The 55558-nt window shown below is 72.0% G+C and carries 56 protein-coding genes (1 of these 56 cut by a window edge); 20 read left to right on the top strand and 36 right to left on the bottom strand.

All coding sequences use genetic code 11. The features are described from left to right. On the top strand, positions 1-41 hold the end of the coding sequence (locus ABD296_RS03020) for an acyl-CoA thioesterase (RefSeq protein WP_344261115.1). The gene continues 838 nt to the left of window position 1, outside the view; only the last 41 of its 879 coding nucleotides appear in the window; its start codon lies beyond the left edge, outside the window; the stop codon is at positions 39-41. Positions 42-100: 59 nt separating this feature from the next. Here the strand turns inward: ABD296_RS03020 and ABD296_RS03015 are convergent, their stop codons facing one another. From ABD296_RS03015 to ABD296_RS02950, 14 genes are all read right to left on the bottom strand, one after another. Then, positions 101-988: an LLM class flavin-dependent oxidoreductase gene (locus tag ABD296_RS03015; RefSeq protein ID WP_344261112.1), complete on the bottom strand. Its 888-nt coding sequence runs from the start codon at positions 986-988 to the stop codon at positions 101-103. Continuing rightward, complete coding sequence (locus ABD296_RS03010; RefSeq protein ID WP_344261109.1) at positions 985-2196, bottom strand: NAD(P)/FAD-dependent oxidoreductase; 1212 nt, start codon at positions 2194-2196, stop codon at positions 985-987. Before ABD296_RS03010 ends, ABD296_RS03015 begins: the two co-directional genes overlap by 4 nt. Then, entirely contained in the window at positions 2196-2486 is a 291-nt protein-coding gene (locus tag ABD296_RS03005; RefSeq protein WP_344261107.1) for a hypothetical protein, read from the bottom strand. The genes ABD296_RS03010 and ABD296_RS03005 overlap by 1 nt, the downstream gene beginning before the upstream one ends. 98 nt (positions 2487-2584) lie before the next feature. Next, positions 2585-4252: a thiolase C-terminal domain-containing protein gene (locus tag ABD296_RS03000; RefSeq protein ID WP_344261105.1), complete on the bottom strand. Its 1668-nt coding sequence runs from the start codon at positions 4250-4252 to the stop codon at positions 2585-2587. Positions 4253-4316: 64 nt separating this feature from the next. Further along, positions 4317-5687, bottom strand: a complete 1371-nt coding sequence (locus ABD296_RS02995; protein ID WP_344261103.1) for a cytochrome P450 — start codon at positions 5685-5687, stop codon at positions 4317-4319. Positions 5688-5711: 24 nt separating this feature from the next. Continuing rightward, complete coding sequence (locus tag ABD296_RS02990) at positions 5712-5903, bottom strand: ferredoxin (protein WP_151591954.1); 192 nt, start codon at positions 5901-5903, stop codon at positions 5712-5714. 30 nt (positions 5904-5933) lie between these two features. Then, the gene (locus ABD296_RS02985) at positions 5934-6794 is read right to left on the bottom strand and encodes a mycofactocin-coupled SDR family oxidoreductase (RefSeq protein WP_344261097.1); all 861 of its coding nucleotides are present in this window, start codon (positions 6792-6794) and stop codon (positions 5934-5936) included. Positions 6795-6873: 79 nt separating this feature from the next. Continuing rightward, positions 6874-8334 (bottom strand): aldehyde dehydrogenase family protein, encoded by a 1461-nt coding sequence (locus tag ABD296_RS02980; RefSeq protein WP_344261095.1) that lies wholly within the window; start codon positions 8332-8334, stop codon positions 6874-6876. A gap of 85 nt (positions 8335-8419) precedes the next feature. Continuing rightward, on the bottom strand, positions 8420-9256 hold the full coding sequence (locus tag ABD296_RS02975) for an NAD(P)-dependent oxidoreductase (protein ID WP_344261092.1): 837 nt from the start codon (positions 9254-9256) through the stop codon (positions 8420-8422). Next, complete coding sequence (locus ABD296_RS02970) at positions 9253-10470, bottom strand: CaiB/BaiF CoA transferase family protein (RefSeq protein ID WP_344261405.1); 1218 nt, start codon at positions 10468-10470, stop codon at positions 9253-9255. Before ABD296_RS02970 ends, ABD296_RS02975 begins: the two co-directional genes overlap by 4 nt. Before the next feature lie 183 nt (positions 10471-10653). After that, complete coding sequence (locus ABD296_RS02965) at positions 10654-11424, bottom strand: SDR family NAD(P)-dependent oxidoreductase (RefSeq protein WP_344261090.1); 771 nt, start codon at positions 11422-11424, stop codon at positions 10654-10656. A 56-nt stretch (positions 11425-11480) separates the two neighbouring features. Continuing rightward, positions 11481-12971, bottom strand: a complete 1491-nt coding sequence (locus ABD296_RS02960; RefSeq protein ID WP_344261088.1) for a class I adenylate-forming enzyme family protein — start codon at positions 12969-12971, stop codon at positions 11481-11483. A gap of 31 nt (positions 12972-13002) precedes the next feature. Then, on the bottom strand, positions 13003-14235 hold the full coding sequence (locus ABD296_RS02955; protein WP_344261086.1) for an acyl-CoA dehydrogenase family protein: 1233 nt from the start codon (positions 14233-14235) through the stop codon (positions 13003-13005). 19 nt (positions 14236-14254) lie between these two features. Further along, positions 14255-15394 carry an acyl-CoA dehydrogenase family protein gene (locus ABD296_RS02950; RefSeq protein ID WP_344261084.1) on the bottom strand — a complete coding sequence of 380 codons (1140 nt, stop codon included), beginning with the start codon at positions 15392-15394 and terminating at the stop codon, positions 14255-14257. A gap of 245 nt (positions 15395-15639) precedes the next feature. Here ABD296_RS02950 and ABD296_RS02945 point away from each other — a divergent pair, with 245 nt between their 5' ends. Together ABD296_RS02945 and ABD296_RS02940 are read left to right on the top strand one after the other, a co-directional pair. Then, positions 15640-16032 (top strand): ArsR/SmtB family transcription factor, encoded by a 393-nt coding sequence (locus ABD296_RS02945; protein ID WP_344261082.1) that lies wholly within the window; start codon positions 15640-15642, stop codon positions 16030-16032. 66 nt (positions 16033-16098) lie between these two features. Further along, positions 16099-16896, top strand: a complete 798-nt coding sequence (locus ABD296_RS02940; protein ID WP_344261080.1) for an enoyl-CoA hydratase/isomerase family protein — start codon at positions 16099-16101, stop codon at positions 16894-16896. 13 nt (positions 16897-16909) lie between these two features. Here the strand turns inward: ABD296_RS02940 and ABD296_RS02935 are convergent, their stop codons facing one another. Continuing rightward, complete coding sequence (locus ABD296_RS02935; protein WP_344261077.1) at positions 16910-17725, bottom strand: FAD-binding protein; 816 nt, start codon at positions 17723-17725, stop codon at positions 16910-16912. A gap of 148 nt (positions 17726-17873) precedes the next feature. Continuing rightward, complete coding sequence (locus ABD296_RS02930) at positions 17874-18905, bottom strand: LacI family DNA-binding transcriptional regulator (protein ID WP_344261075.1); 1032 nt, start codon at positions 18903-18905, stop codon at positions 17874-17876. A 212-nt stretch (positions 18906-19117) separates the two neighbouring features. Between ABD296_RS02930 and ABD296_RS02925 the strand changes: the two genes are divergently transcribed. Continuing rightward, entirely contained in the window at positions 19118-20287 is a 1170-nt protein-coding gene (locus ABD296_RS02925) for a thiolase family protein (RefSeq protein WP_344261073.1), read from the top strand. A 44-nt stretch (positions 20288-20331) separates the two neighbouring features. Beyond that, positions 20332-21102, top strand: a complete 771-nt coding sequence (locus ABD296_RS02920) for an SDR family NAD(P)-dependent oxidoreductase (protein ID WP_344261071.1) — start codon at positions 20332-20334, stop codon at positions 21100-21102. A gap of 88 nt (positions 21103-21190) precedes the next feature. Here the strand turns inward: ABD296_RS02920 and ABD296_RS02915 are convergent, their stop codons facing one another. From ABD296_RS02915 to ABD296_RS02900, 4 genes are all read right to left on the bottom strand, one after another. Next, on the bottom strand, positions 21191-22450 hold the full coding sequence (locus tag ABD296_RS02915) for an amidohydrolase family protein (RefSeq protein ID WP_344261069.1): 1260 nt from the start codon (positions 22448-22450) through the stop codon (positions 21191-21193). Positions 22451-22520: 70 nt separating this feature from the next. Further along, the gene (locus ABD296_RS02910) at positions 22521-23390 is read right to left on the bottom strand and encodes an LLM class F420-dependent oxidoreductase (RefSeq protein ID WP_344261067.1); all 870 of its coding nucleotides are present in this window, start codon (positions 23388-23390) and stop codon (positions 22521-22523) included. Positions 23391-23480: 90 nt separating this feature from the next. Continuing rightward, positions 23481-24545: a phosphotransferase gene (locus tag ABD296_RS02905; RefSeq protein WP_344261065.1), complete on the bottom strand. Its 1065-nt coding sequence runs from the start codon at positions 24543-24545 to the stop codon at positions 23481-23483. A 55-nt stretch (positions 24546-24600) separates the two neighbouring features. Then, complete coding sequence (locus ABD296_RS02900) at positions 24601-26061, bottom strand: class I adenylate-forming enzyme family protein (RefSeq protein WP_344261063.1); 1461 nt, start codon at positions 26059-26061, stop codon at positions 24601-24603. A 323-nt stretch (positions 26062-26384) separates the two neighbouring features. On the opposite strand from ABD296_RS02900, the gene ABD296_RS02895 reads away from it, so the two are divergent. After that, positions 26385-26876 (top strand): DoxX family protein, encoded by a 492-nt coding sequence (locus tag ABD296_RS02895; RefSeq protein ID WP_344261061.1) that lies wholly within the window; start codon positions 26385-26387, stop codon positions 26874-26876. Between the two features lie 11 nt (positions 26877-26887). Continuing rightward, on the top strand, positions 26888-27679 hold the full coding sequence (locus ABD296_RS02890) for an enoyl-CoA hydratase (RefSeq protein ID WP_344261059.1): 792 nt from the start codon (positions 26888-26890) through the stop codon (positions 27677-27679). A gap of 108 nt (positions 27680-27787) precedes the next feature. Here the strand turns inward: ABD296_RS02890 and ABD296_RS02885 are convergent, their stop codons facing one another. From ABD296_RS02885 to ABD296_RS02855, 7 genes are all read right to left on the bottom strand, one after another. After that, the gene (locus ABD296_RS02885; RefSeq protein WP_344261057.1) at positions 27788-29341 is read right to left on the bottom strand and encodes a CoA-acylating methylmalonate-semialdehyde dehydrogenase; all 1554 of its coding nucleotides are present in this window, start codon (positions 29339-29341) and stop codon (positions 27788-27790) included. Between the two features lie 37 nt (positions 29342-29378). Then, complete coding sequence (locus ABD296_RS02880) at positions 29379-29597, bottom strand: ferredoxin (protein ID WP_344261054.1); 219 nt, start codon at positions 29595-29597, stop codon at positions 29379-29381. Positions 29598-29607: 10 nt separating this feature from the next. Continuing rightward, on the bottom strand, positions 29608-30903 hold the full coding sequence (locus ABD296_RS02875; protein ID WP_344261052.1) for an NADH-ubiquinone oxidoreductase-F iron-sulfur binding region domain-containing protein: 1296 nt from the start codon (positions 30901-30903) through the stop codon (positions 29608-29610). Positions 30904-30915: 12 nt separating this feature from the next. After that, positions 30916-31317 carry a Rieske (2Fe-2S) protein gene (locus tag ABD296_RS02870; RefSeq protein WP_344261050.1) on the bottom strand — a complete coding sequence of 134 codons (402 nt, stop codon included), beginning with the start codon at positions 31315-31317 and terminating at the stop codon, positions 30916-30918. After that, entirely contained in the window at positions 31317-32471 is a 1155-nt protein-coding gene (locus tag ABD296_RS02865) for an amidohydrolase family protein (RefSeq protein ID WP_344261047.1), read from the bottom strand. The genes ABD296_RS02870 and ABD296_RS02865 overlap by 1 nt, the downstream gene beginning before the upstream one ends. Positions 32472-32506: 35 nt before the next feature. Continuing rightward, positions 32507-33580, bottom strand: coding sequence for an amidohydrolase family protein (locus ABD296_RS02860; RefSeq protein WP_344261045.1), 1074 nt, complete (start codon positions 33578-33580; stop codon positions 32507-32509). Positions 33581-33676: 96 nt separating this feature from the next. After that, the gene (locus ABD296_RS02855; protein WP_344261043.1) at positions 33677-34582 is read right to left on the bottom strand and encodes an alpha/beta fold hydrolase; all 906 of its coding nucleotides are present in this window, start codon (positions 34580-34582) and stop codon (positions 33677-33679) included. Positions 34583-34716: 134 nt separating this feature from the next. On the opposite strand from ABD296_RS02855, the gene ABD296_RS02850 reads away from it, so the two are divergent. Further along, positions 34717-35994: a TetR/AcrR family transcriptional regulator gene (locus ABD296_RS02850; protein WP_344261041.1), complete on the top strand. Its 1278-nt coding sequence runs from the start codon at positions 34717-34719 to the stop codon at positions 35992-35994. Between the two features lie 60 nt (positions 35995-36054). Here ABD296_RS02850 and ABD296_RS02845 read toward each other — a convergent pair whose 3' ends face one another. Then, complete coding sequence (locus ABD296_RS02845) at positions 36055-36495, bottom strand: hypothetical protein (protein ID WP_344261039.1); 441 nt, start codon at positions 36493-36495, stop codon at positions 36055-36057. Between the two features lie 86 nt (positions 36496-36581). Here ABD296_RS02845 and ABD296_RS02840 point away from each other — a divergent pair, with 86 nt between their 5' ends. Both ABD296_RS02840 and ABD296_RS02835 read left to right on the top strand, forming a co-directional pair. Beyond that, on the top strand, positions 36582-37799 hold the full coding sequence (locus ABD296_RS02840; protein ID WP_344261037.1) for an Nramp family divalent metal transporter: 1218 nt from the start codon (positions 36582-36584) through the stop codon (positions 37797-37799). A gap of 192 nt (positions 37800-37991) precedes the next feature. Further along, on the top strand, positions 37992-39170 hold the full coding sequence (locus tag ABD296_RS02835) for an amidohydrolase family protein (RefSeq protein ID WP_344261035.1): 1179 nt from the start codon (positions 37992-37994) through the stop codon (positions 39168-39170). Between the two features lie 90 nt (positions 39171-39260). Here ABD296_RS02835 and ABD296_RS02830 read toward each other — a convergent pair whose 3' ends face one another. After that, complete coding sequence (locus ABD296_RS02830; RefSeq protein ID WP_344261033.1) at positions 39261-39812, bottom strand: TetR/AcrR family transcriptional regulator; 552 nt, start codon at positions 39810-39812, stop codon at positions 39261-39263. A gap of 101 nt (positions 39813-39913) precedes the next feature. Between ABD296_RS02830 and ABD296_RS02825 the strand changes: the two genes are divergently transcribed. Next, positions 39914-40357, top strand: a complete 444-nt coding sequence (locus ABD296_RS02825) for a nuclear transport factor 2 family protein (protein ID WP_344261032.1) — start codon at positions 39914-39916, stop codon at positions 40355-40357. A 153-nt stretch (positions 40358-40510) separates the two neighbouring features. Here ABD296_RS02825 and ABD296_RS02820 read toward each other — a convergent pair whose 3' ends face one another. Continuing rightward, on the bottom strand, positions 40511-40807 hold the full coding sequence (locus ABD296_RS02820; RefSeq protein WP_344261030.1) for a VOC family protein: 297 nt from the start codon (positions 40805-40807) through the stop codon (positions 40511-40513). Positions 40808-40923: 116 nt separating this feature from the next. Here ABD296_RS02820 and ABD296_RS02815 point away from each other — a divergent pair, with 116 nt between their 5' ends. Next, complete coding sequence (locus ABD296_RS02815; RefSeq protein ID WP_344261027.1) at positions 40924-41397, top strand: hypothetical protein; 474 nt, start codon at positions 40924-40926, stop codon at positions 41395-41397. 271 nt (positions 41398-41668) lie between these two features. On the opposite strand, the gene ABD296_RS02810 is transcribed toward ABD296_RS02815, so the two are convergent. Then, complete coding sequence (locus ABD296_RS02810) at positions 41669-41902, bottom strand: putative quinol monooxygenase (RefSeq protein WP_344261403.1); 234 nt, start codon at positions 41900-41902, stop codon at positions 41669-41671. Between the two features lie 31 nt (positions 41903-41933). On the opposite strand from ABD296_RS02810, the gene ABD296_RS02805 reads away from it, so the two are divergent. After that, on the top strand, positions 41934-42308 hold the full coding sequence (locus tag ABD296_RS02805; protein ID WP_344261025.1) for a MerR family transcriptional regulator: 375 nt from the start codon (positions 41934-41936) through the stop codon (positions 42306-42308). Positions 42309-42345: 37 nt separating this feature from the next. On the opposite strand, the gene ABD296_RS02800 is transcribed toward ABD296_RS02805, so the two are convergent. Beyond that, positions 42346-43518 carry an epoxide hydrolase family protein gene (locus tag ABD296_RS02800; RefSeq protein WP_344261023.1) on the bottom strand — a complete coding sequence of 391 codons (1173 nt, stop codon included), beginning with the start codon at positions 43516-43518 and terminating at the stop codon, positions 42346-42348. Positions 43519-43621: 103 nt separating this feature from the next. Between ABD296_RS02800 and ABD296_RS02795 the strand changes: the two genes are divergently transcribed. After that, the gene (locus ABD296_RS02795) at positions 43622-44197 is read left to right on the top strand and encodes a CGNR zinc finger domain-containing protein (protein WP_344261022.1); all 576 of its coding nucleotides are present in this window, start codon (positions 43622-43624) and stop codon (positions 44195-44197) included. 4 nt (positions 44198-44201) lie between these two features. Here the strand turns inward: ABD296_RS02795 and ABD296_RS02790 are convergent, their stop codons facing one another. After that, positions 44202-44519, bottom strand: coding sequence for a hypothetical protein (locus ABD296_RS02790; protein ID WP_344261020.1), 318 nt, complete (start codon positions 44517-44519; stop codon positions 44202-44204). An 89-nt stretch (positions 44520-44608) separates the two neighbouring features. Here ABD296_RS02790 and ABD296_RS02785 point away from each other — a divergent pair, with 89 nt between their 5' ends. From ABD296_RS02785 to ABD296_RS02760, 6 genes are all read left to right on the top strand, one after another. Continuing rightward, complete coding sequence (locus ABD296_RS02785; protein WP_344261018.1) at positions 44609-45256, top strand: hypothetical protein; 648 nt, start codon at positions 44609-44611, stop codon at positions 45254-45256. Between the two features lie 331 nt (positions 45257-45587). Next, complete coding sequence (locus ABD296_RS02780; protein ID WP_344261016.1) at positions 45588-46667, top strand: endonuclease/exonuclease/phosphatase family protein; 1080 nt, start codon at positions 45588-45590, stop codon at positions 46665-46667. Next, positions 46664-46852, top strand: a complete 189-nt coding sequence (locus ABD296_RS02775; protein WP_344261014.1) for a hypothetical protein — start codon at positions 46664-46666, stop codon at positions 46850-46852. Before ABD296_RS02780 ends, ABD296_RS02775 begins: the two co-directional genes overlap by 4 nt. Continuing rightward, positions 46852-48267, top strand: a complete 1416-nt coding sequence (locus ABD296_RS02770) for a dihydrolipoyl dehydrogenase family protein (protein WP_344261012.1) — start codon at positions 46852-46854, stop codon at positions 48265-48267. Before ABD296_RS02775 ends, ABD296_RS02770 begins: the two co-directional genes overlap by 1 nt. A gap of 143 nt (positions 48268-48410) precedes the next feature. Continuing rightward, on the top strand, positions 48411-49133 hold the full coding sequence (locus ABD296_RS02765) for an ABC transporter ATP-binding protein (protein ID WP_344261010.1): 723 nt from the start codon (positions 48411-48413) through the stop codon (positions 49131-49133). After that, a complete protein-coding gene (locus ABD296_RS02760) occupies positions 49127-51598 on the top strand; it encodes an ABC transporter permease (RefSeq protein WP_344261008.1) in 2472 nt (823 codons plus the stop codon). Before ABD296_RS02765 ends, ABD296_RS02760 begins: the two co-directional genes overlap by 7 nt. Positions 51599-51623: 25 nt before the next feature. Here the strand turns inward: ABD296_RS02760 and ABD296_RS02755 are convergent, their stop codons facing one another. The 3 genes from ABD296_RS02755 to ABD296_RS02745 all read right to left on the bottom strand — a co-directional run. Beyond that, the gene (locus ABD296_RS02755; RefSeq protein WP_344261006.1) at positions 51624-52895 is read right to left on the bottom strand and encodes an MFS transporter; all 1272 of its coding nucleotides are present in this window, start codon (positions 52893-52895) and stop codon (positions 51624-51626) included. After that, complete coding sequence (locus ABD296_RS02750; RefSeq protein ID WP_344261004.1) at positions 52888-53916, bottom strand: serine hydrolase domain-containing protein; 1029 nt, start codon at positions 53914-53916, stop codon at positions 52888-52890. The genes ABD296_RS02755 and ABD296_RS02750 overlap by 8 nt, the downstream gene beginning before the upstream one ends. Continuing rightward, on the bottom strand, positions 53913-55558 hold a 1646-nt coding region (locus ABD296_RS02745), incomplete at its 5' end, for a serine hydrolase domain-containing protein (RefSeq protein WP_344261001.1). The genes ABD296_RS02750 and ABD296_RS02745, both read right to left, overlap by 4 nt.

The following is a 55558-nucleotide window of genomic DNA, read 5'->3' as shown; positions in this document are numbered from 1 at the left end:
GCGGGCGGGCGGCTTCGGCACCGGTCGAGTCCCGGTTGTGACACCGGGCGGGACCGCTCGGGGTGCCGGCGTCCGCGCCTCATCGGCACCCCGAGCGGGGTCAGCCGAGCGCGGGGAGGACCTCTTCGGCGAAGAGCCGCGACGACTCGGGGCGGCCGAAGTCGTGGAACTGGCAGATGAACAGCTCCGCCCCGGCCTCGCGCTCGGAGCGCAGCGCCGCGGCGACCTCGTCCGGCGTCCCGGCGACCAGCCCGCCCCACGCGCCGAAACGCCGCCGCGCGAGTTCCACGACCTCGTCCCGCGCGGCCGTGGACGGGGCGAGCCCGATCGGATGCTGCACCGAGACGCGCGCCGAGCCGATCGACGGACGCAGTTCGGCGATCCGGTCCGCGGCACTCGACGGGCAGTTCCACCAGTCGGCCGAGCGGGCGACCAGCGGCAGCGTGAGCTTGGGCCCCGCCCCGCCGATGTGCACGGGCACCTGGCCGGAGACGGGGCGGGGACGGCAGATCGCGTCCCGGAGCGTCCAGTGCTTCCCGTCGAAGTCGACCGGCTCCCCCGTCCACAGCGCGCGGAGGATGTCGATGGTCTCGCCGAGCCGTTCGGCGCGCACCGAGGGGCCCGCGCCGGTGAAGCCGTAGTCGGTGAGCTCACGGGCGACCGATCCCCACCCCAGCCCGAGTTCGAACCGCCCTCCGGACACGACGTCGAGGCTCGCGGCCATCTTCGCGAGCATCGCGGGATGGCGGAACTCCGTGCACAGCACGAGGTGCCCCACGTGCAGCCGCTCGGTCCGCACCGCGATCGCCGTGGCGACCGTCCAGGCGTCGAGCATGGGCAGGCCGCGGTCGGCCGGGGGCGAGAGGTGGTCCATGAACCAGGCGGAGTGGAATCCGGCCTCCTCCGCCGCCCGTGCGCGCGCTTCGATGGTCGCGAGGTCCATCCGTGCCTGCGGCAGGTAGATGCCCGCCTGTGCCCGGCCGGTCATCGCCGTGCCTCCTCGAGGACCGCCGAGCGGTCGGCGCCGGACGCGACGAGGGACCGGAATCGCATGAACGGCGCGGGGGCGCCGAACGCGACGACGCCGCTCAGCACGTCACCGGTGAAGTACCCGGCGACGGTGCCCTTGACCGGGCCTCCCTCCAGCCCCGAACCGTGCAGGGCGACGACCTCGTCCGCGTTCCCCGTCCGGCCGGCGACCTGCAGCTTGAGGTCGAACTGGTCGGACCAGACGTAGGGCGGGGAGGGAGCCGGGAGCTCGGCTCCGAGGATGTCGCGGGCGACCCGCTTGGCGTGCTCGGTCACGGTGCTCCAGTGCTCCGCGCGGTGGTGCTCGCCGGTGACCGGGTCCCACCAGGCGGCCGCGTCCCCCACGGCCCAGACGCCGGTCATGCCGATGGCGCGGCCGCGGGCGTCGCAGGCGAGCCCGTCCCGGATGCGCAGCCCCGCGCCGCCGAGCCAGGTGAGGTCCGGGATCCCGCCGACGCTCGCCAGGACCACGTCGGCCGACAGCCGCGTCCCGTCCGCGAACTCGATCGTGCGCCCGTCGGGCATCCGCAGGATCCGCGCCCCGAGCCGCAGGTCGATCCCCGCCTCCTGGAAGAGCCGGGCCGCGAGCCCGCCGACCTCGCGTCCCAGGACCCGCTCGCAGGGCGACCCCAGCGCTTCGAGCACGGTGACGGCGATGCCCCTGCGGCGGGCGGCGCAGGCGACCTCCGCCCCGATGAAGCCCCCGCCCACGATGATCAGCGACTCGGCGGACTCGAACGCCTTGCGCAGGGCGAGGACGTCGTCGAGGGTCCGCAGGGACGCCACGCCGTCCGGCTGGTGCGGCATCCTGCGCGGGACGAGCCCCGTCGCGACGACCACGGCGTCGCCGGTGACGCTCTCGCCGTCGTCCAGGTCGACCGTCGTCCCGCGCAGCGCCACGGCGCGCGTGCCCAGCCGTACCGCGACGTCCAGGTCCGCCAGGCCGGCGCGGTCGCGGAGGATCGCCCGCTCGGGCTCCCACCGTCCCTCGAGGATCTGCTTCGACAGCGGAGGCCGGTCGTAGGGCGGGTGCTGCTCGGCGCCGATCAGCGTGAGCCGCCCCGCGTACCCGCCCGAACGCAGCGCCTCGACCGTGCGCAGCCCGCCGATGCCGGCGCCCACGACCACCACATGTCCGGGCGCCGCCGCCCGTTCCCCGGCCGCCATCAGTCCGACGCGGGGAGAGGCTTGGCCGACTTCTGCTCGACCACCACACCGTCGACGGCGACCGCGTACCGGCCGCCGTGGGAGCACAGCAGCTCGATCTCCGTCCCCTCCACGGTGTAGCGCTTGCCGAGCATCAGCCCCGGCCCGTCGTCCCCGTCGGCGGCCGGCACCGGTTCGCCGGGCTGCTCCGTCATCTCGTGGCCGCCGCAGGTCACGGCGGCGTCACCTCCGGGGCTCTTGATCACGACCACCGAGGTCGCGTCCACGACGCTCTTCAGGGTCTGTCCCACTCGCAATTTCATCGTGTGCTCCCATCTCTGATTTCTTGCGTTCTTCCGCGGTGGCGAGCACCCGTCAGGGGGCGGTGGGGCCGGCGTCCCGCGCGCGGTCAGCCGTCGGCGCGCAGCAGCATGACCCCGCTGGGGGTGAGTCCTCCGCTGCTCACCACCGCGACCCGCGCACCGCCGATCTGCCGTTCTCCCGCTTCGCCGCGCAGCTGGGCGACGGCCTCGTACACCAGCCCCATGCCGTGGGTCCGGCCGTGCGACAGCTGGCCGCCGTGGGTGTTGAGGGGCAGGACGCCGTCACGGGCGATGTTCTTGCCGCCGTCCAGGAAGTCCTTGGCCTCGCCGATCCCGCAGAAGCCCAGGGCCTCGATCCACGACAGGCAGTTGAACGTGAAGCCGTCGTACAGCTCGGCCACGTCGACGTCGTCCGGCCGCAGCGAGGTGCGCGTCCACAGGTGCGCCGACGGCCCCAGGACCTGCGGTTCGTGCGTCGCCGTGCTCTGGTCCCACTCCATCCGCTCGACGATCTGGGTGCCGACGGCCTCGACGCGCACCGGACGCGCGCGCAGGTCGCCGGCCGTGTCGGCCGCGGAGACGACGACGGCGACCGCCCCGTCGCACGGGACGTCGCAGTCGTACAGGCCGAACGGCGTGGTGATCGTCCGCGCGTTCAGGTAGTCGTCCATCGTGAGCGGATCGCGGTAGACCGCGGTCGGATCGAGCGCGGCGTTGGCGCGCTGGTTGAGCGCGATCCACCCGAGCGTCTCCCTGGTCGCGCCGTAGCGGTCGAAGTAGCGGCCGGCCGTCTGCGCCAGGACGTGCGCGGCCGAGGTCGCGCCGAACGGCATGCCCCACCCCATGTCGCCCGGGACGCGCCCGGACGCCATGCCGAGCCGTCCCTCCTGCAGCAACCGGGTATGGGTCGCCTCCCAGACCGTGCGGAAGCACAGGACGTGGCGGGCGAGGCCGGAGGAGACCGCGAGCATCGCGGCGATCACCGAGCCGCCGGGGCCGAACGTCTCGCCGCCGCCGTTGAACCAGGTCGGACGCACGCGCAACGCCGCTTCGAGCGCGGTGACGCCGCCCTCCCCGATACCGTGCTCCAGCCCTCCGCCGGGATAGGTCGACAGGCCGTCGACGTCGTCCATCGTCAGGCCCGCGTCCGCCACCGCCGCCCGGCAGGCGTCGACGGTGAGGGCGAGCGGATCGCGCATCAGCCGGCGCCCGATCTCCGACCTGCCGATGCCGGACAGGACGACGTCGTCCTCGAACTTGCGCGCGCCCCGCATGGGGCGGACGAGGGCGCGCACACGTTCGGGCGGCGTCTCCTCGGGCGGCGGCGGGGCCGGTCGCTCCGGCTGTTCCGCCGCCGGCCGGAAGAGCGGCAGCCAGACGTCCTCGACCTGCTCGAAGGTCACCTCCATCCGCATCCCGAGCCGCGCGTCGTCCGCCTCGCAGTCCACCAGGCGCGTGGTCAGCCGGACCCGCGGGTCCTCGTCGAGCGCGACCTGGGCGACGATGTACGGGGAGGGCAGGCCCGGGAGACGGAACCGGTGGCTGACGGTGAACCCGAACAGCGTGCCGAAGCCCGACACCGCCCGGACCCCCGTCTCGGAGCCCGAGCAGTACGGGCACACCGGCTTCGGCGGGTGGACGAGCGCGGAGCACGACCCGCACTCCTGGATCCGCAGGACACCGTCGGCCCCGGACGTCCAGAAGAACGCGTTCCACGGCGTCACCAGAGGGAGCGGACGTCCTTCCGCGCTCATCGACCGCCCCTCCGCACGTCGGCCACCGAGTACACCACCGCACGCTCCCTTCGGGTCGCTCGGGTCAGTCCCGCAGCTTCGCCCGCGCCTTGCGGACGGTGACCGGTTCGGCGAGGCGCTGCTCGTCGCAGATCCGCTGCATCCGCTCGATCGTCTCGTCCAGGCCGGGCCCCAGCCGCTCGCCCGGCGTGAAGGTCGCCGGGAGGTGCTTCATGCCGTTGATGACGCCCGTCGTGTCGTAGTGGACGGCACCGCCGGGGTCGCACACGAAGTCCGGCATCCGGTCCAGCACCGCGGTGAGCATGGACTTGAACACCGCGCGCGCCACGTTGGACCCGATGCACCGGTGGATGCCCAGCCCGAAACTGCTGTGCCGGTTCCCCTTCCGGTCGAGGCGGACGGTGTGCGGGTCCTCGAACACCTTCGCGTCCCGGTTGGCCATCGCCCAGGAGAGCCAGAGCCGCTCGCCCTCCCTGAACTCGGTCCCGTTGACCTCGCAGTCCTGGGTGACCGTGCGCCCGTCGCCCTGGGCCGGGGTGTAGAACCGCAGGAACTCCTCGGTGGCGCTGTCGAGCAGCGCGTCCCGTTCGCGGCTCAGCCGTTCCCGCTCGCCGGGATGCTCCGACAGCCACTCCAGGGAGTGGGCGGTCAGCGCGGTGGTGGTGTCGAACCCGCCGCCGATGATGAGCATGATGACGCCGACGATCTCGGTGTCGTCCGGTGTACGGTCCCCCACCTTCATCGTGACCAGCTCATTGATCAGCCCGGGGCGCGGCTCCTCCCGGATCCGCTTCATGACCTCCATCATGTGCATGCTCATGCGCCTCTGAAGCTGGAGCACCCGAGGATGGTCCGGCGAGCCCGGCGGGGTGTAGACCGCGGCGTGCGTGGGCTCGCAGTAGACGTCCCAGTCCTTCAGGGGCATGCCGAGCATCGCCAGCGTGAACACCGCGGGCACGATGTTGGCGAGGTCGTCGACGAAGTCGATCCGGCCCGTCTCGATCCTCTCGTCGAGGCAGGCGCGGGTCAGCTCCTCGATCACCGGCTTCCACCGCTCGATCGCGGCCGGCGACAGGTAGGGGTTCAGGGCCTGGCGGTAGTAGCGCTGGTCCGGCGGGTCCATCTCCAGGAATCCGCCCTGGGTGCGGGTCGCGGGATCCGGGGAGGCAGGGATGCTGATCCCCTGGTAGCCGCGGCGGGTACCGGCGACGTCGTTCTCGTTGGACAGCAGGTCGGCCCGCCGCGCGAGGTCGAACAGCTCCTTGTTGCCGTTGGCGAACCAGTAGCCGCCGTGGGTGTCGTTCCAGGCGACGGGGCACCTGGCATGGAACTCCGTCGCGAGGCGCTCGAACTCGAGGCGGTACCGCGGGGAGTGCCGGTCCAGGCTGATGGTGTGCTCGGCGCGTTCGGTGTCTCGAGGATCGTCGTTGCTCATGGTCCCTCAACTGGTCGAGGCGGGTCAGGACAGGACGATCGCCTGTTCGGGGCAGGTGCGGGCGGCGTCCCTGGCCAGGTCCTCCTTGCCGGCGGGCACCTCCTCGTCGACGGCGTACGCGTGGCCGTCCTCATCCCGGAGGGCGAACAGGTCGGGCGCGTTCATCGCGCACAGCGTGTGCCCCTGGCAGACCTCAGGGTCGACTCGTACCTTCACGGTGAACTCCCTGGTCGGAGATGGAATCGGTCAGGCGTGGAAGTCGTGGAACTTCAGGTAGGAGCCGGCGTCGACGCGCATCTGGAGACCGGTGACGTAGCGCGACTCGTCGGAGGCGAGGAAGAGGACCGCGTTGCTGACGTCGAGCGGGTCGATGTAGGGGATCGGCATCGCCTGCTGCGCCGGGAAGGCGAGCAGCGCGTCCTCGCGGGTCGGGTTCTCCAGGTCGGGGCGGAAGACCCGGTACATCGGGTCGCTGTTCAGCATGCCGGTGTCGCAGTTGGTGGGGTGCACGCCGTTGACGCGGATCATCCTCGGCGCCAGGTTGCGCGCCAGTTCGTGGACGAACTGCCCCACCGCGAACTTGGAGTACTGGTAGCCGGCGCCGCCGGGGTCCTTGCCCGGCTCGGCGACCTGCTGGCCGACCATGAACGCCGCGGCCGATCCGGTCGCGGTGATCGAGGCGCCGTCGGTCAGGTGCGGGATCGCCACATGGATCGCGTTGATGACGCCGACGAGGTTGGTGTCGATCACGTCCGTCCACGCCTCCAGCAGCGGCTCGCCGAACAGCGGCATGATCCCCGCCTGGGCGACCACCACGTCGAGCCGGCCGAGTTCCCCGACGCCCTGCCGGACGACCTCGTCCAGGCGAACCCGGTCGCGGACGTCCGCCTGCGCCGCCACGATCCTCCGCCCGGTGGCCTCGACCAGCCGGACGGTCTCCTTCAGGTCGTCGGCGCTGCTGAGCGGGTACTTGTTGCTCGCGATGTCGCGGCAGAGATCCACCGCGATGATGTCGGCGCCCTCCTCGGCCAGCCGGACCGCGTGGCTGCGGCCCTGCCCGCGGCCGGCTCCGGTGATGAAGGCGACCTTGCCATCGACTCGTCCCATGTCGAGACTTCCTTCCTGGGGTGGTGGGCGGGGGGCGATGCGCACGTGCCCTCGGCGTCTCCGCCGGGCCGGCGGGCGTTCAGCCGGAGGCGGGGAAGGCGATGGTCTTGACCTCGAGGAAGTCCTCCAGGCCCTCGGTGCCCCACTCGCGTCCGAGACCGCTCTGCTTGTAACCGCCGAACGGCGACTCGACGTCGAACCACTGGGCACCGTTCACGCTGACCGTCCCGGTCCGGAAGCGCCGGGCCAGGGCCATCGCCCGCTCCGGGTTTCCGAAGACGGCGGTCGACAGACCGAAGATCGTGCCGTCGGCGATGCGGACGGCGTCGTCGTCGCCGTCGTAGGGCAGGATCACCAGCGCCGGCCCGAAGATCTCCTCCTGCGCGACGGGGGACTCGGGCGCCACGTCGGTGATGAGCGTGGGTTCGACGAAGTAGCCGCGGTCGAAGCGGTCGGTGGGCTTGCCGCCGAGGACGACGCGGCCGTCGCGGGCGGCGGACTCGTAGTAGCCGAGGATCCTGTCGCGCTGCGCGGCGTTGACGACCGGGCCCATGATGTTCTCCGGGTCGGTCGGGTCGCCCCACTTCACCTGCTCCATGGCCGTCCGGGCGAGGTCGACCGCGGCGTCCAACCCGGCGCGCGGGACCAGGAGCCGGGTCATCTGCGTGCAGCCCTGCCCGGCGTGGGTGCACACCGCGCCCGCCATGGCCGGGACGATCAGCTCCAGGGGCGCGTCGTCGAGGAAGACCGCCGCGCACTTGCCGCCGAGTTCGAGGGTCACCCGCTTGACGGTGCCGGCGGCCGCGGCCATGACCTTGCGCCCGGTGGCGGTCGATCCGGTCAGCGTGACGGCGTCGACGTCGGGGTGGGACGCCAGCAGCTGCGCGACGCCGTTGTCGTTCGTGGTCACCACGTTGAGGACGCCGGGCGGGATGTCGGTGTGCCCGGCGGCGATCTCCCCGATGGCCAGCACGCTCGCGGGCGTGTCGGGCGCCGGTTTGAGGACGACCGTGCAGCCCGCGGCGAGCGCGGCGCTCACCTTGCACAGACTCAGGTAGACGGGATAGTTCCACGGCGTGATGGCCGCGACCACGCCGGCCGCCTCCCGCCGGATGATCCGGTCCGCCGGCATCCCGAAGACGGCCTTGGTGGGGATCGACCGCTCCCACTCGTAGGTGTCCAGGAGCCCGATGTAGTGGTCGATGTAGCCGATCGCCTCCTCGAGCGCGATCCCGGAGGTCTGGCTCACCGGCATGCCGCCCTCCGCCACGAGGAGGGAGCGGAGCGCCTCGACGTTCGCCCGCAGCGCGTCGCGCAGTTGCACGAGGCAGCGGCGCCGCAGGCCGGTGTTCGTCGACCAGTCGGTGCCGTCGAAGGCCCGCCGCGCCGCGCCGATCGCGCGTTCGACGCCGGTGACGCCGGCCTCGGGGACCGCGCCGATGACGGCCTCGGTGGCCGGGTTGAGGTTGTCGAAGGTGCGGCCGTCCGCGGCCGTCACCAGCTCGCCGTTCACGAGCATGCGCTCGCCGAGTGCGTTCACTGCGCGGCTTCCGTTCCGTTCGAGGTGGGGTGGAGGGAGGCGGCCGAGGCGTCCAGGAGAGCGTTCTCGGGGCCGTGCGGGGCGCTCACCGTGCGCGCCCCATCGATTCCAGCGCCGCGTCGGCCGCGTCGAAGACCGTGGCCGCATCGGTTCCGGCGGCCTCGGCCAGCTCCGCGACGATCCGCGTGTCCTTCTGCAGGAGCGGCCCGGCGTGCTCGCCGAGCGTCGCCAGCGAGAACCCCACTCCTGGCAGCAGGCCCGCGCCGAAGCTCGCGCCGGAGCCGTTCGCGAGGACGATGGAGAGCCGGGCCGGGTCCACGTCGATGCTCCGGGCCAGGGCGAACGCGCTTTCGGCGACCGCGAGGTTGGCGGCCAGCAGCAGGTTGTTGACGAGTTTGGCGCGCTGCCCGGAGCCGACGGGGCCGAGGTGGACGACCGGGTCCCCGTAGGTCTGGAAGACCGGGCGGCAGCGTTCCGCCACGGCGTCGTCGCCTCCGACCATCACCAGCAGGCGGCCCGCTTCGGCGGCGGGCCCTCCCCCGCTGACCGGTGCGTCCAGCAGCGCGACGCCTCGGGCCGCGGCCGTCTCGGCGAGCCGCCGGCAGGTGTCCGGATGGACGGTGCTGTGCACCGCGATCGTCCTGCCGGAGCGCATTCCCTCCAGCAGGCCCCCGGGGCCCGCGACGACCTGCTCCACGCCGGCGTCGTCCACCACGCACACGCAGGCGAGGTCGCTGGCGGCCGCCAGGTCCGCGGGAGAGGCGGCGGTCCGGGCGCCGGTGCCGGCGAAGGGCGCGAGGGTCTCGGGCCGGCGGGCCCACAGCGTGACCGGGAACCCGGCCTCGGCGATCCGGCGGGCCATCGGCCCGCCCTGGCTGCCGAGGCCGATGAAACCGACCCGCGGCCCCTGGCCGGACGTCATGTCACCGCTCCCGCGATCTTGAGGTTCAGCAGCTCCTCGTCGCTCAGCCCCAGCTCCCGCAGGACCTCGTCGGTGTGCTCGGCGAACAGCGGGCCGCGCGTGAGCTCCGGGGCCTCCCGGTCGAACTGGACGGGGCTCGCGACGAGCTCCCGGGGCAGGCCTTCCGCGTCGACCACGTCGGCGATCTGCCCGACCGCCCGCAGGGCCGGGTCGTGACCGACCTCGAACGTGTTCTGCACGACCGCCCACTGGCCTTCCATGCCGTCGAAGGCCGCGACCCACTCGTCCTTGGTGCGGCCCTGGATCGCCTCGGCGATGATCTCCGCCGCCTCGGCCGCGTTGGCCATCAGCTTCTCGGCCGAGTCGAACCGTTCGTCGGAGGCGAGTTCCGGACGGCCGAGCCGCTCGGCGAACTCCGGGAAGTACCGGCCGGGCTGGAGCATGGACACCGAGATCCACCGGTCGTCGGCCGTCCGGTACACGGCGGTCAGCGGGTTGCTGGCGCGCGAGGCCACCGGGTCGATCTTGGGCAGGGGCCCGCCGCTCGCGAGCGCCAGGTTCACGCTCATCTGGTTCGCCCACGCGCCGACGCCGAGGAGGGAGATGTCCACGGTCGGCGCGACGCCGGTCCGGTCCCGGGCGAACAGCGCCGCCGCGATCCCGCCGGCGATGGTCATCCCGCCGATGTTGTCGCCGAACGCGCCGCCCGGCTGGTTGACGAGGTACTCGGCACCGGGCGCGGTGGCGGAGTCGGCGGTGCCGGCCCGCGCCCAGAAGGCCGTGGAGTCGTAGCCGCCCTTGTCGGCGTCCGGGCCGCTGTGCCCGAACCCCGAGCCGACCGCGTAGACGATGTTCGGGTTGATCTCGCGGACGGCGTCGGCGTCGATGCCCAGCTTGGCCCTGGCCCTCGGCAGGAAGTTGGTCAGGAAGACGTCGCTGGTCCTGATCAGCTCCTCCAGGACCGGCTTGGCCTCGGGCTTCTCCAGGGCCAGGCCGACGCTGCGCTTGCCGCGGTTGGGACCGTCCATCATCGCCGAGAAGGACGAGCCGTCGGAGCCGACGCCCTGGCTGAAGACCTTGACGATGCCGCGCTGGGCGTCGCCCTTCTCGGCGTGCTCGACCTTGATGACGTCGGCGCCCCAGTCCGCGAGGACGGCTCCGGCGGACGGCACGAAGGTGAACTGGGCGACTTCGAGGACCCGGATGCCCTCCATCGGTTTCACCACGGGACGAGACCTCGGTTTCCTGTCGCTGGGCCGGCCGGGGGCCGGCGCCGACGGGCGGGGAGCGGCGGAGCCGCGTCCGGCCTGCGGGGGATGTGACGCCGGACACACCCTTGTTTCGACAAAACTATAACTATCAAACTGATATCCGACAAGCGTCGCCGGGCCCTCGGCTCAGACGTTGAAGCGGAGCGCGCCGTCGATGCGGATGACCTCTCCGTTGAGGTAGTCGTTGTCGACGATGTGCATCGCCAGCCGCGCGTACTCGTCGGCGTGGCCCATCCGCTTGGGGTTCGGCACGCCCTTGCCCCACTGCTCCTGCGCCACTTCCTCGGTCACGCCGTAGGCGGGCGTGTAGAAGGTGCCGGGCGCGATGGACACCACGCGCACACCGGTCGGCGCCAGATCGCGAGCGGCGGTGAGGGTCAGGCTGATGACGCCGCCCTTCGCCGCGGCGTAGTCGGTCTGGCCGACCTGTCCCTCGTACCCGGCGATCGACGACGTCATGACGACGACCCCGCGCTGGCCGGATTCAAGAGGCTCGTTCCGGGTCATCGCAGCCGCCGTCTGACTGAGCACGTTGTACGTGCCGCCCAGGAACACGTCGGTGGTGCGGCGGAACGTCTCCAACGGATAGAACTCGCCCTTGCGGTTCACGATCCGGCGCGCCGCTGCGGGCCCGCCGTGAACCGCGACCCCGACGCGCAGCACGCCCAGGTCCCGGGCGGCCGCGACCGCCTCGGCCATGGAGTCCTCGCTGGTGACGTCGGTGGCCAGGAAGCGCACCCGGTCGGCCCCGAGCTCGGATTCGAGCGCCTTGCCCTTGTCCTCCGCCAGGTCCGCGATCACGACCTTGACGCCCGTGGCCGCCAGCCGCCGCACGGTGGCGGAGCCGAAACCACCCGCGCCTCCTACGACCAGCGCCGATGCACCTTCGAGGTTCATGCTCTCTCCTTCTGAAGCCTTCTTGAACGCGATGTCGGGATGGACGCCGGAGCGCCTCAGACCGCGGCGGAACCGGACTCCGTGACGAGTGCGACGAGTTCGCGGCGCAGCACCTTGCCGGTCGGGGTCGTCGGGAACTCGTCGACGAACTCCACCTGGTCGGGGGTCTTGGACCCGCGAAGCCGTTCGCGGACCCAGGTCCGCAGCTCGTCCGGACCGACCTCGGTCCCTGGGCGGCGCACGACGAACGCGCCGATCCGCTGGCCCCACTCCAGGTCCGGCACACCGGCGACGACGCATTCGGCGACGGCGGGATGCGCGGCGAGGACGTCCTCGATCTCGGCGGGGGCGATGTTCTCGCCGCCGCGGATGATGGTGTCGTCGGCGCGGCCCTGGACGAAGAGGTAGCCGTCGCGGTCGAGGTGGCCGCGGTCGCGGGTGGGGAACCAGCCGTCGTCGCGGACGCGGGTGCCGGCCTCCAGGTACTCGCCGGCGACCTGGGGTCCGCGCACCAGGATGTCGCCGACGACGTGCGCGGCGCACGGCCGTCCGCCGTCGTCCTCGACGCGGATCTCCACCGACGGCAGCGCCCGTCCCACCGAGCCCAGCCGGGCCCGGACACCGGGATCGGAGCCGCCGGCCGCGGTCCGGTGGTCGTCGGGGGTGAGCACGGCGATCGACGACGCCGTCTCGGTCAACCCGTAGGCGTTGACGAACCCGGTGCCGGGGAAGAGCTTCAGCGCCTCCTGGACGACCTGGGGTGCGATCTTGGCGCCGCCGTAGGACAGGGACTTCAGGCACGCGGGCCCCTGCGTTCCGCGGGCGCGGAGTTCGGTGACGATGCGGGCGAGCATGGTGGGCACGACCATGGCGTGGGTGATCTGCTGGTCCTCGACGACGTCGAGCCATTCGCCGGGGCTGAACCGGTCGAGGTAGACGATGCGGCGGCCGCTGTAGAGGTTCGACAGCGCGTTGGCGACCGCGGCGATGTGGTACGGGGGGACGCTGACCAGGGCCGCGTCGGTGTCGGGCACCGATCCGAACTCCACCGACCCGAACAGGTACGCCGCCAGGTGGCGGTGGCGCAGCACGGCGCTCTTGGGCGCGGCGGTGGTGCCGCTGGTCATCAGCAGCACCGCCACAGCGTCCGCATCCGGTTCCGCCCCCGCCGTGGTGGCGGGTGGCAGGGCCAGGAACTCGTCCAGCCCGATGGTCCGCGCACCGGGGACCCGTTCGGGCGTGTCGGTCACCACGAGCGGGTCGGCGTGCCGGCCCATCACCTCGGCCAACTGCTCGGTGCCGAGCCGGTAGTTGACCGGCAGGGACGGGACCCCCGCCAGGGCCGCGGCGAACAACGCCACCGGGAACCCCGGACCGTTCGGCCCCAGATACACCAGCGGCTCCGCGCCCTTCTCGCGGATCCGGGCGGCGCCGATGGCCGCCCGCTCCCGCAGGCCCGCGCCGGTCAGGCCGGCGGTGCGGTCCCCGAGCAGGACGCGGTCGGCCGTCCCGTCGGCCACCATCTGCAAGACCATCGCGAGGTTCATCGAAGCGGCACCCCCTGCCGTCGCATGCGCGTCAACGACCGTTCCTGACCTGCTTGAAGGGAACGCCCCGGTCCGGGGCGTGCTCGCGCGGCATGCCGAGCACCCGCTCGCCGACGACGTTGCGGGACATCTCGTCGCTGCCGCCGCCGAGGCTGGCGGCCTGGCGCATGAGGAACCCGATGGCCGCCCGCCCCTGGATCCCCTCGTCGTTGCCGACGCCGGTCGCGACGTTCGCCCCCGCGATCTCGACGGCGAGGTCATGGCGCAGGTGGGACGCCTCGGCGGTGAGCAGCCGCAGCATCGAGGCGGCCGTCGGCGGGAGGACTCCCGCCTCGATCGCCCGCGTGACGCGGGCGGACGTCTGCTCCGCCACCTCGTTCAGCGCGAGGTACTCGCCGAGCAGCTCGCGCACCCGCGGGTCGTCAGTCCGGCCCAGCGCCGCCGCGACCTCGACCGGGGTCGCCCCGGGCATGATCGCCGGCTGCCCCCTGCCGGACGTGTAGGGCGAGCCGCCGCCCATGGCGGAGCGTTCGTGGTAGAGCTGCTGGGAGGCGACCCTCCAGCCGTCGCCGACCTCGCCGACGACGGCCGACGCCGGAAGCCGCACGTCGTCGAAGAACTCCTCGCAGAACTCCCGGTTGCCGTTGACCATGCGGATGCGGTTGATCGTGACGCCCGGGGCCCTCGTGGAGACGAGGAACATCGTCAGCCCGTGGTGCTTCGGCACGTCCCAGTCGGTGCGCGCGAGGCACAGCCCCCAGTCGGCCGCGTACGCGGAGGTACTCCAGATCTTGGCGCCGCTGAGGACGAAGTGGTCACCGTCCCGGTCGGCGCGGGTGCGCACGCCGGCCAGGTCGGACCCGCCGCCGGGCTCGGAGAGGAACTGGCACATGATCTCCTCGCCGCGGATGGCCGCGCCGATCCGCTCCCGCTTCTGCTCCTCGGTGCCCATGTCCAGGAGGGTCGGTGCGCAGATGCTGAACGTCGGCGAGTTCAGCAGCAACGGCATCTCGTAGCCTTCGCTCTCCTCGTTGAAGGCCTGCTGATGCGCCGGCGTCAGGCCGAGGCCGCCGTACTCCTTCGGGAAGCAGATGCCTGCGAAGCCCCCGGCGTACAGCTTCTTCTGCAGTTCGCGGGCCCACTGCCATTCGTGGCTGTCGTCTTCGACGATGGGCGCCGGCCCCTGGCCGGCCGTCCGCGGCATGTTCCCGGCCAGCCACGTACGGGCCCGGCCGCGGAAGGACTCGATGCTCTCGATCGTCATGGTTCAGCCCTTCGGCGCGTCACAGGGAGGCGAGGTCGGCGAGGCGGAGGCGGTGGTCCCGAGGGGTTCCGTACACGGCCCGGTCGAGGACCGCCCGCCGCAGGAACAGGTGCAGGTCGTGCTCCCAGGTCACCCCGAGTCCGCCGTGCAGCTGCACGCACTCCTGGAGCATCGGCAGCGACCGCTGCCCCACGAAGGACTTGGCCACACTGACCGACCGGGCCGCGTCGGGCCCGTCCGCCTGGACGGCGGCGGCCGCGGCCTGCGTCGTGGCGTGGCACGCCTCCAGCGAGGTGCGCATGTCGGCGAGCCGGTGCTTGAGCGCCTGGTAGGACGCCAGCGGACGGCCGAACGAGTGCCGATCGAAGGTCCATTGCAGGGTCATGCCGAACGCCCGGTCCAGAACGGCGGTGACCTCCGCGCACTGGATCACCGCGGCGATCTGGAGCTGGCGCTCGATGACCCGCCCGGCCCCCGGCTCGGTTCCCGGCTCGCCGACCAGGGTGCCGGCGCCGACGCGTACGCCGTCGAACCGGACTTCGCTGAACGATCGGGACAGGTCGACCGTCCACTGCGGGGCGATCGACACGCCGTCGGTCTCGGCCGGGATCAGGAACTGGGCGACGCCGTCCGGAGTCGCGGCGGTGATCAGCAGAAGGTCGGCCTGGTCGGCGTCCTGGACCCGGTCCTTGGCCCCGTCGAGGACGAAGCCGCCGTCCACGGGCGTCGCGGTGACGTCCGGTTCCGACGGCGACCATTCCCGGCCGGGCCCGTAGACCGCCCAGGTCGCGATGCTCTCCCCCGCCGCCAGCGCCTCGATCTCCGCGGTGTGATCGGGACCCTGCCCGTGCGCCTCGACCAGACCGGCGAGCACGACGTTGACCGGGAGCAGCGGCCCGGGAGCGACGTCGGCGCCCAGTTCCTCCGCCAGGAGGGCGAGGTCGCGCACTCCTTCACCGGACACGCTCCCGCCCCCGAGTTCCTCGGGGACCAGCGCCGCCGCCCAGCCGAGCTCCGCTCCCCTGCGCCACCAGTCCCGGCTCCAGCGGGGCTCGCCGTCCTTCATCTCCCGGACGCGGTCCAGGGAGTGCTCCTCCTCCAGGAGCCCTCTGGCCGAGGTCCGGAAGAGCTTCTGATCAGGCGAGAGCGCCAGTTCCATCGAGACTCCCTCTCACATCGTCCTCAAGGCGACCGGCGGCGCACGCCTCCCGCGACCCGGGGATCACGACGGGGCGCGGGTGGACCGCCGCTCGGGACACGACCTCACTGAACACGACATTGAAAAGGTTGTCAATCTATCGAATAATAGCTCCGCGGCCCCGGGACGTGCGCGGCATCACCGTCGCCTCGACTACATTCATGGTTGGCGAATGTTAGAACCGTGCAGAGCAAGGAGAAGGTGTGATGCCTCGCGAGCCGATCGCCCCGACGGAGATCTTCAAAGCGCTGGCCGATCCGATCCGGTGGAGCATCATCCAGCAGGTCGCGCAGGAGGAGGAGTTCCCCTGCAGCGTCCTGGAGGACACCCTCCCCGTCTCCAAGCCCACGATCTCCTACCACACCAAGATCCTCACCCAGGCCGGGCTGATCGAGGTGCACAAGCGGGGCCGCAACTACTTCTACTCGCTGCGCCGGGACATCCTGCGCCAGGTGATCGAGCAGCTATGGCCGCTGGCACCCGGCTCGCCCCCCGCCGCGGGCACCGCCGGCGACCCGGTCCGCCGCGCCGCCGCGGACCGGGAGGAGCCGGCCGCCGCGGCCGAGGCGGACTCCGGCGCCCCTCTCATCACCTGGTAGCACCTCACCTGCTTCCGGCCGGGCCTCCGGTAACGTGTCCGCTCTGGCGGCAGAAGGGATCGACGGGTGGCGGCCGACTCCAGCGACGCGGTACTGCTCACCGAGCCGGGACCGGGCGTGCGCATGATCACGCTCAACCGGCCGGGCGTGCGCAACGCGATGACCGAGGAGATGACCCGGGACTGGGACCGGGCCATCGACGCGGTGGCCGCCGACAGGGAGACCCGCGTTCTCGTCGTGACCGGGCAGGGCGGCTGCTTCTCCTCGGGTGCCGACCTGTCCTGGCTCACCCGCGACGAGGCCGAGGACGTCACCATCGACCGGCTGCGGGAGCGCATGCTGCCCTTCTACCGGAGCTGGTTGCGGCCGCGCGACCTCCCGTTCCCCGTCGTCGCCGCCGTCAACGGGCCGGCCGTGGGCGCGGGCGTCTGCCTGGCCCTGGCCTGCGACCTGCGGTTCGCCGGGCCGGACGCGCGGTTCAGTACCCCGTTCGTCTTCCGCGGGACCCACGGCGGGATGGCGGCGACCTGGCTGCTGCCCGAGGCGATCGGGATCACCCGGGCCCGCGACATGCTCTACACCGGACGCGAGGTCCCCCCGGACCAGGCGTTGGACTGGGGGCTCGTGAACGACGTCGCCGACGACGGGCTGGAGCACTCGCTCGCGGTCGCCGCGCGCATCGCCGAAGCCGCACCGATCGCCACGCGGCTGACCAAGAACGGCCTGGAGCGGTCGGCGGTCGGCCTGGAGGCGTCCCTGCAGTGGGAGGCGCTCGCCCAGCCGATCACCCTCACGACCTCGGACCTGCACGAGGGCATCGCCGCCTTCCAGGAGAAAAGGGCGCCGCGGTTCCGCGGCCGGTGACCGGGGCCGGCTCTCAGGCCGCCCGCCGCAGGGCGGCCCCGTCCCCCGACAGCGCGGCGGGGGCGAAGCTGTGGATCACCTCGGCGTCGTCGACGTGCGCGGCCGTGTAGAGGCCCCGGACGCGCCATCCCTCGCTCACGACGACGGCTCCGGTCGTCTTGTCGACGGACAGCTCCTCCAGCAGCGAGGCGGAGGCCGCCGCGTCATGGGACGCGCACCATTCGCGGACGGCCAGTTCGGGAGTGCGCCGGCCGTCGCCGTCCGCCGGGCCGATCGCGCGCAGCCGGCGGAGGTTCTCGGGCTGGGCCTGTGCTCCGGCGTCGAGGCCGCGCGCCGCCGCCCACGCCGCGGGCCCGACGAACTCCCAGTGGCGCGGGTCCATGGCGAGGACGACCCGGAGGCAGCCGACCTCGCCGACGTCGAACGCCGACCGCCATACCGAGTCGGCGGCCCTGTCCAGGACGGACCCGAAGCGCTCCGGCACCTTGGCGTTCATCCTCCGCAGCAGGCGGTAGCCCGTGGAGGCGGCGCCCCGGGACGGCAGCATCGCGTAACCGACACCGCTCACCTTCCCGCCGTCCATGACGAGTTCGTGGGCGCGGCAGTGCACCTGCACCTGGACCCCCACCGCCTGCACGGCCCGCCAGAGACCGGCCCGCAGCGCCTCGCGCGAACGGTCGGCCCGGGACGAGATCAGCCTGCGTCTGACGGGAACGTCCTGGTCGAGGAGCAGAACGCGGGCCCCGGCCTTCGCTGACACGACCGCGGAGGCGAGCCCGCTCATGCCGGACCCGATCACCACCACATCGACACGCCCGCTCGGCCCCATCGGCCAACCTCCTCGCAGCGCCCTCCTCCGGGGCCGGTCGTCCCCGGAGGCCTTGGTCGGCGTGCTCAGACTAAGAAGCCACGTTGACGCGCGTCAACAGTTCCCGCGGTTGTTGACGCCCCGTGATCCGGCGCTGCCGGACCGGCGGCTAGGTCGTCTCTCCGAGCAGCACCGCGAACGCCTCCTTCTCGAGGACGGGCCCGTCCTCCGGAGACGCCGGACCTCCGTAGGCCTGTGCGAGCGCGTACCGGAAGGGCCGCATCGCGGCGGGGACGTCGCTTCGGACCGTCGTCAGCCGGGGCGACACGACCTGCCCGACGTCGGCGCCCTCCAGGCCGATCACCCCCACGTCGCCCGGTACCGCCAGCCCGAGCCGGCGGGCGGCGAAGAGCAGGGCGAGCGCCACCTTGTCGTTGTAGCAGGCGACCCCGAACGGCGGCCGGCGCACCTCGAGGAGTGTTTTCAACGCTCGCTGCGCCCCCTCGGGCTCGATGGGCACGTGGATGTCGACGGAGGGGGCCATGCCTTCGGCCGCGCAGAACTCGGCGACGCTCGCCGCGCGCGCACGCGCGTACGAGTCATCGCGTTCGTCCGCCAGGAAGGCGTAGGCGATCTGCGTGTATCCGCGAGAGCGGAGGTGATCGGCCTGGAGGAAGCCGAGCCACTTGTTCACGTCGAAGGGCGGCGTCTCCGGCGGGAGCACCGGGCAGCCCGCCTGCTCGACGAACTCCAGGTCGGCACGGGTGAGTCCGCCGAGGTTGAGCACTCCCGCGGGCCGGAGGGTCTCGAGCAGGTGCCGCAGCCGGTCGGTCCCCGTTCCCCCCGGCCGGGGCACGCTGAAGTGGACGACCGCGGTGAAGCCGAGCTTCTCGATGTCGACGGAGAGCGTCTCGACGACGTCCTGGAGGCGGATGAAGGTCACGTTCGGGACGACCACGACGATGAAGTCGCTCCTGCCCAGCGCCAGGGCCCGTCCCGCCGCGGACCGGACGTAGCCGAGCGCGGCGGCGGCGCGGCGGACGCGCTCGACGGTGTCGGTGTTGAACCGCTCGACCTGGCCGTTCAGCACGTGGCTCACCGTCGCCCGGGAGACTCCGGCGAGCTTGGCGACGTCGACGCTGGTCGCCGGCCGGGAGCCCGGCCGGCCGGCCGGGCTCCTGCCCTCCGCTTGCCTGGGCACTCTCGTCTCCCGCTCTCTCGAAGGCGTGTCCCCGGGCCGGGGCTGGGGCTGGGCCCACTCACCGTACGGCAGACCGGGGCGCCGGATCGCGTGGCACGGCACCTGGATATTAGAGTTCGACATGTTTAGTTCTTTAGAATTATATTGGAGCCAGCATCGCCCCGGCGGTGCCCTTCACCGCCGGGACTCGAACGTGACAGTGAGGTGGTCCCGTGCCCGAAGCCGTGATCGTCAGTGCCGTGCGGACTCCCATCGGCACCGCCTTCAAGGGGACCCTCTCGGAGACGCCCGCGGAGGACCTGGCGACCCATGTCCTCCGGGAGGCCGTGCGCCGGTCCGGGCTCGCACCGGGCCGGTTCGACGACGTCGCCTTCGGCGAGGTGATGTACGGCGGCGGCGACCTGGCCCGCTACGCCGCGGTCGCCGCGGGAATGACCCACGTGCCCGGCGTCGCGGTACAGCGGCACTGCGCCAGCGGCCTCGCCGCGATCGGCATGGCCGCGGCGAGCATCCGGGCGGGCATGGACCGCGCCGTCGTGGCGGGCGGCGTCCAGTCGAGCTCCACCGGCCCCTCCCTGACCTGGCGGATCCCGGGGAGCGACGGCTCCGAGCAGCGCATCGCCCCGACGTTCCCGCACACCGACGAGGCCACGGACGACGTGTCGCTGAGCGTCGGCTGGAACGTCGCCCAGCGGTACGGGCTCACCCGGGAGCAGATGGACGCCTGGGCGCTGCGCTCGCATCAGCGGGCCGTCGCCGCCACCGGGTCGGGTGCGTTCGCCGACGAGATCGTCCCCATCAAGGTGACCCGCCGGGACGGTTCCGTGGTGGAGTTCGCGGCGGACGAGCACCCCCGCTCCAACACCTCTGCCGAGAAGCTCGCGTCGCTGGCACCGCTGCACCCGGAGATCGACGGCTTCTCGATCACGGCGGGCAGCGCCAGCGGGATGAACGACGGCGCGGCCGCTCTGGCGATCGTCGCCGACGACCTCGCGCGCGCGGAGGATCTGCCGGAACTCGCGGTCGTGCGCGCCTGGACGGCGGTCGGGGTCCAGCCCGCGTACACCGGCGTCGGCGCAATCGACGCCGCGACCAAGGTCCTCGAACGGGCCGGCCTGCGGGCCTCCGAGATCGACCTGTGGGAGATCAACGAGGCGTTCGCCTCCGTCCCGGTGGCGGCCTGCGAGGTGCTCGGCCTCGGCGAGGACCGGGTCAACGTCCACGGCAGCGGCTGCAGCCTCGGCCATCCGATCGGCGCGACGGGCGCGCGCATGGTGACCACGCTCGTCCACGAGCTGCGCCGGCGCGGCGGCGGATTCGGCCTGGCGACCATGTGCGCCGGCGGCGGCCAGGGCGGCGCCGTCGTCATCGAGGTCCCCTGACCGACCGGCGCCCCGCGCATGTCAGCGATCACCAGGAGGACCGGATGACGACGGAACGCACGCATGCCGACCGGCGCGCGTTGGTGACCGGCGCCGGCCAGGGCGTGGGACGGGCCATCGCATGCGAGCTCGCCCGCCGGGGCGCCCACGTCGTCGTCAACGACCTCTCCCACGAGCGAGCCGAGCAGGTGGCCGCCGAGATCGCGGAGGACGGCGGCCGGGCGACGGCGGCGGCGTTCGACGTCACCGACTGGGCCGCGGTCCGGCGTGCGGCGGAGACGTCCGGCCCGGTCGGCATCCTCGTCAACAACGCCGGCAACGCGGGCCGGACGTCGGGCATGACGAGGGACGACCTCACGCCGTTCGTCGAAACGGCGCCGGCCGACTGGGAGGGTTTCCTGCGGGTGAACCTGTACGGGGTGATGCATGCCGTGCGGGCGTTCCTGCCCGGCATGATCGACGCGTCATGGGGCCGGGTCGTGACCCTGATCTCCGATGCCGGGCGAGTGGGAGAGCCGACCCTGGCGGCCTATTCGGCGGCCAAGGCGGGCGCCGCGGGGTTCAGCCGGGCGGTCGCCCGCGAGGTCGGCCGCCACGGTGTCACCGTCAACTGCGTGTCCCTGGGGACGATCGGACCCGAGGACGCTCCGGCCGACGATCCCGAACGCGCCCGGGCCCTCGGCCGGTACGTCGTGCGCCGCACCGGCAGGCCGAGCGAGGCCGCCGCGCTGGTGGCCTTCCTGACCGGTCCGCAGGCCGGCTGGGTGACGGGGCAGACCTATCCCCTCAACGGCGGTTACGCCTTCTCCCACTGACCGGCCGGGGCGGTGTCACCGCCCGCTGTGCTCGTTCCGTTCGATGGCCTCGCCGCAGCGCGGCGAGGCCATCTCCGGTGCCGCCCCCTCAGGACGCGTGCGACGCCTCGTACAGGCGGCGCCATTCGTGCTTGGAGCGCGTGGTGGTGTCGACGTCCGGTGACAGGGCGCGCAGCGCGCCGACCGTCGCCTGCTCCTTCGGGATGTCCTTGAAGGCGTCCCAGCCGAAGAAGCGGCAGGTGTTCTGGTACGTGATCATGTTGATCTCGTGGTCGGGGACGCCCGCCTCGTTCATCTCGCCGAGCACGAACTCGGGAGCGTTGGGCCAGATGGTGTCCGAGTGCGGGTAGTCGCACTCCCAGGCGATGTTCTCGATGCCGATGTCGTGCCGGACCTTCAGCGCGGTGGGGTCGGTGACGTAGCAGGCGAGCGAGTGCTCGCGGAAGATGTCGCTGGGCAGCTTCCCGCCGAAGTCGTGCCCCAGCCAGCGCTGGTTGGTGTAGTGCCGGTCGCAGCGGTCCAGGTAGAACGGGATCCAGCCGATCCCCGCCTCCGACCACGCGATCTTCAGGTCCGGGTACCGGGTCATGGCCCCGCCCCACAGCAGGTCCTGGGCCGCGAACGTGGACACCTGCGTCGCCAGGATGATCATGTTGTCGATCGGGGCGTCCGGGGCGCCGTTGATGGCGGCGAAGCCCTGCCCGATGTGCAGGCACATGACGACGCCGGTCTCGGACGCGGCGCGGAAGAACGGGCCCCAGTACTCCAGGTCGTGGTAGCTGGGCAGGCCCTGCAGGTGGGGCAGCTCGGGCATGGAGACGGCCCGGACGCCCTTGGCCGCGACGCGCCGCACCTCCCCGGCGAGCTCCTCCGGGTTCCACACCGGCCCGAGCGCGATCGGGACGAACCGTCCGGGATAGGCCGCCGCCCACTCGTCGATGTGCCAGTCGTTGTAGGCCTTCAGCATGATCAGCGCGAGGTCCTTGTCGTCGGCCTCCTGGAAGAACCGCGCGCTGAAGCCGGCGAACGAGGGGAAGCACATCGAGGCGAGGATGCCGTTGCGGTTCATGTCCCGCACGCGCTCGTGGATGTCGTAGCTGCCGGGCCGCATCTCGGCGAAGGTGGAGGGGTTCATCCCCCACTCCTCCTTGGGCCAGCCCACGACGGCGTTGAGGCTGGTGGAGACGCTGGGGACGCCCTGGAACCACCAGTTCTCGTAGCCGTTCTCGTCCACGATCGACTTCGGCGCCTGGTCCCGGTACTTGGCGGGCACGTGGGCGTCGAACATGTCGGGCGGCTCGATGACGTGGTCGTCGATGCTGACCAGGATCATGTCGTCGACGTTCATCCCGATTCCCTTCCGTCGAATGCTGTGCGGGTGTGTCGTGTCGCCCGGTGCGGCCGGGCTGCGCGCGCCGTCACCAGGTGGAGATCTCGGGGATCACCTTGGCGGCGAACGCCTCCAGCGGGGTGATCGCTCCGACGTCCGGCACGACGGTGAAGACCGTGGTGAAGCCGAGCCCGTGCAGCCGCCGGAGTTCCTCCAGCAGCCGGTCGGGGTCCGCGGGGGCCTCCGCCGGGTTCGGCAGGACGGCGGTCCGCTCGATCTCGTCCGGGTCGCGTCCGATCTCCGCGCAGTGCTCGCGCAGCCGGTCCGCCTTCTGCCCGGCGTCGGTTCCTCCGTGGACGTTGAAGGCGTCGGCGTACCGCGCGGCCAGCCGCAATGTCCTCCGTTCGCCTCCCCCGCCGATCAGGATCCCCGGCCGGGGCCGGCGAAGAGGCTGCGGCGAGTTGAGCGTGCTCGCGAGCCGGTGGTGCTCACCGGCGTAGGCGTCCTCGCCGGGCCCCCACATCCGGTCGCAGATCTGGACGGTCTCCTCCAGCTGCGCGAAGCGTTCGGCGAGGGCGCCGAACGGCAGCCCGAGGCCGGTCGCCTCCTGCTCGTTCCAGCCCGCGCCGATGCCGAGCCAGGCGCGGCCCCCGGTCAGCACGTCCAGCGTCGTCACGATCTTCGCGAGCAGGCCGGGCGGGCGGTAGGTCGCGGCGGTGACGAGCGTCTGCAGTTCGATCGACCGCGTCTGCCCGGCCAGGTACCCGAGGGTCGTGTAGGCCTCCAGCATCGGCTCGTCCTGCTCGCCGAGCATGCTGATCTGCCACACGTGGTCGGTCAGGCTGAGGCGGGCGAACCCGGCCTCCTCGGCCGTCCGGGCGACGCGGGCGAGCGCCGGCGCCATCCGGGCGGGCGGGCCGAGGCTCGAGTAGTCGTTGATGTGCAGTGCGAGTCTCATCCGCCGCTCCGAACCACTGCTTCTCCGCCAGTCGACGTTAACTGTTCATACATTTAAGCACATCGAACCATTCGGCGGAGCGGCGCGGTCTCAGAGGCCCACCGCGGCGAAGGCGTCGTGATCGGCGGCGGCGGTTCCGAGCCGATGCTGGAGGACGCTCGTCATGGCCGGGGCCACCTTCAGCGTGATGCTCCAGAGATAGAAGCCGTGGATGATGCCCCGGCGGACGCCCTCCCGCGCCTCGTCCCACGAAGGAGCCTCGACGCCTCCGGCGCGGAGCCTGTCCAGGTAGTGCCGCAGCAGGTCGTCCTCCGTTCTGCGCCGGTCCTCGACGCTGAGCGTGGACGCGATGTGGTAGCCGACGTCGATGTACCAGGGCCCCCGCTGGACCAGCTGCCAGTCCAGGAAGGCGGGCCGTCCGTCTCCGTCGAGGTAGAGGTTGCCGACATGGGGGTCTCCGTGGATGACCGCCCACGGTGCCGCGCCGGGCGTCTGCTCCGCGAGCGCCTGGTAGACGGCGAAGAGCCGCTCGGGATCGCGGACCTCGCTCGGCACCCCGGCGCCGATCTCGCTCTCGAAGTTGCCGCGGATCTCCTTGATGCCCCGCGCCCTCATGTAGGAGTCGAGCCGCGACGTCAGCCAGCCGGCCGTGCTGAGGGCCGGCTCGGCCCAGGTCGCGGCGTGCAGCTTGGCGAGTTCCGTGAGGCTCTCGGCCGTCAGGTCCGGCGTGTAGTCGCTGGTCGCGTCGAGGAACGTGCCCCCCTGCGCGACGACGTCCTCGGTGATGACCACACCGTGCCGGGTCTCCGGGGAGATGTCCGCGTACAGGCTGCGCAGCGTGCGCACGCCGCTCTTGGCCGCCAGGTGGCGGTAGAAGGACACCTCGTACACCCCGGACGCGCGGGCCGGCCAGCCCGCGTCCGTGAAGTAGCCCTTCCCGCACAGGTCGGAGGGCAGGCCTGGCGGGAGCCCGCCCTCGCCCTCGATGTGGAACCGCGCGTTCGTCGACAGGCGGCTGACCACGGGACCGGGCGTGACGCGGGAGATGCGGACGCCGGGGAAGCGGGCACCGAGCGCCCGGGTGAGCCACTCCGGCGACAGGAGTTCGTCCAGGGTGTCGGGGACCGGCGGCGACTGCTCGTGCGTTGACGTCATGATGCCTCTTTCGGGGGTGGGAAGGTCGTCGTCCCGGCGCGGCCGGCCGGCACGGTCAGCCGCCGCGGGCCTCGACCATGGCCTTGCGGCTGACCTTGGTCGCCTCGCTGCGCGGGACGGCCTCGACGACCTCGACCGTCTTCGGCACCTTGTAGGCGGCCAGCCGGCCCTTGGCGTAGGCGATGATCTCCTCTGCGGTGGGCGGCGCGGCGTGGTCGGCGGGTTCGAGGACGGCGTGCACCCGGCGGCCCCATTCGGGGTCGCGCAGCCCGATGACCACCACGTCGGCGATCTTCGGATGGTCGATGAGCGCCGCCTCCACCTCGGCCGGGAACACGTTCGCGCCGCCGGTGATGATCAGGTCCACCGCCCGGTCCTTCAGGTACAGGTATCCCTCGCCGTCGAGGTACCCCATGTCGCCGGCGCTCTGGAACCCGTCGGCGGTGGCGGCGGCCCGGGGCGCGTCGCCGAGATAGGTGTAGTCACCGCCGACGGACGACCGCAGGTACACCGTGCCGATCTCCCCCGGAGGCAGTTCGCGGCCGTTCCCGTCGAGGATGCGGATGTCGGTGTCGCGGAAGGGGCGTCCGACGCTGCCCTCGTGCGTCATCCACTCGTCGCCGCGCAGGGCGGTGAGGCCGAACCCCTCCGTCATGCCGTACGCCATGAAGACGCGTTCCGCGCCGACCAGATCCGCCCAGCGGTGCACCAGCGACGGCGGCATCGGCGCGGCGCCCTGCAGGAACCATTGGACGCTGGACAGATCCCGCCGCTCGATGTCCGGGACGTCGGCGATGCGCTTCAGCATCGTCGGCGTCGCGGTGAACGTCGACACCCGGTACCGCTCGATGACGTCCACCACGCGCGCCGCGTCGAACTTCTCCAGAATGACGAGCCGGTCGCCTCCCAGCAGGTTCATCAGCGTGGAGAAGCCGTTGGTGTGGTAGAGCGGCGCCAGCACCATGATGGTCTCGGGGCGCGGAACCGGCGCCCAGGACTGGGCGAACGGTGCCGTCGCCGCCTCCCTGTAGATCCCGGGTTCGCCGGGGAGGATCACCTTCGGCGTGCCCGTCGAGCCGCTGCTGCAGATGCCGTAGCGCTGCGGCGCGACCGCGTCCGGAAGGTCGGGCACCGGGTCGGCGGCCGTGGCCCGGATCCACGGGATGTCGGAGACGTCCAGGTGGACCTTCGGGTCGACGACGTCCCGCAGCCGGGACAGCTCCCAGTCCGGCAGGTCCCACCGCACCGGTACGGGCACCGCTCCGAGCTTCCACGCGGCGAACGCGCCGATGACGAACTCGGGGGTGTTGCGCAGGCTCAGCGCGAGCCGGTCGCCCAGGGCCAGCCCGCGCGCCGCCAGGGCGGCGGCCAGCCGGCTCGACCGGTCGTGCAGCTCGCGCCAGGTGAACGCCGGCTCCCCTCCGTCGAGGAGGACGAAACGGAGGGCGAGGTCGTCCGGATGTTCGTCGGCCAGTTCGGCGAGGCGCCTGCCGTAGCTCTTCTCGGGGCTGTTCATGAACCGCCTTCCAGGGTCGTCCCGGATCACCGGCCGTCCGGACGCGGGCGGGCCGGCGCCGCCCGCGGTGGGCCGGCAGAGGCGCCGATGTCGATATCGACGTCGAGGTTAGTATGCAGCGGCGATCCGCTTCGCACCAGAGGGAACTCGTCCCGCGTGCCGCGCGAGCCCGGCGCCCGGGGCGGCGGCGAGCGCTCCAGGATTGACGATAATTTGATGGTTACCCTAATATCAAATGGTCGTTATCGACTGCCCCGGACGTGTGCGACGAGCCGACGGACGGCTCGCCGCCGATGATCGGGTCGTCCGAAAGGTGGAAGGTGATGGACGCCGACGTCGCCCTGCTGCTCGTCCGCGCGGTGCTGGGGATCACGATGATCGCCCACGGAGCCAACCACTGGCTGGGCGGCGGCCGTATCGAGGGCACCGGCCGCTGGTTCGGCGGCCTCGGCCTGCGGCACGGGCGCCTGCAGGCCTGGATGAGCGTGGTCACCGAGATCGGCGCCGGGGCCCTGATCGTGGCCGGACTGCTCACGCCGCTTGCGTGCGCGGCCGTCATCTCGGTGATGCTGGTCGCCGGCCTCCTCGCCCATCGTCCCAACGGGTTCTTCGTCTTCAAGGACGGCTACGAGTACGTCCTCGTGCTCGCCGTGGTCTCGCTCGCGCTGGCCATGCTCGGTCCGGGCGAGGTGTCGGTCGACGACGCGGCCGGCATCGACGTGACGGGCTGGGCCGGCGGCGGCATCGCCCTCGGGGTGGCCGTGGTCGCGACGGCAGGGCTGCTGGCGACGTTCTGGCGGCCGAAGCTCAAGTGAGGGGAACGCGCATGGACCAGATTCTCTACAAGGCCGCCGACGGCGTCGCGGTCATCACGCTGAACCGTCCCGAGGCCGCCAACGCCCAGACCATGGAACTGCTGGACGACCTGGATGCGGCCTGGCGCCGGGCCGCCGACGACGAGGACGTCCGGGTCATCGTGCTGAACGCGAACGGGAAGCACTTCTCGGCCGGCCACGACCTGAAGAGCGGCGGTCCGGCACCCGCGAAGATCACCCTTGAGTCGATCTATGCCACCGAGGCGCGGCGGTACCTGGAGTACACGCTGCGGTGGCGCAACGTCCCGAAGCCGTCGATCGCGGCGGTGCAGGGCAAGTGCATCGCCGGCGGGCTGATGCTGTGCTGGCCGTGCGACCTGATCGTCGCGGCGGAGAACGCCGAGTTCTCCGACCCGGTCGTGCACATGGGCATCGGGGGCGTGGAGTACCACGGCCACACCTGGGAGCTCGGCCCGCGCAAGGCCAAGGAGATCCTCTTCACCGGCCGGGGCATCACCGCCGAGGAGGCCGAGAAGGTCGGCATGGTGAACAAGGTCGTGCCACTGGACGACCTGGAGACCTCGGCGATGGAACTCGCCGCGCAGATCGCGCAGATGCACCCGTTCGCGCTGCGGCAGGCCAAGCGCGCCGTCAACCAGACCCTCGACGTGCAGGGCTTCTACGCGGCGATCCAGTCCGTGTTCGACATCCATGAGACCGGGCACGGCAACGCCCTCAGCGTCGACGGCTACCCCGTCCTGATGAAGCTCGACGGCATGAAGGAGCGCCTCAAGCGCCAGTGAGCCGACTCCGGCCGCATTGTCACGCCTGGTCCCGCTCGCGAGAGGCGCTGGACGGCCCGCGCCGGTTCGCCGACGAGTTCATCGGCGAACCGGCGTCCTCGTGATGGGTCAGGTGCCCTGCGGGAAGCCGAGGTCGAGGCCGCCGTGGCCGTGGTCCGGCCAGCGGGTGGTGACCACCTTGCCTCGCGTGAAGAAGTGCACTCCCTCGGTACCGTGCGCGTGCGTGTCACCGAACAGCGAGCTCTTCCAGCCACCGAAGCTGTAGTAGGCCATGGGCACCGGGATCGGCACGTTGACGCCGACCATCCCGATCTCCACCTCGTTCTGGAAGCGCCTCGCGGCACCGCCGTCGTTGGTGAAGATCGCGGCGCCGTTGCCGTAGGGGTTCGCGTTGATCAGCGCGACGGCCTCGTCGTAGGAGTCCACCCGCACCACCGAGAGCACCGGCCCGAAGATCTCCTCGGTGTAGATCGACATGTCGGTGCCCACGTGGTCGAACAGCGTCGGGCCGACGAAGAATCCGCCCTCGGTGCCCTCCGCCGGGTCCGCGTCGAAGTCCGCACGGCGCCCGTCCACGACCAGCTCCGCTCCCTCGGACTCCCCCGCCTCGATGTAGCGGGCGACCCGTTCCCGGGCGTCCCGGGTCACCAGCGGACCCATGTCGCAGCCGCGCCGGCCGTCGCCGGTGCGCAGGCCGCGGGCCCGGTCGGCGATCTTCTCGACCAGGGCGTCCGCGCATCCGCCGACCGCGACGAGCGCGGAGATCGCCATGCACCGCTCCCCCGCCGAGCCGAAGCCCGCGTTGACGGCCTGGTCCGCGGCCAGGTCGAGGTCGGCGTCCGGCAGCACCACCATGTGGTTCTTCGCTCCGCCGAGCGCCTGCACGCGCTTGTCGTGCGCCGTCGCGGTCCGGTAGACGTACCGGGCGATCGGAGTCGAGCCGACGAAGCTGACCGCCTTGACGTCCGGGTGCGTGAGCAGGCCGTCCACGGCGGCCTTGTCTCCGTGCAGGACGTTGAACACGCCGTCCGGCAGGCCGGCCTCCCGCCACAGCGCGGCCATCCACAGCGCCGCGGAGGGCACCTTCTCCGACGGCTTGAGCACGACCGTGTTGCCGGCCGCGATCGCTATCGGGAAGAACCACATCGGCACCATGGCCGGGAAGTTGAACGGGCTGATGATCGCCACCGGCCCCAGCGGCTGACGCACCGAATGCACGTCCACGGAGGTGGAGGCGTTCTCGGTCGCGTAGCCCTTGAGCAGGTGCGGCATGCCGCAGGCGAACTCCACGACGTCCCGTCCGCGCGCGACCTCCCCTGCCGCGTCGGAGAGGACCTTGCCGTGCTCGGCGGTGATCAGCGCGGCCAGCTCATCGGTCCGTGCGTTGAGCAGTTCGCGAAAGCGGAACAGGATCTCGGTGCGCTTGGCCAGCGAGGTGTCCCGCCAGGCGGGGAACGCGGCCTTCGCCGCGGCCACCGCCGCCTCGACGTCCGCGTCCGACGCCAGCGGGACGCGGCCCGTGACCGCGCCGGTCGCCGGATCGGTGACATCGCCGAACCGTCCGCCGGTGCCCGGGTGAGCGGCGCCCCCGATCCAGTGGACGGCCTCGGACGGCCCGTCACCGGCACGAGGCCGTGCGGCACCGTCCAATGTGTACGTCATGAATTCCTTGCCTCTCACCTGGGTGATGACGGCCGCCTCACGCGACGGGGCGGCCCGCTTCGGAGAGCTTGGTGATCGCGTGCACCGGGCAGTCGAGGATGGCCCGCTTCACGCCGTCCTCCTCATGGGCGGGCACCTCGCCGGAACCCGCCAGCGACGCGTAGCCCCACTCGTCGATCGAGAACGACTCCGGGGCATGGACGCCGCATACGCCGAAGCCGTCGCACAGCGTCCTGTCGAGCTTGATTCTCACCATGCCGTTCCTCTCACGAACCGTGCCCCGCCGGCTCCAGCGCGACGAAGGGCGGGTCGGGGCGCACGTCACCGGCGGCACAGGGGTCGCACCGGCCGTCGAGGTGGACGGCGACCGTCTCGGGGAACTCCCGCAGGAGCGCCGCCGCCACGTTCGCGGCACCGTCGAGGGTTCCGCACGCGCCCCGGCCGCGCAGACCGGTCGACCAGCCGCGCAACCGCTCCAGGTCCGCGGCGGAGGCCTTGTGGTCGCGAAGCGAGTCCAGTACGGCGCTCATGGCGGCGGTCCCGTTGAAGCACGATCCGCACTGGCCGGCGTTCTCCCTGGCGAAGTACGCCATGACCGCCGCGGAGGTGGCGACGGGACAGTCGTCCCGATCCAGCACCGCCACGGCACCGCACCCGAGACCGCTTCCGAGCTCGGCGAACGCGTCGTACTCGAGCGGCACGTCCAGCGCGCCCTTGCCGAGGACCCCCGCGAAGTAGCCGCCCATCAGGAAGCCCCGCACCGAGGCGACGTCCTCACCGGCCCAGGTCAGGACGTCTCGCAACGTCGTCCCGAACGGGATCTCGTGGAGACCGATGCCGCCGGGGGACGTCAGGGTCATCAGGAAGGTTCCGGGGCTCCTCTCCGTGCCCAGTGCGCGATATCCGGAGGCGCCCAGCCTCTGCACCCATGGCAGGTTGGCCAGCGTCTCGACGTTGCCGACCAGCGTCGGCCTGCCGTCCACGCCCTCCTCGAAGGGGCGCGGGGGCTTGTCCGTGGGGACGGCCGGCCCTCCGTTGATGGCCTGGACGACGGCCGTCTCCTCGCCGGCGACGTAGGCCGGTTCGACCTGGGTGACGGAGACGCCGATGGCGAACGCCGGGTCCCGGCACACTTCTTCCAGCGCCCGTTCGATGCTCTGCCGGCTCTGGGAGTCGGACACGTAGACGTGCGCGTCCCTCGTCCCGGCGCCCAGGGCGGCGAGCCGCAGGCCGTCGAGGACGAGATGCGGCCGGTGCCGCATGAGCCACCGGTCCTTGACCGAGGCGGGCTCGCCTTCCTCGCCGTTGGCCACCACGACGGGCACCGCGCCGTGCTCCCGCACGGTCCGGAGCTTGCGTCCGGTGGGAAACGCCGCGCCGCCCCGGCCCCGCAGCCCCGATGCCTCGACCTCGCGGACGAAGGCCTCGAGGTCGTCGAGCGGACGGTAGCCGCCGCCGGACCTGTACGCGCCGATGTCCTCGGCTCCCGCGCCGGAGGAGAGCAGCCGAGGGTCGATGCCCGGGTAGGCGGTCCCGATCCGCGCGCCGGCTGACTTGTTCATCCGCATCCCCGCTCAGCCCGTGACGACGATCTCGTCGCCCCGGATGTGCACCGGGTACGTGCGGATGCTCCACTCGGGCTTCACGGCCGTCGTGCCCGTCGCCAGCTCGAACCCCCACTGGTGCCAGGGGCAGTAGATGAACTCGCCGTCCCGGACCTCCGCCGCTCCCCCGGGGTTGCCGTCGTCGACGACGACCTGCCCGTGCGTGCGGCCCTGGCACAGCGGGCCGCCCTCGTGCGGGCAGTAGTTCGCGATGGCGTAGTACCTGCCGCCGACGTTATAGACCCCGACGCCGTGCCGCCCGATCGGCACGATCCTGCGCTCGCCCGGGCGGATCTCCCCCACGGTCGCGACGACGTGCTCGCGGCCCCGCGCGAGGCGGGTGGGACGTTCGGCGGCCGGCTCGGCCGTCATCAGAAGACCCGCTTCCGCCCCGCGAGCGCGGGCACCTCGCTCGGCAGGTGGAACAGGTCGACCGCGTTCCGGAACATGATCTTCTCGCGCATCCGCTCGGGGACGTGCTTGACGATGTACGCCGGGTCGTCGAACGTCCAGTGCGGGTAGTCGGAGGAGAAGAGGAGCAGCCTGTCGGCCTCCATCCACTCCATCGCGTTGGTCAGCTCGAGCTTGTCCTCGGGGTAGTCCAGCGGCTGGGTGGTGAACCAGATGTGGTCCTTCACGTACTCCGACGGCTTCCGCTTGAGCCCGTTCTCCGGTCCCTGCGCCTTGTACATGGCGTCCATCCGCCACATGAGCGGCAGGATCCAGCTGAAGGCGTGCTCGATCAGGACGATCTTCAGGTTCGGGAACCGGTCGAACACGCCGTCGAAGATCAGGCTCATGATCTGGTTCGCCGCCAGCATCGAGTAGCTGACCATCAGGTCGTGGTTGTAGGTCATGAACCCGACCGGCGACATCGGCAGCTCGTTGAACCGGCCGCGGCCGAGGTGGCAGGCGACCGGGATGCCGTGCCGCGACGCCGCCTGCCAGACCGGGTCGTACCGCGGGTCGCCCCACGCGGGACGCATCTCGGCGTTGATGAGCACCTGGCAGAAGCGCGGGTGCCCGGCCCAGTGCTCGATCTCCCGGGCCGCCGCCTCCGGCGCCTCGATGGCCGCGACGATCGAGCCGTAGAACCGCTGGTGCCAGTTGTTCACCGGGTCCAGCCAGCAGGCGTCCTGCCAGCGGTTGGTCGCGACGGCGAGCGCGTGGACCTCCTCCTCCGTCTGGCCGTCGGAGCCGTTCGTCGGGCCGAGGATCGCGATGTCCGAGCCGGCGTCCATGATCAGCTGCCGGAACGTCAGGTTCGGGTCGGAGCCGGCGAAGTTCCCGTCCTCGGGGAAGGAGTCGGTGCGCATCGCGTAGGCGTGGGCGTAGTCCGGCGCGTCGTAGTAGATCATCTCGCCCGCCCGCTCGGAGCGCTGCGCGAACAGGCGGCGGAACGGCTCCGGGACGAACGGCGCGAGCTCCCCTCGCCTGGGCACCGGGTGGACGTCGCAGTCGACCACCCTGACCTGGTCCTTCTCGGTGGCTGCGGTGCGGTTCTCGTGCTGAAGTTCGATCGTCATGACGTGCTCCTTTCGCTGCGGGCGGCCGGTGGGGGTCAGGCGGGAACGAGCCGGTCGATGCCGAAGAGCCCGGCCGCGGTGCCTCCCAGGACCTTCGCGCGCTGCCCCGCGCTCCACCCCGAGGGCAGGTCCTCCGGGGACACGGTCTGCCAGTCCGGATAGCTCGAACCGAACATGACCATGTCTTCCTTGCCGGTCATGCGCAGCCACTCCGAGGCGTACTCGGCCTCCCCCGGGCCGTCGAGCATGCTGTGCACGAAGTAGATGTGGTCGCGCAGATAGTCGCTGGGCATCCTCGGAGCCCACGGGGTCTGCTCCAGGTGGGGCCGCCCGAAGGTGTCCATGCGCCACATGAAGGGCGTGACCATGTCCCCCGCGCCGTCGGCCCAGATCACCTTCAGGTCCGGGAACTCCTGGAACACCCCCTCGGCGATCATGTTGAGCAGGTGCCAGATGTAGGTCATGGGCTGATAGGCCGCATGGTGCGAGTACGTCCTGGTGGGGCCGGACGGCGTCGGCGGGTGGGTGATGCCGACGCCCATCTCCAGATGGACGGCCACCGGCATCCCGGCGTCGCACGCGGCCCGCCACAGGGGCTTGAAATAGGACCTGCCGTAGGGCGCCTGCGTCTGCACCGGCAGCCCGATCTGGACCATCCGCGGGTGGTCGCGCCATCTCTCGATCTCGCGGACCGCGCCCTCGACGTCGTTGGGATTGACGCGGACGGTGCCCCGGAACCGGTCGGCGTACGGACCCGATTCGAGCCACCTTTCGGCGAGCATCTGGTTCGTGGCGGCGAAGAGCGCCGTGCCGAGGTGCCAGTCGGGCAGGGTCCCGGCGACCGACATCGGGTGCAGGACCGCGTAGTCGAAGCCGCGCTCGTCCAGGACCTGGCGTCCGACCAGTTCGGGATCGGAGCCGGGGTGCGAGCCGTCGGCGCCGGTCGTGCCCTCGGCGTACTTGGGGCCGGGCCGCGAGTACCACGCGACGTCCGGGTCCGGGAACCCCCTGCTCCTGAACGGCTCGCGCAGGTGGCCGCGCAGGTCGGCGCCGTCCTTGAAGAAGACGTGCACGCTGGCGTCGATCTTCGGAGAGGTCTGCGAGGTCATCGGTGGGTCATCCCGTTCTCCTCGGATGGATCAAACAATTGCTCCGGTCACGGGCCCTCGCCGCCACCTTGAGCGAATCTAAGATTTGCTCTCACGCTAACCGCGTGCCCGCCCCGGGGCAAGAGCTCCGGGACCCACCTCGCGCCCGTCGACGAAGTCGAGGAGGAGCGGCGCCGCCTGCCGCCAGGGATCGAACACGCTGCCCTTGCCGGCGAACGACGCCTCGACCGCGCGTTCCCAGGCGTCCTCGGGCCACGGCGGGTCGACCAGCACCGATCCCCTGATCAGCGCGTGCACCTCGAACGACGTGCGCTTGGGGTGGTCGAAGTCCTTCTCGCCGCCGCGGATGATCAGCGTGGGCACCGTGATGTCCGCGAACTGCCAGTCGGGCACCCCCGGGATCACCTCGTTCGGCTTCGGCACGTAGGCGTCCAGCCAGCGGTTCATCACCCGCTCGAACTCCTCGGCCCCGATCGCGAGCAGCCGGTCGCGGTTGCGCGGGTTCGCCTCCACGAGCTCGGCCCACGCGGGCAGCCGCAGCACGCCCTCGATGCCCGACATCCGCACCGCCCGCAGCTCGTTCAGGACGTAGACGCCGGCCAGGCTCATCGTGCTGAACGTCCCGCCCACGATCGACCAGACCGCGAGCCGGGTGACCAGCTCGGGGAACAGCAGCGTGAACAGGATCGTGTCGCGGGCCCCGCCGGAGCCGCCCGCGGCGACCACCGGGCCGACGCCCAGCTCCTCGACCAGCAGGCCGAGCGTCTCGGCGCGCATGTGGGACTCCGACGTCCCGAACAGCTGGACGTCGGAGGCGCCGCAGTTCGGACGGTCCCACAGCAGGACCCGCTTGCCTCCCGCCGCCAGGGCCCCGGCCAGCTCGGGCACGCCGCCGTGGTCCTTGCCGAAGCGACCGCCCGGAGTGAGGACCACCACCTCGCCGTCGTCCGGACCCACGAACTCGTAGACCACCCGACCGCCGTTGATCTCGATCTCCGCCACTGGTGACTCCTTCCATACCGGTGTCCCGGCGGGGCACGCCGGCAGGCTACCGGATTGAATATTTGCTCCGCTAGACCGTCTCCGGGACGGCGCTCGGCTTCGCCCCCGGCCCGGTTCGCGGGCATACTTTTCCCATGAGCTCACAGCGGGCGACCGCTCGGGGCGCCTCGGCCCCCATGCCGTCAAGCCGTACCGACGAGGTGCGGCTGGCGGCCGCCGCGCTCTTCGAGCGGCGCGGTTACGCGGCGACGACGATGACCCACATCGCCGATGCGAGCGGCGTCCTGCCCGGCAGCCTGTACCACCACTTCGGGTCCAAAGAGGAGATCGCCGTAGAGATCCTCAAGCGGTTCGACCAGGATCTCGGCTCGGTGAGCGCGCAGCTGGCGACCTCGGCGGCGGACCTGGCGCCCGAGGACCGGTTCCGCCATCTGATGCGGGAGGTGGCCTCCCTGAGCTTCCGGCACGGAGGCGCCGTCCACCTCAGGTACTTCGAACCACCCACGGTCGCGACCGAGCGGCTGCGCGAGGCCCAGCAGGTCCACGCTCCGGGCCTGGAGCGCATGTGGAAGACCACCGTCGACGACATCACCGGGGACGGCACCGGATCGGAGAACGCACGGCTGCTGCGCTTCGCTCTCAAGAACCTCACCCTGGACGCCGCGGCCTACTTCCAGGGCCACCCCGATCCCGCCGCGGTCGCCGACGACGTGAGCGAGCTGCTCCTGCACGGCATCGTCGCGGACTGCCCGAGCGACGACGAACTCGATCGCAGCGAGGCGCTCAAGGCGGTCGAGGACGCGTTGTCCACGTGGCCGTCCCGCCCGGAGAAGTCGGTCGACGGCGATGTGCGCACCCGGATCATCGCCGCGGCCCGCACGGAGTTCGCACGCCACGGCTATGCCGCCACGACCATCCGCGACATCGCGGAGCGTGCGGGCGTCCGGATGGCGACCCTCTACCGGAGGGTCGAGTCCAAGGAGGCCATCCTGGCCGAGGTGGTCGACGCGTTCTCCACGAGCCTGGACAAGGCGTTCCGCGCGGCGCTGACCACGGGAGAGCCCGGAGCGGCCTCCCTCGACGCGTTGGCGAAGATGTTCGTGAACGCTCGCCGGCGCTTCCGGGAGGAGTCCGACATCCTGCAGATCGAACATGCTCCGGACTCCGACCTCGCCCCGCTGAGCCGATACGCCCGGCAGACGCAGGACCGCCTGCGGCTGCTCGAGAGCGTCCTGCAGCGAGGCATGGCCAAGGGAACGCTGCGCTCCTTCGCCGCGCCGCAGGCCATCGCGGACCCGATCCGCTGCGTGTTCTGGCTCGCCTACCAGGACTCCGGACGGACGAGCGAGGCCCGCACGCACGCGTTCCTGCGCCGCACCATGCTCCGCGGCTACATGACGCCGAACTCCTGACGCCGTCCATGGCCCGGCCGGGCCGGCACCGGTGACGCGGGCCGGAGCCGTCCGGGTCCGTCAATCCGGAGCCGCCACGATCCGGACCTCGCAGTTCAGCGCCGCTTCCAGCGCGGTGTGGAGGCGGCTCTCGGGCACCCGGCGGCCGGCGTCCCGCGGGATCGCGACCGTGACGACCTCCTCGTCGTCCTCGACCGTTCTCACGACCTCGCCCGACAGGCCGAAGCGGCGCAGGACCCCGAGGGCGTCGTCGTCGGTCCCCCGGCTGACGTAGGTGATGACGCCGAGCTCGGGCTCGACGCCGAACGCCGCGCGGCACTCGTCCAGGTACGGGCCCGTCCGCAGCTCGCCGCCGCCGTCCTCGACGATCAGCTCGATCTCCCGCCGCCGCTCGGGAAGGCGCCCGGCGGGACCGGCGATCACCTCCAGCCCGGAGTACTCCAGCGCCCTGAGCCCGGCCTCGTAGGCGCCGGCGGCCAACCGCCCATCGGGGTCGATCATGATACGAACCACTGCTGTCGCCACGCGTCCACGGTATCCGCGTCGGCACTGTTGGAGCAAATAATTGCTCCGCTAGGGTGTGCGCCATGCTCACCGAGGCACGCACCCGGGGCCTGGCGCTGCTCGGACCGGCGTTCGTGGCGGCCGTCGCGTACGTCGACCCGGGGAACGTCGCCACGAACGTCACGGCAGGCGCGAACCACGGATACACGCTCGTCTGGGTCGTCCTGCTGGCCAACGCCATGGCGATCCTGGTGCAGTACCTCTCGGCGAAGCTGGGCATCGTCACCGGGCGCTCCCTCGCCGGACATCTGGGGCACCGCCTCCCCCGGCGGATGCGGATCGCCTACTGGCTGCAGGCCGAGGCGATCGCGATGGCGACCGACCTGGCCGAGGTCGTCGGCGGCGCCATCGCGCTCGCCCTGCTCTTCGACATCCCGCTCGTCCTCGGCGCGATCCTCACGGTCTCCGTGTCGCTGGCGATCCTCAAGGTCGGGGACGCGCGCGGGCAACGGGCCCTGGAGCGGCTGGTCATGTGCTTCCTGGCCCTCATCGCCGTCGGCTTCCTCGCGGGCCTCGTGGTCGACCCCCCGTCCGCGGGCGGGCTCGCCGGCGGACTGGTCCCGACCTTCGCCGGCGCCGACAGCGTGCTCCTGGCCTCCGGCATCATCGGCGCGACGGTGATGCCGCACGTCATCTACCTGCACTCCAGCCTGACCACGGCACGCCTCGGCGATCGAGGCGGGCTGCCGGTCACCGCGCTCCTGAGGGCGACCCGGGTGGACGTCGTATCGGCGCTCTTGCTGGCCGGCCTGCTCAACCTGTCCCTCCTGGTGGTGGCTGCGACGAGCCTGCACGGACTGCCCGGCACCGGCACCCTGACCGGCGTTCACGACGTGGTGGCGTCCGAACTCGGTACCGGAGTCGCCCTCGTCTTCGCGGTCGCGCTGCTCTCCTCGGGTTTCGCGTCCACCTCGGTCGGCAGCGCCGCGGGGGCGGAGGTGATGAAAAGCCTGCTGAGGTTCGATGTGCCCACCGTCGTCCGGCGGGTCGTCACCGTGATCCCGGCACTCCTCATCCTCGGGACGGGCACGGATCCCACGGCGACCCTCGTGGTCTCCCAGGTGGTGCTGTCCCTCGGCATCCCGTTCGCGCTGATCCCCCTCGTCGTCCTCACCGCACGCCGTGACGTAATGGGCGAGCACGCGAACAGGCGCCCGACCACCGTCGCCGCCTCCGCCATCGCGGCGGTCGTCATCGGCCTCAACGGCGTCCTGATCTACCTCGTCGTCACCGGCCACTGAGGGCCGGCCCGCCGTCGGCACCGCCCCGGCGAGCCGCTCACTTCGATGAACCCTAGTGACATCCGACCTACACTTCGATAGATTTAGAACTAAATCAGTCACTCGAACGCCGGCCGGTGGACGGGTCGACACGGTCCACGGCCGGCGGAGATCCGGCCGCGAGCCCGACCTCAGAGATGAGAGGTGGATGCAATGCCCACGCGTGAACTGCCGTATCCGGTGTTCGATGCGGACAACCACCTGTACGAGCCGGAGGAGGCGCTGACCAGGTACCTGCCCAAGGAGTACCAGGGCGCCATCCAGTACGTGCAGATCCGCGGGCGGACGAAGATCGCGGTCCGCGGCCAGATCAGCGAGTACATCCCGAACCCGACGTTCGAGGTCGTGGCCCGGCCGGGCGCGCAGGAGGAGTACTTCCGCCACGGCAACCCGGAGGGCAAGTCGTATCGGGAGATCGTCGGCAAGCCGATGCGGTCGATCCCCGCGTTCCGCGAGCCCGGCCCGCGCCTGGAACTGATGGACGAGCAGGGCGTCCAGCGCACCCTGATGTTCCCGACGCTGGCGAGCCTGCTCGAAGAGCGGATGCGCGACGACCCCGAACTGACCCACGTGGTCGTCCACGCGCTGAACCAGTGGATGGACGAGGTCTGGTCCTTCAACTACCAGGACCGCATCTTCCCCACCCCGGTGATCACCCTCCCGATCGTCGAGAAGGCCGTCGAGGAACTGGAGTGGTGCCTGGAGCGCGGCGCGCGGGCCGTCCTGATCCGTCCGGCCCCGGTGCACGGATTCCGCGGCCCCCGGTCGTTCGCGCTGGAGGAGTTCGACCCGTTCTGGAAGCTGGCGCAGGACAGCGGCGTGCTGGTGGCCTTCCACTCGTCCGACAGCGGGTACGAGCGGTACGCCGGCGAATGGGAGGGGATGCAGCGCGAGTTCCTGCCGTTCAAGCCGCAGCCCTTCCGCCAGATCGGGCAATGGCGGGCGATCGAGGACACGGTCGCCTCGATGATCTGCCACGGCTGCCTGTCGCGGTTCCCGGACCTCAAGATCGCCACCATCGAGACCGGCTCCGCCTGGGTCCGGCCGCTGCTGGAGAAGCTGACCGACGCCTACAAGAAGATGCCGCAGGGCTTCCAGGACGACCCGGTCGAGCAAATGCGCCGGCTCATCCACGTCAGCCCCTTCATCGAGGACGACATGTCCGCGCTCGCCGACCTGCTCGGCATCGACCGCGTGCTGTTCGGCTCGGACTACCCCCACCCCGAAGGCAAGGCCGACCCGGTGACCTACGTCGACGACCTGACGGCCCTCAGCGACTCGGCCAAGGCCAAGATCATGGGCGGCAACCTCTCCCGGCTGATCCCCGCCTGACACCGACCATGCCCCCGGGCCTGCCGCCCGCTCGCCGCGCGGCAGGCCCGAGCGCACGTCACCACGAATTTCGTCCGCTGACCAGCGGCGCTACGGCCGTAGGCAGTTGAGCACCAGGTCTGCGATCCGCTGGTCTTCGTTGCGGTAGCGCTGCGCCGCGAGCGCGGCCACCACGACGGCCTGGACGTCGTCGGCGTCCACATCGTCTCTGACCACGCCGGCCTGCTGGGCCTTGCGCAACAGTGCGGCGAACACCTGCCTCAACTCGCCGGCCGCCCGCTGGGCCTCGGGCCCGGGCTCCACGCCGGCGGCCGCGAACGCCTCGGTCAGGTCCTGCTTGTTGTGCGCACGCGCGACCAGGCCGGTCAGGAACGCGAAGAAGTCCGCGCCCCCGGTATCGCTGTTCAGCGCCCGCTCCGTCTCCTCCCGCAGCTCATCGAGATGCGCGGCGACGATGGCCTCGTACAACTCCTTCTTGGTCGGGAAGTGGCGGTGGACCGTCCCCGGCCCCACGCCCGCGCGCCGTGCGATCTCGTCCAGGGACACGCTCACGCCCTCGGCGGCGAACGCCTCTCGCGCCGCCTCCAGGATCCGCTCCCTGTTCCGCCGCGCGTCGGCTCGCAGCGGCCGGGCACTGCCCACGATTCCTCCCGTGCTGGGCGATTGATAAGCGGGGCGATCGCCCCGTATAGTCGCCATCAACCGGGGCAATTGCCCCGCTTACTCTACCGAAGGGTCGCCCCGTGCCGAACCCCACGCCCCGCGAGATCGCCGAACGCCTCGTCCGGCTCACCGCCCCCGGACCCAACGGCGACCTGGCCGACCTGTTCGCCGAGGACGCCGTCCTGGATTTCCCCTTCTCCCCGCCCGGCGCCCCACAGCACGCGCAGGGACGGGAGATGTTCCGCGCCCACCTGCTCGGTGCCGTCGGCCTGCAACGCCACGAATCCACCAGCAACGTCCACATCCGCGAAACCGAAGAGCCCGGCACCGTCGTCATCGAATACCGCCTGCACGGCTCCGTCGTCCCTACCGGCAAGCAATTCGCGTTCGACATCATCACGGTCGCCCATGTGCACGACGGGCTGATCTCCTGGTTGCGCACCTACTCCAATCCCCTGGACGGCGCCATCGCCTTCGACGCCGTCCCCGACCTCGTCAAGGCCCTGACAACCCAGCGAACCTGAGCGCCCACTGGTAGCGGCCCCTCTACTCACGCACGTCCAAAGGTCGCCATCAGCAGCTTCACGGCCGGCGGTCCTGAATGATTCGCCGACTCCTCGGCCAGGCCCACGCCGCAGGACGCGCCCCTGCGTACTCATTGCAGCGCGACCAGGGGATCACTGGACGGCCGTGACGATCACTTCGACGGCGCGGCCGTCGGGGTCGTGCAGTACGTGCCGTCCTGGCTCGAGCGTCGGTGCCGCCCGGGTGGTGAAGCCCAGGCGCAGCCTGCCGGTCGGCCCGCGTGCGCCGGCCGGGTACAGCTCGAACACCATGCCGTCGTCGAGGACGGCGGCGTAGTGAGCCGGGCCGGAGTCATGCTGTTCCGGGTGCAGGTGCAGTCCGAGCCCGGCGTAGAACGCGCGGCACTCCTCGAGCCGGGTGGTGTAGATAACGGTCAAAGTGCTGCGCATGAGTTCCTTCCGGATGCGGGGCCGTCTCGAGGTATTGCATCTACCACGCGCCGCGGCGATTCCTGCCTTTCCGGCCCAGCTCGTCGGGCGGGCGCGATGATCTCGGGAGGTCGTGGATGGATCGGCTGTACGAACGTTCCAGCAGGCGGCGCGAGACCGGGTCCCTCGATGCACGAGTGCGGGACGCGATCACCGCGCACGCCGAGGCGCACCAGCTCGGCGACGTGCTGAGCGCGGCGCGGTGGTGCTGCGAGACGCGCAGCGTACGGCTGAAGCGACCGGGCCCGCTGGCACGGGTGACAAAATCGGGCGACCCGGACAGAGAGCATGCCACGGTCGCCCTGATCCTGCCCCGCTACCTGGTCGTGGCCGGCGAGCAGCGCGGCGTCCACGTCAGGTCGATCCGCCTCGAGGACCTGAGCGTCGGCCGGGGCCTGGCCTCGAACATCGACACCGGGGTCAGCGCGACCGGGCTGCGGACGGGCACGACGGAGCCCGCCTGGTTCTACATCGGCCTGGGCGACAACACGGACGGCAAGGCGTTCCTCGACACGCTCCGCGGCGCGATCACCGAGGTCAAACCCGCCTGACCCCAACTGGGGGACCAAGAACGACCTGACCGGATCCCCGCCGGGGCGATGCGCCGCGACAACCGCGCCATGCTGCGGAAGCTGCCGCGGACCGTCCACAACAGCGTCGGACCGAACGGGGCGTACCGCGAGACATCCGGCGGCTCCGGCGTCTGGCACCGGATGGGGACGGGCTCATTCAGGCAGGCGCAGAGCCCGACGCCCTGGTGACTGCGACTCTCCACTGGCCCATTTTTCGCCGGCGCGGCTGCCGACGGTGCGGCGCCCGGAGTCACCAGCCGGGGTAGGGGCTTGTCATGGTGTCGAAGTAGCCCTCGGGCGCCTCTTCCAGGTACTCGAGGATGTTGTCCAGGAACTCGCGCAGCGGCGGGTACTCGTTGTGCCGGTCCAGGTCCTCCTGCGATCGCCAGACCTCGTACAGGAAGAAGCGGCCGTCCGGCTGCTCGTGCAGGTGGTACTCCAGGTTGCCGTCCTCCTTCCGGGTCGGCTCCACCAGGGACGACAGCAGGGCGGCGCAAGGGCATGAAGTGGGTCACATGAGGATCGGGGAACTGGCGCGGCGGACGGGCGTCTCCGTCCGGCTGCTGCGTTACTACGAGCAGCAGGGGCTGCTGTCCGCCGAGCGCACCGGCGGCGGCCACCGTGAGTACCCGGCCGACGCCCCGGCCGCCGTCGCCCGCATCCGCGCGCTGCTCGCCGCCAGGCTGCCCACCCGGACCATCCGCGACCTCATGCCCTGCTTCGTCGGGGACGGCACCGAGTTGCAGTCCTGCGTCTTCGACCACCTCAAGACGCGCATGGCGGAGCTGGACGACCGCATCGCAGAACTGAGCGGGTCTCGCACCGCGCTCGGCGAACTGTTCGACGCCTCCGTCCTGCGCAGTGCGGACGACCCCGTCCTGACGTCCTAAGGATCGGACGGTGATCGAGTGCGGGCACCGGCCGGGTTCACCGATTGGCGGCTAGCACTGCCGCGAGGCCTTCTTGTAGGTCTTTGACGAAGTACTCGGGAACCTCCAGCGATGGGAAGTGGCCTCCGACTTCGGGCGAGCTCCATCGGACGATCTGTCGGTACCGCTCCTGCGCCCAGGGGCGCGGATACTTCTCGATGTCGCGGGGATACATACTGATTGCCGACGGGACGTCGACCCGTAGTTCCGGGTCGAGCGAGTTGTGGCTTTCGTAGTAAATGCGAGCCGCCGATGCGCCGGTTCGCGTCAGCCAATAGAGGGTGACGTCGTCAAGAATTCTGTCTCTGGAAATGGTTTCGAACGGGCTGTCTTCGGTATCTGACCACTCGGCGAACTTGTCGAGGATCCAGGCGAGGAGCCCGACCGGTGAGTCGACGAGCGAGTAGCCGATGGTCTGCGGGCGGGTCGCCTGCTGCTTCGCGTACGCCGCGCGGTGGCGCCAGAAGTCGCGGGTCTCCTCGGTCCATCTGCGCTCGGCCGCCGTCAGCCCGTCCGTTGTCAGCCCGGGCGGCGCCTCCGCGAACGTTGTGTGGATGCCGAGAACGTGCGCCGGGAACCTGCCGCCGAGGACCGTGGTGATATTGCCTCCCCAGTCGCCGCCGTGGGCTGCGAACTTGCTGTAGCCGAGCCTTCCCATCAGTTCCACCCAAGCGGCCGCGATCTTTTCGGTTCCCCACCCGGTGGTGGCCGGCTTGTCGCTGTAACCAAAGCCGGGTAGCGATGGAACCACGACGTGGAACGCCGGCGCGTCTGCATCTTTCGGATCTGCCAGTTCGTCTACCACATCGACGAACTCGGCAATGCTGCCCGGCCAGCCGTGCGTCAAGATCAGAGGAGTGGCATCCGCGCGCGCGGAACGGCGATGCAGGAAGTGGATTCCCAGACCATCGAGGGTCGTGCGGAACTGGCCGATCCGGTTGAGGCGGTCTTCGAACGAACGCCAGTCGTACCCGGTGCGCCAGTAGTTCACGACATCGACGAGGTCGGCGAGAGGAACGCCCTGTTCCCATCGGCGAGGGCCGGGCGCGGCGCGATGGACCGTCTCGGCCTCCGGTAGCCGCGCCGCGGCCAGTCGCGCGCGCAGATCGTCGAGGTCGGCGTCGGTCGTGTGGGCTTCGAATGCTTGCACGTCGCTGGTCGGACGGGGCATGAGACCTCCTGGCCATCGCGGAACCGGCCACGAACTACCGAGAACCGGCTAAGACGGTTCTAACACGTCGTCGTGTCCGCCTGCAACCGGCTAAGGTGGTTCCATGCGCGCTGTGTTCCCTGACTTTCGCCTCGGCAACGTGCTGGCGACCAGCTTCACGGCGACTCTGACGGAGCGTCGCGGCGACGCCGTGGAGCGCATCCCCACACCGCAGCGACTCGTCGACTGGCTGGCAGTGAACGGCCTGGCCGTGGACTCCTGCACCACCACCCAGCTCGCCCTCGCTCGGGAACTGAGGGAGTCGATTCACGCCGCCGCGACAGCGGCCGCGATCCAGGACGCTCTCCCGGCACCTGCCGTCCAAGTCATCAATGACTGCAGCGCTGAGGGACGGGCCGCAGCCATCCTGACGCCCGAAGGTAAGCGGCAATGGCGACTCAGCTCGGCTTCCTGTGTGGAAGACGCCCTCAGCGTGATCGCCGCCGACGCGATCAGCATCATCGCAGGCGAACGAGACGGAAAATTGGCCTTGTGCGCATCACCAACGTGCCAAGCCGCCTTCTTCGACACCAGCCAGAGTCGCACCCGCAAATGGTGTGACATGAACACGTGCGGGAATCGCCAGAAGAAGGCGCGCTTCAATGCCAAACAGCACACAAACCCCGGATCAGTGGAGTGATCGTTTACCTCGGTACATCCAAGTGGGCCCACGCCTGCGACACACGGCGGCGGACGCGGGTGCGGACGGCGTGGTCGAGGGTCACGAGGCCGAAGCCCGCGGCGTAGATGGCGACGTTGACCAGGCCGTACGACCACGGGACGGAGCCGCGGTCCTTCGGGAAGGCGGAGTAGTCGCCGCCCGACCACTCCCCGACCAGTTCCGTGTCCTGGAATGAGAACACGAAGGAGTGCACCGCGATGTAGGCGATGTAGGCGGTCGCGCGGCTCCGGACGAAGAATCCGAGCGGGAATGCAACGACCAGGGTGACGATGAGTTCCATCTCCGGTTCCTTTCGGCGGACCTCGATGCGCGTCGGACCTACGTGCTCGCACTGATGATGGGCCGTTTCCAGTAAGGGATGATGACCCCGTGGCGGCGATTTGGCGGGTGCGTGCGGGCGTCGCGCTGCCCGGCCTGGTCTTCGCCGGAGCCTGTGTGGCCTTCGGGGCGCGGGGCGTGTCGCCTGCGGACTGGGCGGTGACGGTGGCGCTGCTGGGCGTCCCCGTCGCGACGGGGTACCTGCTGCGGCTGCGGGCGCCCGGCACCCCGGTGGGTGCGGCCCTGAGTTGGGTCGGCGCGGCGCCGGCCGCGGTCTTCGCGGTCGAGGACTGGGGCGAGACGGTCACGGCGCCGCACCCGTGGCCGGACGCCGAGATCCTCTACACGCTCAAGCTGGGCGCATGGGTGTGGAATCCCGCCGGCTTCGCCGCGCTGCGTCTGGTGTTCCCGGACGGTCTGCTCCCGAGGCGCGGCTGGCGGATCGCCGCCGGAGCCGTCGCGGCAGGCATATGGCTCAACCTGACGATGTCGTTCGTCCAGCCGGCGGACGAGGTGGATCGCCTACATGAGCCGCACGGCCCCGACCTGAGCGCAGGCGGCAGGGCGTCGCGGGTGGCTTCTGCCGGATACGGTTCGTCCTTGACGATCAACACACGCGGGCCCTCCAGGCTACGAGCCGGTGTATATCGTCGGCGTATCGAAAACCACATACGTGACGGCAACACCACGTTGGTTTGACTGGCAGCATGATTCGGACGCCACCATCAGCACGAACGGCGAGCTGCCGGACTCGTCGGCTCCTTGTCGGGGGGATGGTCGTCATGGCAGCGATCACCGCAGCCCTCGGCCTCGCCACCCTCGAAGGCTCTTCGCGGTGAGCACCGTGGTGCGCTCGGCGAGGCTGACGGTGCCGTCCCCCACGGTGGTCTGACGGGTTTCAGGCTGTGGCCGATCTGGATCCATACCGCTGGGCAGCAACGCATGCCGCGCGCCGGATCAGCCGTGTGCACGCCGGCCCCACCGAGGACCCGAGGATGCAGCAGTGACCGGTAGCGATGGAGGACAGGCGATGGCGCAGGTGGACACTGCGGAGATCGAAGAGGACGGCGCCGGCCGTCCGGACGCTGACGCCGGGGGTTGGCGCGCGGGCATCCGCCGGGCGGTCCGCAGCGGCTCGCGGCCGGAACCCTGGAGGCGCGGCCCGGTGCTCGCGGCGCTGGCGCTGCTGCTCGGTCTGTTCATGCTGCTGCACACGGAGATCCCGAACCGGATCGGGCACCTCGGCAGCCTGGTGGAGTCCCTCCTGCCGTGGTTCGGCGTGTTCATCCCCGTCCTGCTGATCGTGGCGCTGTGGCGTCGCTCCGCCTCCGCGGTGACCGCGCTGCTGCTGCCGGTCGTGGTGTGGCTGAGCCTCTTCGGCGGGCTGCTCAGCGACAAGTCCCACCCGGGCGGCGACTTCACCGTGGTCAGCCACAACGTCGGCGCCGACAACCCCGACCCGGCCGGCACCGCCCGCAAGCTGGCCGCCTCCGGGGCGGACGTGCTGGCGCTGGAGGAGCTGACCGAGCAGGCCCGGGGCACGTACGAGAAGGAGCTGGCGAAGGCGTACCCGTACCACACGGTGGGGGGCACGGTCGGGCTGTGGAGCAGGCTGCCGCTGTCGGACACTCGGCCGGTCGAAATCGAGACGGACTACGGGCCGCTGGCGGCGACCAGGCCGGCCGAGGTCAGGCTGGCCTACTCCCGGGCGCTGCGTACCACGGTGACCACGGCTCAGGGGCCGCTTGCGGTGTACGTGGCCCACCTGGGTTCCGTACGCGTGAATCCCAGGGCCGGCTTCTGGACGGTCTCGCGGGACAGGAACGCGCAGGCGCTCGGCAAGGCCATCGCCGCCGAGCAGAACAAGCGGGTGGTGCTGCTCGGCGACATGAACGGCACCACGGACGACCGCGCTTTCGCCGGCATCACCTCGCGGCTGCGCTCGGCCCAGGAGACGGCCGGTGACGGCTTCGGCTTCACCTGGCCGGCGAAGTTCCCGCTGGTCCGGATCGACCAGATCCTGGTCCGCGGCGTGAAGCCGAGGAGCTCTTGGGTGCTGCCGAGCACCGGCAGCGACCACCGGCCGGTGGCGGCGAGAATCAGCTGGTGATGACCGGGGCCCGCGCCGGCCTCCTGCACCGACCGGAGGCCGGCCAGGTCGCCCTGAAGGCGGCCGCCACCGTGTTGCGTGAGGTCGACATACCCGTCGTGCCGCAGCGTGGCCCGCTACTGGACGCCTCGGATTCCGGAAGGATGCGGGGGGACGAGACGGTGCTGTTCGGAGGGCGGGCGTGATGGACGAGTTCGATGTCGTGGTGCTGGGCGCAGGGCCGACCGGGGAGAACCTGGCGGACCGGGCGCACGCCGGCGGGCTCAGCGTGGCCGTCGTGGAGAGCGAGCTGGTCGGCGGCGAATGCTCGTACTGGGCGTGCATGCCCAGCAAGGCGCTGCTGCGTCCGGCCGCCGCGCTGGCGGAGGCGCGGCGCCTGCCCGGTGCCCGCGAGGCGGCCGGCGGACGGCTGGACGCGGCGGCCGTGCTCGCCCGTCGGGACGAGTTCACCTCGCACTGGAAGGACGACGGCCAGGTCGACTGGCTGAAGGCGGCCGGGCTCGTGCTGGTGCGCGGCCACGGGCGGCTGGACGGGGCCAAGCGCGTCGTGGTGCAGACCCCGGACGGCGAGCGGAGGGTGCTGACGGCCCGTCACGCCGTCGCGGTGTGCACGGGCACCCGCGCGGCGCTGCCCGAACTGCCGGGGCTGGACGAGGTCCGCCCGTGGACCAGCCGTGAGGCGACCGCGTCGGCGCAGGTGCCGCCGCGACTCGCCGTCGTCGGCGGCGGCGTGGTGGCCTGCGAGATGGCCACGGCCTGGCGGGCGCTGGGCAGCGAGGTCGTGCAGCTGGTGCGCGGATCGCGCCTGCTGCCGCGGATGGAGCCGTTCGCGGGAGAGGCGGTGGCCGAAGGGCTGCGCGCGGCCGGCGTCGACCTGCGCTTCGGCGCGTCCGTCACCGGTGTCCGGCGCGACGGACCGGTGACGCTCACCTTGGACGGGGGCGACACGGTGACCGCGGACGAGGTGCTGTTCGCCACCGGACGGGTGCCCGCCACGGCCGACCTCGGGCTGGAGACGGTCGGGCTGGCCGCGGGCCGGCCGATCGAGGTCGACTCCACCGGCCTGGCGGCCGGGGTGTCCGGCGGGTGGCTCTACGCGGCCGGGGACGTCAACGGACGGGCGCTGCTGACCCACCAGGGCAAGTACCAGGGACGGATCTTCGGCGGGGTGATCGCCGACCGCGCCGCCGGACGGCCGCTCGACACCGCCGACTGGGGACGCAGCGTGGCGACCGCGGACGAGCGGGCGGTCCCGCAGGTCGTCTTCACCGACCCCGAGGCGGCGGCCGTCGGACTCACTCTGGAGCAGGCGGCCCGCGAGGGGCACCGGGTCCGGGCGGTCGACTACGACCTCGGCAACGTCGCCGGAGCCTCCCTGCACGCCGACGGCTACCAGGGCCACGCCCGCGCGGTGGTCGACCTGGACCGCGAGACGCTCCTCGGCGTCACCTTCGTCGGGGCCGGCGTGGCGGAACTGCTCCACTCGGCCACGATCGCCGTCACCGCCGAGGTCCCCGTCTCCCGCCTGTGGCACGCCGTCCCCTCCTATCCCACCATCAGCGAGGTCTGGCTCCGCCTCCTGGAGACCTACCGCGGCTGAGGGCGCCCGGGGTGGCGATATTGCTCCGGTATAGGGCGGGGCGAAAAGATTGCGCCTGTTCGCTTTGATCCCGCTTCGAGGACGAGGTTGCCGGTGCGCATCAGGAACGATCGGCGTCCGGCGTGGTGACGGCGGAGCCGGCGGTGCGGCTCACGTCGCTGCGCAAGGCCTTCGGCGGCGCGGACCGCAGGGTGACGGCGCTGGACGGGGTGTCGCTGGAGTTCGAGGCGGGCACGTTCACCGCGATCATGGGGCCGTCCGGGTCCGGGAAGTCGACGCTGCTGCAGTGCGCGGCGGGCCTCGACCGGGTGGACGACGGGCAGGTCGTGATCGGCGGGACCACGCTCAACGGGATGCGCGAGAAGGCGCTCACCGAGTTCCGGCGCCGCCGCGTCGGGTTCGTCTTCCAGTCGTTCAACCTCATGCCCTCGCTGACGGCCCGGCAGAACGTCGAGCTGCCGCTGCTGCTCGGCGGCGCCCGGCCCGACCCCGCCGGTGCGCTCGAGGTGCTCGGACGCGTCGGGCTGGCAGAGCGCGCGGAGCACCGGCCGAGCGAGCTGTCGGGCGGCCAGCAGCAGCGGGTCGCGATCGCCCGGGCCCTGGTCACCCGCCCCGACGTGCTGTTCGCCGACGAGCCGACCGGCGCGCTGGACTCGCGGACGTCGCGCGAGCTGCTGGAGATGCTGGCCGGGCTGGCCGGCGGGCAGGGGCAGACGATCATCATGGTCACGCACGACCCGGTGGCGGCGGCGTACGCCGGGCGGGTGGTCTTCCTGGCCGACGGCCGGGTGGTGGACGGGATGGACGCGCCGACGTCGGCGTCGGTGGCCGCGCGGATGGCGCGCCTGGAGGCGGCGTCTTGCTGAGGCTCGCGCTCGCGACGCTGCGCACCCGGTGGGTGAGCTTCCTCGGGGCGTTCGTGGCGCTCGTCCTCGGATCGGGCGTCATCGCGACGATGGCCCTGACGATGGCGGCCACCCTCGGCACGCCCTTTCCCGGGCCGCAGCGGTTCGCCGACGCGCCCGTGGTGGTGCTGCCCCACGACGGCGTGCGCTTCGCCGGCGACGACCCCGGTGAGGAGCATGTCCTCGACCGGCCCGCGGGCGTGTCCCCGGATCTGGTCGCGAAGATCGCCGCGACGGGCCGGGCGGTCGCCGACCGCACGTTCCCGGTGGGCATGCCGGGCGGGCCGTCCGACCAGGTCGGGCACCCGTGGTCGGCCGCCGGGCTCACCCCGTACCGGCTCGTGGCGGGGCGTGCCCCGCAGGGGGCCGGTGAGGTGGTGGTCGGCGGCGGCGCGAAGGCGAGCGTGGGCCGCACCGTGCCGGTCACGACGCTGGACGGCGTGAGCCGCGCCACGATCGTCGGTGTTACCGGCAAGGTCTGGTTCGAGCACGCGGTGTTCTTCAGCGACGGCGAGGCCGCGCGGATCTCGCCGCGGGTCGACGCCGTCGCCGCGTACGGGCCGGCGGGCAGGGTGCGTGACGCGGTCGGCAAGGCGGCCCAGGTGCTGACCGGCGACGAGCGCGGCAGGGCCGATCCCGACACCAGCGGCGGCCGGGACGGGCTGCTGAACGCCCAGGGCATGGCGGGCACCGCCACCGCGATCGTGGTGTCGGTCGCGATCTTCCTGGTCGTGGTCACCTTCGCCTTCGTCGTCGACCAGCGGCGCCGCGAGCTGGCGCTGCTGCGGACCGTGGGCGCCACCCCGGACCAGGTCCGCAAGCTCGTGCTGGCCGAGGCGGCGCTCGTCGGCGTCGCCGCGTCGGTCACCGGATGCGTGCTCGGGACCCTGGCGGTCCCCGCGCTGGCGGACTGGATGGCCGGCCAGGGCGTGGCGCCGGAGTGGTTCAGCATCGGTGTGAACCCGGTGGCGTTGGTCATCGCCTTCCTGCTCGGGCTGGCCTCCGCGGTGGCCGGGGCGGCGGCGGTGTCGCTGCGCGCCGGACGGGTCCGGCCCACCGAGGCGCTGCGCGAGGCGGCGGTGGACCGTGGCGGGATGACCGTGGTGCGCTGGCTGCTGGGCCTGGCGCTGCTGGCCGGCGGGGTCGCCACCAGCTGGGTCATCACCACGCGGTATCCGATCTACGCCGGGAACCTGCGCAAGTACGCGGCGGTGCCGCTGCTGCTCGTCGGCGGGTTCGCGCTGTTCGCCCCCGTGGTCATGGGCCCGATCACGCGGCTGGCCACCCGGCCGATGGCCCGGCTGGGCGCGGGCGCGATGGTCGTCCGGGAGAACCTGCTCGGCGCGAGGCGGCGCACGGCGGCCACGGTCACGCCGGTCGTGGTCGCGATCGGGCTGTCGGCGTCGGTGCTGAGCGCGCAGGCCTCCGCCGACGACGCCAGGGTGGCCGAGGCGCGGCAGCAGACCCGCGCGCAGTACGTCGTCGTGCCCACCGGGATCGGGGAGCTCAACCGGCGGACCGCCGACGCGGTCCGGGCCGTGCCGGGCATCGACGTCGCCACGATGACGCCGACCCGGGCCTACCTGTCGACGCCGCAGGGCCGGTTCGTCGACACGCTGTCGCTCGACGCGGTGGAACCCGCGGCGATGGCGTCGATGGAGCGGCTCCGCCTGGACGGCGGCTCGGTGACCGGGCTCGGCGACGACTTCCTGGTCCTCAACAGGCGGCTGGCCAGGAGCGACGACCTGGACGTCGGGTCCCGGATGCGGGTGACCCTCCCCGACGGCGGCACGGCCGCCGTGCGGATCGCGGCGGTGACCAAGGACGGCATCGGAGGCGACACCGGCTTCCTGTCGGCGGCGCACGCCGCGGGCGGCCTGCCGTCCAGGATCGAGGTGCGGGCGCGGCCGGGCACCGACCCCGCCGCCGTGGTCAAGGGTCTGCGGGACGCGACGCGCGGGCAGCCCGCCGCGGTCGTCCCGGTCAGCGCCCTGAAGGGTGCGGTCGACGCGCAGCAGCGGCAGCACCGGTCGGCCGCGTACTCGATCCTGGCCATCGCGCTGGTCTACTCGTGCGTCGCGATCGCCAACGTGCTCATGATGGCGGCGGCCGGGCGTCGCCGCGAGATCGCCGCGCTGCACATGGCCGGGGCCACCCGGGTCCAGACGCTGCGGTTCATCGCCGCCGAATCGCTCATGGTGGTGCTGATCGGCCTGGTCCTGTCGGCCGCCGCGGCCGCCGCGGTGCTGGCCGGCCAGTGGGCCGCGCTCGACACGCTGGTCGGCGGCACGGACCTGCACGTCCCCTGGCAGGCCATCATCGAGATCACCGGCCTGTGCGCGGCCATCGCGGTGGCGGCGGCGGTGCTGCCGGCCTGGCAGGCGCTGCGCGGCCGGGTGGTCGAACTGGCCGGGCTGCGCGACTGACTCGGGCCCGGCCGCGGGCGTGCGGTCACAGCCGGTCGCGGGCCCGCCGTACGGCCGGGCTGGCGATCGCCAGCAGCGCCACGGCGGTCATCGCGCCGCCGAGCTCCAGCAGCGTCGGGGCGGCGCCCTGCGCGCCGAGCATCAGCCCGGCGCCGAGCATGCCGAGCGCCGTGGTGCCCGAGCCGACCAGGCCCATGACGCCGCCGACCCGGCCCTGCATGGCGTCGGGCGTGGTCCGCACCTGGTAGACGCCGCCCGCGACGTTCAGCACCCCCGCGACGAACGAGACGCCGGCGAAGACCGGCCCGAGCCAGAGCGGCCCGGGTGCGAACGCGGCGGCGGGGATCAGCGCCGCCCACGCCGCGTTCCCGCCGATGACGATCGCGCGGACGCTCAGCCGGCGCAGCCACCAGGTGCCACTGAGCGCGCCCAGCACGCCGCCCAGCCCGCGTCCGGCCACGATGAGCGAGACCATGGCGGGCGATCCGCCCTGCTCGTGGACCGCGACGAGCAGCGCCAGGCCCAGCCCCTGCAGCAGCAGGTTGCCCGCCGCCACGATGCCGAGCACGGCGCGCAGCAGGCGCTGCCGCCACACCCAGGCGACGGCCTCGCCGATCGCGCCCGCGACCGTGGACGGCCGCCCCGCCGGCTCCGACCTCAGGTCCCGGCGGATGAGCAGCAGCCCGGCCACCGACCCGAGATGGGCGAGAGTGGTGAAGCCGAACGGCGCCCAGTGGGCGAGCCCGAACAGCAGTCCGCCGCCCGGCTGGCCGAGCAGCCCCGCCGTCTGCCCGCGCGCCTCGTTCTGCGACAGCGCGGCCGCGAGCTGCCGCGACGGCACCAGCGCGCGCACCCCGGCCCGTTCGGCGAGCCGGTAGACGATCCCGAACGCGCTCTCGGCGAACGCGGCGACCAGCAGGAAGGGCAGCCACAGCCGTCCGGAGGCGACGGTCGCCGCGACGCCCGCCGTGGCGAGGACCGCGCCGGCGTTGCAGAGGATCATCAGCCGCCGCCGGTCCCAGCGGTCGACCAGGGCCCCGGCGGGCAGCTGCACGACCAGGTAGGGCAGCTGGGCGACGAAGCCGAGCAGGCCCGCCGTGCGCGCCGACCCGGTGCTCCACAGCACCAGCAGCGGATAGGCGATGGTGTTGACCCGCGTTCCCAGCAGGGACAGGCCCGCCCCGCTCCACAGGAGCAGGAAGTCGCGGTTGCGGCGCAGCGGCGGGTGCGGTTCGCCGGCCAGGGCCGCCGCCCCGGCGTCTCCGGCCCCGGCCGCCGGACGCGGCGCCTCACCCACCGAACGCGGCCAGGATGATCCGCTGGGCTACCGGCGGCACCCGCAGGCGGCCCCGGACGGTGGGCGCGACCATGTAGACCAGCCGGCGCACCGGTTCCCGGGTGCCGGGGGCGACGGTCGCCGCGATCCCGCCGAGATGCCCGTGGACGATGCCCGCCATCCCCCACACGGTGTCGCCGCCGGGGACGACGACACTGTCCAGCCCGGCCCCGCAGAACGCCTCGCCGCCGCCGAGATAGGGGACGCGCGGCACCCGGAACATCTGCCGGAGCTCCTTCTCCGGGATCACCTCCCCGACCAGCAGCGCGGTCAGGAAGCGGTCCAGATCGTCGACCGTGGAGAGCATCTCGCCGGCCGCGCCGTGGATCGACGGGCTGTGCTCGGTGACGTCGATCCCCTCGTCGGTCCCGCGCAGGCACGGCTCCGGCAGGGCCGGGTCGGCGCCGGGCAGGAAGGTGCGCCGCAGCCCCAGCGGGCGCAGGATCCGCGACCGGATCTCGGCGGCGTAGGGATTGCCGGTGACCTGCTCGATGAGCATCCCGGCGAGGACGTAGCCGGCCCGGGTGATCTGCTGGGCGGTGCCGGGTTCGAACGCCGGCGGGAGCCGGACCGCCCTGGCGACCAGCTGCTCCGGAGTGAAGGTGTCGAACCGGTGCCGCAGGAACCAGCCGGTGTCGTTGTACCGGACGTCGCTCTCGTCGGCCAGCCCTGCGGTGTGGTCGAGCAGCTGCCGCACGGTCGCCGGCGCGCGCAGCACGCCCGGCAGATGGGCCGCGACCGGCTCGTCCGGATCGATCAGGCCCTCCGCGGCCAGGCCCAGCACGGTCGCCGCGACGAAGGTCTTGGTCACCCCGCCGATCCGGAACACCAGGTCCGGTCCGACGGGCCGTCCCGTGGCGGGGTCGGCCGCGCCGGAGCCGCGCTCGGTGGTCCCGTCCGGGCCGGTGACCCGGGCGAGGACCGCGGCCGCCTCGCCGTCGGGGCGGTCGCCGACGGCCGCCGCCAGGTCCGTGGCGCTCATCGGCCGGCCGCCTCCACCGGCTCGTCCCGCGCGTCCGCCCACAGGGCCGCCATCTCCCCGCCGCCGAGCCCTCCTCCGGTCCGCCGGATCGCGTCCGCGAGGAACGCGTGCACCCGCTTGCCCGACTCGCCGTTGGTCAGGACGACGAAGCCCTCGCCGCCGCGGAGCCCGGTGAAGGTCATCAGCCGGTAGCCGACGGTCCGGCCGCCGTGACCGTACTCCAGGTCCGGGCCGGTGTCGTCGAGGACCGTCCCGAGGCCGTAGAAGCTGCCGGGGTGCCGCACGGTCAGCATCTCCTCGGCGAGCCGGCGCGGGAGCAGGGCCGGGGTCTCGCCGAGGTGGCAGCGCCGGATCTCCAGCGCCAGCTTCGCCAGGTCCAGCGCCGTCGACCACAGGCCGCCCGCCGCCACCTCGTTGCGGATCCGCCAGCGCCCCGGGATCGGCACGCCGTGCTCGTCGTGGCCCACCGCGACCGGGACGGCCGGGTTCGCGGGGTGGGACTGGTCGAAGGTGCTGTCGTTCATGCCGAGCGGGTCCAGGACGAGCCGCCGCATGAGCGCGCCGAACGGCTCGCCCGTGACGTCGCGGAGCAGCTGCTCGACCACCGAGTAGTTGATGTTGGTCTTCCGGAAGACCTCGCCGGCCCGGTGCTCGGCGCGCACCGGCTCGTTGGGCGCGGGCGGGCGGCCGTTGAGCACGTCGAGCACGGTCGGCATCGCGGTGCCGGGCAGGTAGTTCTTCGGCGGCACGTGGCTGAGGCCCGCCCGATGGCTGAGAAGCTCGCGCAGCGGGATGCCGTCGGTCCCCGGCACCTGCCACGAGGTCAGGTAGGCGTTGACGTCCTCGTCCAGGTCCAGGACGCCGTCGGCGACCAGCCGCAGGACGCCCAGCGCGGTGACGTGCTTGCTGATCGAGGCCACCTGGAAGGGGGTGCGGGGCGTGACCGGGTCGGTCCGGTCGGCGGCCACGACCCCGTAGCCGCGGACCGACACGACGTCCCCGCCGCGCAGCAGCGCCACGCTCACCCCGGGGACCCCGCACCGGGCCATCTCCGCAACCGGTGACGGCAGCGCCGCGGCGTCCCGCGCCGCCGCCTCCTCGGGCGCGTCCCCCGGCTCGCGCACCGCCGCCGGTCTCCTCGGGACCGCCCCCGCCGTCTCCACGGATGGGGCCGCCGTCTCGCCCGCCGTCTCGTCCGTCGTCATGTCCGCGCCTCCCGTCAGTGCGTCGACGGCCCCGGCGAGCTCGGCGAGGCTGTCGTACTCGTACAGCATCCGGAGGGTCAGCGGCACGCCGGCGCGGTGCGCCGCCCCGATGACCCGGATGATCGTCAGCGAGTCGCCGCCGAGCTCGAAGAAGCCGCGGTCCCGGCCGATCGGGCCGGTGCGCAGCAGCCGGGACCAGATCCCGGCGAGCAGCCGCTCGGTCGGTGTCCGCGGCGCCTCTCCCCCGGCCGCGCCCGCGTCGTGGACGGCGTCCGCGCCGGCGGGCGGCGCGGGAAGGGCCCGCCGGTCGAGCTTGCCGTTGGCCGTCAGCGGCAGCCGGTCCAGCGCGACGAACGCCCCGGGCATCATCGAGGCGGGCAGCCGCGCCGCGAGCCCGCCCGCCAGCTCGCGGGCGGCGGGCCGTCCGGACCCGCCGG

Source organism: Actinomadura napierensis (genome assembly GCF_039529375.1).
Taxonomy (GTDB): Bacteria; Actinomycetota; Actinomycetes; order Streptosporangiales; family Streptosporangiaceae; genus Spirillospora; species Spirillospora napierensis.
This window is presented reverse-complemented; position numbering and strand designations above follow the sequence as displayed.

What these genes read in the sequence shown, in the direction of transcription:
- ABD296_RS02790 (WP_344261020.1), bottom strand. Translation starts at nt 44,519, where the DNA reads ATGGAACTCATCGTCACCCTGGTCGTTGCATTCCCGCTCGGATTCTTC.
- ABD296_RS02770 (WP_344261012.1), top strand. Translation starts at nt 46,852, where the DNA reads ATGGACGAGTTCGATGTCGTGGTGCTGGGCGCAGGGCCGACCGGGGAG.
- ABD296_RS02880 (WP_344261054.1), bottom strand. Translation starts at nt 29,597, where the DNA reads ATGGTGAGAATCAAGCTCGACAGGACGCTGTGCGACGGCTTCGGCGTA.
- ABD296_RS02780 (WP_344261016.1), top strand. Translation starts at nt 45,588, where the DNA reads ATGGCGCAGGTGGACACTGCGGAGATCGAAGAGGACGGCGCCGGCCGT.
- ABD296_RS02945 (WP_344261082.1), top strand. Translation starts at nt 15,640, where the DNA reads ATGCCTCGCGAGCCGATCGCCCCGACGGAGATCTTCAAAGCGCTGGCC.
- ABD296_RS02915 (WP_344261069.1), bottom strand. Translation starts at nt 22,450, where the DNA reads ATGAACGTCGACGACATGATCCTGGTCAGCATCGACGACCACGTCATC.
- ABD296_RS02905 (WP_344261065.1), bottom strand. Translation starts at nt 24,545, where the DNA reads ATGACGTCAACGCACGAGCAGTCGCCGCCGGTCCCCGACACCCTGGAC.
- ABD296_RS02815 (WP_344261027.1), top strand. Translation starts at nt 40,924, where the DNA reads ATGGATCGGCTGTACGAACGTTCCAGCAGGCGGCGCGAGACCGGGTCC.
- ABD296_RS03015 (WP_344261112.1), bottom strand. Translation starts at nt 988, where the DNA reads ATGACCGGCCGGGCACAGGCGGGCATCTACCTGCCGCAGGCACGGATG.
- ABD296_RS02875 (WP_344261052.1), bottom strand. Translation starts at nt 30,903, where the DNA reads ATGAACAAGTCAGCCGGCGCGCGGATCGGGACCGCCTACCCGGGCATC.
- ABD296_RS03010 (WP_344261109.1), bottom strand. Translation starts at nt 2,196, where the DNA reads ATGGCGGCCGGGGAACGGGCGGCGGCGCCCGGACATGTGGTGGTCGTG.
- ABD296_RS02885 (WP_344261057.1), bottom strand. Translation starts at nt 29,341, where the DNA reads ATGACGTACACATTGGACGGTGCCGCACGGCCTCGTGCCGGTGACGGG.
- ABD296_RS02935 (WP_344261077.1), bottom strand. Translation starts at nt 17,725, where the DNA reads ATGGGGCCGAGCGGGCGTGTCGATGTGGTGGTGATCGGGTCCGGCATG.
- ABD296_RS02870 (WP_344261050.1), bottom strand. Translation starts at nt 31,317, where the DNA reads ATGACGGCCGAGCCGGCCGCCGAACGTCCCACCCGCCTCGCGCGGGGC.
- ABD296_RS02890 (WP_344261059.1), top strand. Translation starts at nt 26,888, where the DNA reads ATGGACCAGATTCTCTACAAGGCCGCCGACGGCGTCGCGGTCATCACG.
- ABD296_RS02895 (WP_344261061.1), top strand. Translation starts at nt 26,385, where the DNA reads ATGGACGCCGACGTCGCCCTGCTGCTCGTCCGCGCGGTGCTGGGGATC.
- ABD296_RS02955 (WP_344261086.1), bottom strand. Translation starts at nt 14,235, where the DNA reads ATGACGATCGAGAGCATCGAGTCCTTCCGCGGCCGGGCCCGTACGTGG.
- ABD296_RS02840 (WP_344261037.1), top strand. Translation starts at nt 36,582, where the DNA reads ATGCTCACCGAGGCACGCACCCGGGGCCTGGCGCTGCTCGGACCGGCG.
- ABD296_RS02845 (WP_344261039.1), bottom strand. Translation starts at nt 36,495, where the DNA reads ATGATCGACCCCGATGGGCGGTTGGCCGCCGGCGCCTACGAGGCCGGG.
- ABD296_RS02910 (WP_344261067.1), bottom strand. Translation starts at nt 23,390, where the DNA reads ATGAGACTCGCACTGCACATCAACGACTACTCGAGCCTCGGCCCGCCC.
- ABD296_RS02960 (WP_344261088.1), bottom strand. Translation starts at nt 12,971, where the DNA reads ATGAACCTCGCGATGGTCTTGCAGATGGTGGCCGACGGGACGGCCGAC.
- ABD296_RS02865 (WP_344261047.1), bottom strand. Translation starts at nt 32,471, where the DNA reads ATGACGATCGAACTTCAGCACGAGAACCGCACCGCAGCCACCGAGAAG.
- ABD296_RS02970 (WP_344261405.1), bottom strand. Translation starts at nt 10,470, where the DNA reads ATGGAGGGCATCCGGGTCCTCGAAGTCGCCCAGTTCACCTTCGTGCCG.
- ABD296_RS02995 (WP_344261103.1), bottom strand. Translation starts at nt 5,687, where the DNA reads ATGAGCAACGACGATCCTCGAGACACCGAACGCGCCGAGCACACCATC.
- ABD296_RS02795 (WP_344261022.1), top strand. Translation starts at nt 43,622, where the DNA reads ATGCGCGCTGTGTTCCCTGACTTTCGCCTCGGCAACGTGCTGGCGACC.
- ABD296_RS02860 (WP_344261045.1), bottom strand. Translation starts at nt 33,580, where the DNA reads ATGACCTCGCAGACCTCTCCGAAGATCGACGCCAGCGTGCACGTCTTC.
- ABD296_RS02975 (WP_344261092.1), bottom strand. Translation starts at nt 9,256, where the DNA reads ATGACGTCCGGCCAGGGGCCGCGGGTCGGTTTCATCGGCCTCGGCAGC.
- ABD296_RS02820 (WP_344261030.1), bottom strand. Translation starts at nt 40,807, where the DNA reads ATGCGCAGCACTTTGACCGTTATCTACACCACCCGGCTCGAGGAGTGC.
- ABD296_RS02835 (WP_344261035.1), top strand. Translation starts at nt 37,992, where the DNA reads ATGCCCACGCGTGAACTGCCGTATCCGGTGTTCGATGCGGACAACCAC.
- ABD296_RS02920 (WP_344261071.1), top strand. Translation starts at nt 20,332, where the DNA reads ATGACGACGGAACGCACGCATGCCGACCGGCGCGCGTTGGTGACCGGC.
- ABD296_RS02850 (WP_344261041.1), top strand. Translation starts at nt 34,717, where the DNA reads ATGAGCTCACAGCGGGCGACCGCTCGGGGCGCCTCGGCCCCCATGCCG.
- ABD296_RS02985 (WP_344261097.1), bottom strand. Translation starts at nt 6,794, where the DNA reads ATGGGACGAGTCGATGGCAAGGTCGCCTTCATCACCGGAGCCGGCCGC.
- ABD296_RS02800 (WP_344261023.1), bottom strand. Translation starts at nt 43,518, where the DNA reads ATGCCCCGTCCGACCAGCGACGTGCAAGCATTCGAAGCCCACACGACC.
- ABD296_RS03000 (WP_344261105.1), bottom strand. Translation starts at nt 4,252, where the DNA reads ATGAGCGCGGAAGGACGTCCGCTCCCTCTGGTGACGCCGTGGAACGCG.
- ABD296_RS02805 (WP_344261025.1), top strand. Translation starts at nt 41,934, where the DNA reads ATGAGGATCGGGGAACTGGCGCGGCGGACGGGCGTCTCCGTCCGGCTG.
- ABD296_RS02900 (WP_344261063.1), bottom strand. Translation starts at nt 26,061, where the DNA reads ATGAACAGCCCCGAGAAGAGCTACGGCAGGCGCCTCGCCGAACTGGCC.
- ABD296_RS02950 (WP_344261084.1), bottom strand. Translation starts at nt 15,394, where the DNA reads ATGGAACTGGCGCTCTCGCCTGATCAGAAGCTCTTCCGGACCTCGGCC.
- ABD296_RS02965 (WP_344261090.1), bottom strand. Translation starts at nt 11,424, where the DNA reads ATGAACCTCGAAGGTGCATCGGCGCTGGTCGTAGGAGGCGCGGGTGGT.
- ABD296_RS02750 (WP_344261004.1), bottom strand. Translation starts at nt 53,916, where the DNA reads ATGAGCGCCACGGACCTGGCGGCGGCCGTCGGCGACCGCCCCGACGGC.